Source organism: Streptomyces sp. NPDC017940 (genome assembly GCF_044328435.1).
Classification (GTDB): domain Bacteria; phylum Actinomycetota; class Actinomycetes; order Streptomycetales; family Streptomycetaceae; genus Streptomyces.
On sequence record NZ_JBIRHJ010000004.1, the window covers coordinates 395,697 to 453,367 of the forward strand.

The 57,671-nt window shown below is 73.6% G+C and carries 36 protein-coding genes (2 of these 36 cut by a window edge); 19 read left to right on the forward strand and 17 right to left on the reverse strand.

Translation table 11 applies throughout. The features are described from left to right. Together ACH4DX_RS16110 and ACH4DX_RS16115 are read left to right on the forward strand one after the other, a co-directional pair. On the forward strand, nt 1-4,575 hold the end of the coding sequence (locus ACH4DX_RS16110; protein ID WP_398155527.1) for an amino acid adenylation domain-containing protein. It extends 5,184 nt beyond the left edge of the window; 4,575 of the gene's 9,759 nt are visible here — the last part of the coding sequence; its start codon lies beyond the left edge, outside the window; its stop codon occupies nt 4,573-4,575. Between the two features lie 132 nt (nt 4,576-4,707). Next, complete coding sequence (locus ACH4DX_RS16115) at nt 4,708-5,958, forward strand: serine hydrolase domain-containing protein (RefSeq protein ID WP_398155528.1); 1,251 nt, start codon at nt 4,708-4,710, stop codon at nt 5,956-5,958. A gap of 6 nt (nt 5,959-5,964) precedes the next feature. Here the strand turns inward: ACH4DX_RS16115 and ACH4DX_RS16120 are convergent, their stop codons facing one another. Continuing rightward, nucleotides 5,965-20,706: an amino acid adenylation domain-containing protein gene (locus ACH4DX_RS16120; RefSeq protein WP_398155529.1), complete on the reverse strand. Its 14,742-nt coding sequence runs from the start codon at nt 20,704-20,706 to the stop codon at nt 5,965-5,967. A gap of 323 nt (nt 20,707-21,029) precedes the next feature. On the opposite strand from ACH4DX_RS16120, the gene ACH4DX_RS16125 reads away from it, so the two are divergent. The 3 genes from ACH4DX_RS16125 to ACH4DX_RS16135 all read left to right on the forward strand — a co-directional run bounded on the left by ACH4DX_RS16125 (nt 21,030) and on the right by ACH4DX_RS16135 (nt 24,297). Next, entirely contained in the window at nt 21,030-22,037 is a 1,008-nt protein-coding gene (locus tag ACH4DX_RS16125) for an ArsR/SmtB family transcription factor (RefSeq protein WP_398155530.1), read from the forward strand. 161 nt (nt 22,038-22,198) lie between these two features. Further along, the gene (locus tag ACH4DX_RS16130; RefSeq protein WP_398118801.1) at nt 22,199-22,684 is read left to right on the forward strand and encodes a hypothetical protein; all 486 of its coding nucleotides are present in this window, start codon (nt 22,199-22,201) and stop codon (nt 22,682-22,684) included. A gap of 161 nt (nt 22,685-22,845) precedes the next feature. Continuing rightward, complete coding sequence (locus ACH4DX_RS16135; protein WP_398155531.1) at nt 22,846-24,297, forward strand: WGR domain-containing protein; 1,452 nt, start codon at nt 22,846-22,848, stop codon at nt 24,295-24,297. 251 nt (nt 24,298-24,548) lie between these two features. Here ACH4DX_RS16135 and ACH4DX_RS16140 read toward each other — a convergent pair whose 3' ends face one another. The 3 genes from ACH4DX_RS16140 to ACH4DX_RS16150 all read right to left on the reverse strand — a co-directional run bounded on the left by ACH4DX_RS16140 (nt 24,549) and on the right by ACH4DX_RS16150 (nt 29,520). Further along, a complete protein-coding gene (locus tag ACH4DX_RS16140; RefSeq protein ID WP_398155532.1) occupies nt 24,549-25,910 on the reverse strand; it encodes a TolB family protein in 1,362 nt (453 codons plus the stop codon). A 293-nt stretch (nt 25,911-26,203) separates the two neighbouring features. Continuing rightward, nucleotides 26,204-27,055: a SigB/SigF/SigG family RNA polymerase sigma factor gene (locus tag ACH4DX_RS16145; protein WP_398119107.1), complete on the reverse strand. Its 852-nt coding sequence runs from the start codon at nt 27,053-27,055 to the stop codon at nt 26,204-26,206. Nucleotides 27,056-27,276: 221 nt separating this feature from the next. Next, complete coding sequence (locus tag ACH4DX_RS16150; RefSeq protein ID WP_398155533.1) at nt 27,277-29,520, reverse strand: MMPL family transporter; 2,244 nt, start codon at nt 29,518-29,520, stop codon at nt 27,277-27,279. A gap of 249 nt (nt 29,521-29,769) precedes the next feature. Between ACH4DX_RS16150 and ACH4DX_RS16155 the strand changes: the two genes are divergently transcribed. Continuing rightward, on the forward strand, nt 29,770-30,510 hold the full coding sequence (locus ACH4DX_RS16155) for a TetR/AcrR family transcriptional regulator (RefSeq protein WP_398118785.1): 741 nt from the start codon (nt 29,770-29,772) through the stop codon (nt 30,508-30,510). Nucleotides 30,511-30,515: 5 nt separating this feature from the next. On the opposite strand, the gene ACH4DX_RS16160 is transcribed toward ACH4DX_RS16155, so the two are convergent. From ACH4DX_RS16160 to ACH4DX_RS16180, 5 genes are all read right to left on the reverse strand, one after another. Beyond that, on the reverse strand, nt 30,516-30,845 hold the full coding sequence (locus tag ACH4DX_RS16160; RefSeq protein ID WP_398155534.1) for a hypothetical protein: 330 nt from the start codon (nt 30,843-30,845) through the stop codon (nt 30,516-30,518). A 295-nt stretch (nt 30,846-31,140) separates the two neighbouring features. Next, a complete protein-coding gene (locus tag ACH4DX_RS16165) occupies nt 31,141-31,539 on the reverse strand; it encodes a DUF4440 domain-containing protein (protein ID WP_398155535.1) in 399 nt (132 codons plus the stop codon). A gap of 74 nt (nt 31,540-31,613) precedes the next feature. Then, the gene (locus tag ACH4DX_RS16170; RefSeq protein WP_398155536.1) at nt 31,614-34,709 is read right to left on the reverse strand and encodes a CHAT domain-containing protein; all 3,096 of its coding nucleotides are present in this window, start codon (nt 34,707-34,709) and stop codon (nt 31,614-31,616) included. 105 nt (nt 34,710-34,814) lie between these two features. Continuing rightward, nucleotides 34,815-36,134, reverse strand: a complete 1,320-nt coding sequence (locus tag ACH4DX_RS16175; protein WP_398155537.1) for a hypothetical protein — start codon at nt 36,132-36,134, stop codon at nt 34,815-34,817. Between the two features lie 56 nt (nt 36,135-36,190). Next, complete coding sequence (locus tag ACH4DX_RS16180) at nt 36,191-37,612, reverse strand: hypothetical protein (RefSeq protein ID WP_398155538.1); 1,422 nt, start codon at nt 37,610-37,612, stop codon at nt 36,191-36,193. A gap of 132 nt (nt 37,613-37,744) precedes the next feature. On the opposite strand from ACH4DX_RS16180, the gene ACH4DX_RS16185 reads away from it, so the two are divergent. Genes ACH4DX_RS16185 through ACH4DX_RS16195 form a run of 3 tightly spaced genes read left to right on the forward strand, consistent with a single transcriptional unit; the run spans nt 37,745 to nt 39,280 of the window. Further along, nucleotides 37,745-38,167 (forward strand): hypothetical protein, encoded by a 423-nt coding sequence (locus tag ACH4DX_RS16185; protein ID WP_398155539.1) that lies wholly within the window; start codon nt 37,745-37,747, stop codon nt 38,165-38,167. Then, the gene (locus ACH4DX_RS16190; protein ID WP_398118772.1) at nt 38,164-38,442 is read left to right on the forward strand and encodes a hypothetical protein; all 279 of its coding nucleotides are present in this window, start codon (nt 38,164-38,166) and stop codon (nt 38,440-38,442) included. Before ACH4DX_RS16185 ends, ACH4DX_RS16190 begins: the two co-directional genes overlap by 4 nt. A gap of 1 nt (nt 38,443) precedes the next feature. Further along, nucleotides 38,444-39,280, forward strand: coding sequence for a DUF3592 domain-containing protein (locus ACH4DX_RS16195; RefSeq protein WP_398155540.1), 837 nt, complete (start codon nt 38,444-38,446; stop codon nt 39,278-39,280). A gap of 87 nt (nt 39,281-39,367) precedes the next feature. Here ACH4DX_RS16195 and ACH4DX_RS16200 read toward each other — a convergent pair whose 3' ends face one another. Continuing rightward, nucleotides 39,368-40,159, reverse strand: a complete 792-nt coding sequence (locus tag ACH4DX_RS16200) for an SAM-dependent methyltransferase (protein WP_398155541.1) — start codon at nt 40,157-40,159, stop codon at nt 39,368-39,370. 203 nt (nt 40,160-40,362) lie between these two features. On the opposite strand from ACH4DX_RS16200, the gene ACH4DX_RS16205 reads away from it, so the two are divergent. Continuing rightward, nucleotides 40,363-40,794 carry an SRPBCC family protein gene (locus tag ACH4DX_RS16205; protein WP_398155542.1) on the forward strand — a complete coding sequence of 144 codons (432 nt, stop codon included), beginning with the start codon at nt 40,363-40,365 and terminating at the stop codon, nt 40,792-40,794. A gap of 108 nt (nt 40,795-40,902) precedes the next feature. On the opposite strand, the gene ACH4DX_RS16210 is transcribed toward ACH4DX_RS16205, so the two are convergent. After that, nucleotides 40,903-41,646, reverse strand: coding sequence for a class I SAM-dependent methyltransferase (locus ACH4DX_RS16210; RefSeq protein ID WP_398118764.1), 744 nt, complete (start codon nt 41,644-41,646; stop codon nt 40,903-40,905). Nucleotides 41,647-41,863: 217 nt separating this feature from the next. Between ACH4DX_RS16210 and ACH4DX_RS16215 the strand changes: the two genes are divergently transcribed. Continuing rightward, nucleotides 41,864-43,936 (forward strand): M6 family metalloprotease domain-containing protein, encoded by a 2,073-nt coding sequence (locus tag ACH4DX_RS16215; protein WP_398155543.1) that lies wholly within the window; start codon nt 41,864-41,866, stop codon nt 43,934-43,936. Nucleotides 43,937-44,031: 95 nt separating this feature from the next. Then, a complete protein-coding gene (locus ACH4DX_RS16220) occupies nt 44,032-44,562 on the forward strand; it encodes a hypothetical protein (RefSeq protein ID WP_398155544.1) in 531 nt (176 codons plus the stop codon). A gap of 113 nt (nt 44,563-44,675) precedes the next feature. Here the strand turns inward: ACH4DX_RS16220 and ACH4DX_RS16225 are convergent, their stop codons facing one another. Beyond that, the gene (locus tag ACH4DX_RS16225; RefSeq protein WP_398118758.1) at nt 44,676-45,167 is read right to left on the reverse strand and encodes a hypothetical protein; all 492 of its coding nucleotides are present in this window, start codon (nt 45,165-45,167) and stop codon (nt 44,676-44,678) included. A 443-nt stretch (nt 45,168-45,610) separates the two neighbouring features. On the opposite strand from ACH4DX_RS16225, the gene ACH4DX_RS16230 reads away from it, so the two are divergent. Further along, nucleotides 45,611-46,489, forward strand: coding sequence for a class I SAM-dependent methyltransferase (locus ACH4DX_RS16230; protein WP_398155545.1), 879 nt, complete (start codon nt 45,611-45,613; stop codon nt 46,487-46,489). A gap of 24 nt (nt 46,490-46,513) precedes the next feature. Here the strand turns inward: ACH4DX_RS16230 and ACH4DX_RS16235 are convergent, their stop codons facing one another. Both ACH4DX_RS16235 and ACH4DX_RS16240 read right to left on the reverse strand, forming a co-directional pair. Beyond that, complete coding sequence (locus ACH4DX_RS16235; protein WP_398118754.1) at nt 46,514-47,038, reverse strand: hypothetical protein; 525 nt, start codon at nt 47,036-47,038, stop codon at nt 46,514-46,516. A 97-nt stretch (nt 47,039-47,135) separates the two neighbouring features. Further along, nucleotides 47,136-47,798 (reverse strand): MerR family transcriptional regulator, encoded by a 663-nt coding sequence (locus tag ACH4DX_RS16240; protein ID WP_398155546.1) that lies wholly within the window; start codon nt 47,796-47,798, stop codon nt 47,136-47,138. A 178-nt stretch (nt 47,799-47,976) separates the two neighbouring features. Here ACH4DX_RS16240 and ACH4DX_RS16245 point away from each other — a divergent pair, with 178 nt between their 5' ends. The 3 genes from ACH4DX_RS16245 to ACH4DX_RS16255 are packed head-to-tail and all read left to right on the forward strand — an operon-like array spanning nt 47,977 to nt 50,217. After that, on the forward strand, nt 47,977-49,041 hold the full coding sequence (locus ACH4DX_RS16245) for a hypothetical protein (RefSeq protein WP_398155547.1): 1,065 nt from the start codon (nt 47,977-47,979) through the stop codon (nt 49,039-49,041). Further along, entirely contained in the window at nt 49,038-49,502 is a 465-nt protein-coding gene (locus tag ACH4DX_RS16250; RefSeq protein WP_398118749.1) for an ABA4-like family protein, read from the forward strand. The genes ACH4DX_RS16245 and ACH4DX_RS16250 overlap by 4 nt, the downstream gene beginning before the upstream one ends. A gap of 55 nt (nt 49,503-49,557) precedes the next feature. Further along, nucleotides 49,558-50,217 (forward strand): poly-gamma-glutamate hydrolase family protein, encoded by a 660-nt coding sequence (locus tag ACH4DX_RS16255; protein WP_398155548.1) that lies wholly within the window; start codon nt 49,558-49,560, stop codon nt 50,215-50,217. Nucleotides 50,218-50,320: 103 nt separating this feature from the next. Here the strand turns inward: ACH4DX_RS16255 and ACH4DX_RS16260 are convergent, their stop codons facing one another. Beyond that, nucleotides 50,321-51,790 (reverse strand): FG-GAP-like repeat-containing protein, encoded by a 1,470-nt coding sequence (locus ACH4DX_RS16260; RefSeq protein ID WP_398155549.1) that lies wholly within the window; start codon nt 51,788-51,790, stop codon nt 50,321-50,323. 169 nt (nt 51,791-51,959) lie between these two features. On the opposite strand from ACH4DX_RS16260, the gene ACH4DX_RS16265 reads away from it, so the two are divergent. After that, entirely contained in the window at nt 51,960-53,252 is a 1,293-nt protein-coding gene (locus ACH4DX_RS16265; RefSeq protein WP_398155550.1) for an MFS transporter, read from the forward strand. 4 nt (nt 53,253-53,256) lie between these two features. On the opposite strand, the gene ACH4DX_RS16270 is transcribed toward ACH4DX_RS16265, so the two are convergent. Then, the gene (locus tag ACH4DX_RS16270; RefSeq protein WP_398155551.1) at nt 53,257-54,306 is read right to left on the reverse strand and encodes a helix-turn-helix domain-containing protein; all 1,050 of its coding nucleotides are present in this window, start codon (nt 54,304-54,306) and stop codon (nt 53,257-53,259) included. Between the two features lie 294 nt (nt 54,307-54,600). On the opposite strand from ACH4DX_RS16270, the gene ACH4DX_RS16275 reads away from it, so the two are divergent. Beyond that, nucleotides 54,601-55,044, forward strand: coding sequence for a peptidase inhibitor family I36 protein (locus tag ACH4DX_RS16275; protein ID WP_398155552.1), 444 nt, complete (start codon nt 54,601-54,603; stop codon nt 55,042-55,044). Between the two features lie 153 nt (nt 55,045-55,197). Here the strand turns inward: ACH4DX_RS16275 and ACH4DX_RS16280 are convergent, their stop codons facing one another. Continuing rightward, a complete protein-coding gene (locus ACH4DX_RS16280; protein WP_398155553.1) occupies nt 55,198-56,784 on the reverse strand; it encodes an MFS transporter in 1,587 nt (528 codons plus the stop codon). A 378-nt stretch (nt 56,785-57,162) separates the two neighbouring features. Here ACH4DX_RS16280 and ACH4DX_RS16285 point away from each other — a divergent pair, with 378 nt between their 5' ends. Beyond that, nucleotides 57,163-57,671 carry the 5' end (the start) of an LLM class flavin-dependent oxidoreductase gene (locus ACH4DX_RS16285; protein WP_398155554.1) on the forward strand. The gene runs 697 nt beyond the window's last position, so the window shows 509 of its 1,206 coding nt (coding positions 1-509); it begins with the start codon at nt 57,163-57,165; its stop codon lies off the right edge, out of view.

Below are 57,671 nucleotides of genomic sequence, written 5' to 3' on the forward strand. Positions count from 1 at the left end.
CTGCCCGTCGGGCCCGACGAGCGCTTCTTCGACGCCGGCGCGTCCAGCCTCGACCTGATGCGCTTCCAGCTGCGCTGCACCGCCGAGCCCGACCTGCGGTTCACCGTCCCCGATCTGTTCGAGCACGTGACGGTGCGACGGCTCGCGGCGTTCCTGGAAACGGCGTCGGCGCCCACCCGGGGTATCGAGAACACCCGGGGCACCGGGAACACTTGGGGCACCGAGAACACCCGGGACGCCCACGAACCCGTACCCGCCGACGAGCCCGTCGCCGTCATCGGCATGGCGGTCCGCCTGCCCGGCGCCGACGACCTCGCGGCCTTCTGGGACCTGGTGCGCACCGGTGCCAGCGGGATCGAGCACTTCGACGCCGCCGACGGCCTGGTGGGCGCGCGCAGCCAGATGTCGGGGCTGCTCTCCTTCGACCCGGAGCACTTCGGCATCAGCCGCCAGGAGGCGCGGCTCATGGACCCGCAGCAGCGGCACCTGCTGATGAGTTCCGTCCAGGCGCTCGCGCACGCCGGTGTCACCGACCCGGCCGGCCGGCGCGTCGGGCTCGTCGCCGGGTGCGGCGAGAACACCTACTTCCAGTCGCTGCTCCGCGACGGCGACCCCGAACAGCTGCCCGACAGCTTCCAGATGGCGCTCCACCACGACAAGGACTTCCTCACCACCAAGGTGGCCTACCACCTCGACCTGTCCGGCCCCGCCTTCACCGTCCAGGCCGCGTGCGCCAGCTCCCTGGTGGCGGTGCACGTCGCGGCGGGACTGCTGCGCCAGGGCGACGCCGACGTGATGCTCGCGGGCGGGGTGCTCGTCGACACGCTCCTGACCGGCGGCTACGCCTACCGTCCGCAGCACATCTTCTCCAAGGACGGGCACTGCCGCCCGTTCGGCGACGACGCCGACGGGACCATCGGGGCGAGCGGTGTCGGCGTGGTCGTCCTGAAGCCGCTGCGCAGCGCGCGCCGTGACGGCGACACCGTGTACGCGGTGATCACCGGCTCGGCCCTCAACAACGACGGCGCGGGCAAGCTCGGTTACAGCGCGCCCTCGCTCGCGGGACAGCGTGAGGTGATCCGCACCGCGCTGCGCCGCAGCGGCCGTACGGGCGCCGACATCGGCTACGTGGAGGCCCACGGCACCGGTACGCAGCTGGGCGATCCGGTCGAGGTCGGTGCCCTGCGCCAGGCCTTCGGGGTGCCGGACGCGGGCGCGGACGGTGCGGGCGGCTGCGCGCTGACGTCGGTGAAGAGCCAGATCGGCCATCTCGGCGCCGCGGCGGGCGTCGTCGGTCTCGTACGGGCCGCGCTGGCCGTGCACCACGGGGTGATACCGCCCAACGTCGGCTTCCGGCGGCTCAATCCGCGGCTCGGCCCCGACGCGGCCCCCTTCCGCTTCCCGGCCGCGGCACAGCCCTGGCCCGCCGGGCGGCCCCGGGTCGCGGCCGTGAGCAGCTTCGGCATCGGCGGCACCAACGCCCACCTCGTGCTCGAAGCGGCCCCCGCCACGGAGCCGGTGCCGGAGCCCGAGCCCGAGCCCTGCCTGGTGCTGTCCAGCAGCAGTTCCGCGGGCCTGCGCGCCGACGCCGCCCGCATCGCCGACTTCCTCGCGGCCAGGCCCGAGACGTACGACCGGGTCCTGCGCCATCTCCAGGCCGGGCGACCGGCGGGGCGGCGGCGTGCCGCGGCGGTCTGCGCCGACGTCGAGGCCGCCGTGGTCTGGCTGCGTACGCTGTCCACCACCGAGTCACCCGGCGTCGACACGACAACCGACGGTGCCCCGTACCCCACCGGGGAGGCGTACGCCGCCACGGACCGCCCGGCGGCCGCGGAACTCGTCGACGCCTGGCTGGCGGGCCGCACCGTCCCCTGGCCGCCGGGACCGGCCCAGGCGCCCTGGGACTTCCCGCCACCGGCCTTCCACCTCACCGCGTACGACTTCCGGCGCGCCACCCCCACCGACAGGGCCACCGAGGAGCACGAGCCGGGAGCCGGGCGACCGCAGCGGCTGCCCGAGGCCGACTGGCTGCACCAGCCGCACTGGGTGCGCCTCGGCCGCGCCCGCGTCCCGGCCGGTCCGCGCACGCCCGCGCTGCTCGTGGCCATGACCGCGGCGCCGCTGCCGCCCGAGGCGCTGCGCCCCTTCGAGGCGGCGTACGAGCGGGTGGTGCGGGTCAGCGCGGGCCCCGCCTTCGCGCGCCTCGCCGACGACGTCTACGAGGTGGATCCCGCCGAGCCCGGCTCGCTGCGGGAGTTGCTCACCACGCTCACCGCGCGCTCTGGGCTCACCGCGCTCTCCGGGCGCACGGCAGCGCAGCCGTCGGGGCCGACGGACGTCGACTGGCTGCACGCGCTGCCCCTCGCGGTGGCGGGCCCTGTCGGTGAGGACAGCGTCGACCGTGCCCGGTGGGCCTGCCTGGACACCCCTGCGGCCCTGGTCCGGGCGGCGGCCGACCTGCGGGACGTGCTGCGCCTGCGGCCCTGGTGGCTGTCGTACCGCGCGCAGCCGGTCGAAGGCGACGTGCTGCGACCGGAGTCGGGACTGCTCGCGGGCGCCGCGGAAGTACTGCCGCAGGAGTGTGCCGTCGACGGCCGCTGGCTCGACCTGCCCTCCGCCGACCCCGGCGACTGGGCGGCCGCCCTGGCCGCGCTGACCGCCCTGACCGCCCCGGCCCCGCCGCCCGCCGAGGCCGCTGCCCCGGCGGCGCTGCCCAGGCGGCTCGCCCTGCGGAAGGGGTACTGGTGGCGGCAGGCGCTGCTCCCCGTCCCCGCGGTGGCCACGCCCGAAGGACCCGAGGTGTCGGTGCCCGGTGCACGCACCGGGACCCATGTGGTGCTCGGCGGCACCGGCGGGATCGGCAGCGCACTCGCGGCCTGGCTGCTCGCGCACTCCGACTGCCGGGTCGTCCTCACCTCCCGACGGCCGCGGCTCCCCGCCGGCCTGGCGCCGTGGGCGGACCGCGTCGAGCTGGTCGAGGCCGACCTGGCGACGGAACCGCTCGACGTCGTCCTGAAACGGATCGAGGCCTGCGCCGCCCGGATCGACGGTGTGGTGCACGCGGCGGGCGAGGCGGGCGGCGGCCTCGTCACGCGGCGCGACGGTGCCGCGATGCGCCGGGCCGGAGCGGCCAAGCTGCGGGGCGCGCTCCTCGTGGAACGGCTCGTCGAGCGCCACCGTCCCGGCTTCGCCGTGTACTGCTCGTCGATGGCGGCACAGTTCGGAGGCGTAGGCCAGTTCGACTACGCCGCCGCGGCCGGTCTCCTCGACGGCTTCGCCCGGCACTGCCCCGACGACGCGGGGCCCACGGTGCGCCTCGGCATCGGCTGGGACATCTGGAGCGAGGCCGGTATGGCCCGCGACGCGCTGCCCTCCGACACCCGGCACCAGGCGCACCTCGCGGTGGGCCTCGCCGTGGAGGAGGGGCAGCGCCTCTTCGCCGGGGCGCTGCGCCTCGGTCTGCCGCAGCTCCTGGTGTCCACCACCGACATCGAGCGGGCACGCGACTTCTACGTACCGCCCGCGGACACCGCGGCCCGGCCCGCGGCCCGGCACGAAGCCACAAGTGAGGTCGCCGACCGGCTCGGCGACTGGGCGCGGTCCCTCCTCGACGTGGACGACCTCGACCCGGACGCCTCGCTGTACGACCACGGCGCCGATTCGCTGACGCTGCTCGACCTGATCGCCAAGGTGGAGCAGCACTACGGAGTCGACGTGGAGCTCTCCGAGCTGAGCCACCGCGTCAGCCTCAACGAAGTGCGCTCCCGCGTCGCGCGGCTCGCCGGTGCCGGGCCTGAGCAGCTCGTGTCCGTGGAGGTGTGGCAGGAGGGGACGGGCCGGGACCTGATCTGTCTGGTGCACCCGGTCGGCGGCGACATCCAGGCGTACCGCGCCCTGGTCTCCGAGCTGGATCCGTGCCTCACGGTGTGCCTGATCGCCGATCCGGCGCTGCGCCGGCCGGACCTGCCGCGGTGGTCGATCGCCGAGCGGGCCCGCCGCTATCACGCGGCGCTCCAGGCGCGCTTCCCGCACGACGAGTGGCGGTGGCGCCTGGCGGGCTGGTCGTTCGGCGCCTGGGTGGCACACGCCATGGCCGCCGACGCGGAGGCGTCGGGGCGCCCTGCCACCGGCCTGTATCTGCTCGACCCGCCGCCCCCGGGTGCCGCCCGGCACTTCCGGGCGTACGACGAGACGCAGTTCGAGGCGGTCTTCGCGCACGAACTGGGGCAGGGCGACACCGGGGAGGGTGCGGGTGCGCCCGCCGGTGCGGCCACCGCGTACGCGGAACGCCTCGCCCGCTGCTGCCGCGCCAACGTGGCGGGCATGGCGCAGCACGAGCTGCCCCGGCTCACCGGCACCCCCGCCCGGGTGTGGCTGGCGGGCCGCCCGGTGGCCGGTCTTCCGCCGCTCGGCCCGCCGGACGAGCAGGAGCGGTCCTGGCGTGCGGAGTTGCCGCTGCTCGGATCCTGCGACGTCCTGGACGCCACGCACTACGGCATCGTCGGCGCGCCGCAGGTGCGGGCGGTGGCCGCCACCGTCAACGCCGAGTCCCTGCCGGACCGGGCGTCCCGCTGAGAGGACACCCGTACGCCCGCCGTTCACACGCCGGAAGCTGATCCTCCGGTGTCTGCCGATACGATCACGTCCAGGCGGGCGCGGACCGATGCCCGCTTCTGTGAAGTGCACGAATGGTGGGGGCAACACCTGATGTCGAGAAACAAGTTCACCCGTACCGCGACGGTGGCCGTGACCGGTGCGGTGTTCGCCGCGCTCGGCGCGACGACGGCCGTGGCCGCGCCCGCGAGCGGCACGAAGGCCGATCCGGCGCCGGTGCGCGCCGCCCTGGAGCGCACCGTGGCGGCGGGCGCCCCCGGTGCCTTCGCGGTCGTGCGCGACCGTGACGACGCGGGCCGCAACCTGCGTGTCGCCGTCGGTGCGTCGGATCTGGACGGCACGCCGATGAGGACCGACCGGCGGTTCCGGGTGGGCAGCAACACCAAGATGTTCACGTCCGTCCTCGTGCTGCGCCTCGCCGAGCAGGGACGCATCGACCTGGACAAGCCGCTGCGCGACTACCTCCCGGCCGACACCCTGCCCGCGGACTGGGACATGACCGGACGCCAGGTACTCCAGCACCGCTCCGGGATCTTCGACCACACGAACGACCTCCTGGAGCAGCCCGGCGAGGAGACCACCAGCGCGTTCGAGGAGCGCATCCGCAACACCGTCTATCAGCCCGCCGAGCTGGTGGCGCTGTCGGTGAAGCACGGCAAGCAGTTCACGCCGGGATCGCGCTACTCGTACTCCAACACCAACTACGTCCTCCTCGGCATGGCCGTCGAGCACATCACCGGCACGTCCTACGCCCGGGCCCTGCGCACGCAGATCATCAAGCCGCTCGGTCTGCGCAAGACGTCCTACGTGGTTCCGCGCAAGGACATCGCGGGGGCGCACGTCACCGGCTATCTGACGAACGACGACCGCACCAAGCCGCTCCTCGACTCCACCGAGCAGAACGGCTCCTGGGTGGGCAGCGCGGGTGCCGTCATCTCCTCGGCAGCCGACCTCGACACCTTCCTCTCGGCGCTGCTCGCGGGCGACGCGGGCCGCCTCGTCTCCGACGAGTCGGTACGGCAGATGACGACCGCGCTGCCCACCCCGACGGCGAAGGTCTCCTACGGGCTCGGGCTGCGCGAGATCACCCTGTCCTGCGGGAAGGTGTACGGCCACGGCGGCATCGTGCAGGGCTACCAGACCCAGTCCTTCGCCACCCCCGACGGCCGCCGCACGGTCGTGGCGTTCGCCAACGCCTCCAACAACGGCGGCGTCACCCAGGCCCTGACCAACACCCTCGAACCGGCCTTCTGCGGCACCAAGCCCCCGGCGGCCGCCAAGTTCAAGCGCTCGCCCGCCCCGGCTCCCACCTCCGTTCCGGTGGCCGACGACACCCGGTTCTGACCCCGGCTAGGCCCCGCCCTCGACGCCGAGGGCGCGGGCCAGCTCGGAGCGTACGAGGGCTGCCACCCGGCGCACCTCGTCGCTCTCCAGCATCTCCCAGTGGTCGCAGGCGAGCGGCTCGACGTGGTAGCCGCCGCCTGCGCGCCGCTCCCAGAACTCCCGCACCTGCGTGCGGTAGGCCTCGGGCATCTCCTCCTCGACGGCCTGCACGAAGACGGTCCTTGCCGCGGTGGGCGGCGCGACGTAGGCGGCGATGGCGCACCGGTTGTTGTTGTAGACCTGGAAGTAGCGTTCTATCTGCTGGTCCTCGATGCCGGGGTACATGCCGTTGAACTTGACGAGCTTGTCGCGGAACTCGGCCATGTCGACGGGTCCGACGGCGGCGCGCGCGTCGGCGTCCTCCGATCCCGGTGCGTCGAGGAGCACGACGCTCAGCCGGGTGTGGCCCGCGGCGGCGAGGCGGCGGCCCAGCTCGTGGGCGACCAGGCCGCCGAAGGAGAGCCCGACGACGACCAGCGGGGCGCCGTCGAGGAGCGGGGCCGCCAGCTCCTCGTAGGCCTCGGCCATGGCCTCGACCGACGACAGGAACGCCCCGCCCCGGTGCAGGCCCGGCGCCTGGACGCCGTACACGCCGACGGTGTCGGGCAACTCCTCGGCCAGGGAGAGATAGCAGAACGCGGTGCCGCCCGCCGGGTGGACGCAGAGCACGCGTGCGTGTCCTTCGCCCTCGCGGAAGGCGATGAGGTCGCTGGGCGGCGCGTCGGCCGCGCCGCGCCGCAGCCGTTCGGCCAGCTCCTCGATGGTGGGGTGCAGCAGCAGGTCGCGGACCGAGATGTCCTCGCCGAGCTCCTCGCGGATGGCGTGGGCGAGCTTGATGGCCGAGATGGAGGTGCCGCCGACGTCGAAGAAGCTGTCCCTGATGCCGATGTCGGCGGTGAGCAGGACCCGCCGCCACAGCTGGTAGAGGGCCCACTCGGCGTGGTCGCGCGGGTTGGCCCGGTTGACCTGGCCGGGGCGGTCCGCGCTCGCCCGCTCGACGAGGGCGGACCGGTCGAGCTTGCCGTTCGGGGTGAGCGGGAGGCGGTCCAGGGTCAAGAAGAGCGAGGGCACGAGGTAGGTGGGCAGGTGCTCGCCGAGGAAGGCGCGCAGCTGTCCGTCGGAGGGCCCGCCGACGGCCGGGTCGGCGGGGACCAGGCAGGCGAGCAGGTGCGGGGCGCCGTGTTCCTCGCGGACGACGACGGCGGCCTGGGCGACGCTGGGGTGCCGGGTCAGGGCCGCCTCGATCTCGGCGGGCTCGACGCGGATGCCGCGGATCTTGGTCTGGTCGTCGGCGCGGCCCGCGTACACGAGCTGCCCGTCGGGGGTCCAGCGCGCGAGGTCGCCGGTGCGGTACATGCGGGCGCCTGGCGGCCCGTAGGGGTCGGCGACGAAGCGTTCGGCGGTCAGGGCGGGGCGGCCGTGGTAGCCGCGGGCGAGGTGGCCCGCCACGTACACCTCGCCGACCGCGCCGGGCGGAAGGGGGGCGAGGGCGGGGCTGAGGACGTGGGCGCGCATGTGGCCGAGGGGCGCGCCGATCGGGACGGCGCCCGTGTCGGGGACGTGCTCGCCGGCGGTGAACGTGGTGACGTAGAACGACTCGGTCTGGCCGTAGGCGTTGACGACGCGGGCGCCGGGGACGGCCCTGCGCAGCCGCTGGACGAGTGCCGGGGGCAGGGCCTCACCGGCGAGGACCACGGAGTCGGCGTGCAGCGCGCCGTCGTCGAGCTGGTCGAGGAGTTCCGCGAGGACGGACGGTACGGCGCTGAGCAGGCCGCCGCTCCAGCCGCCGCGCTCGCCGACGGCGAGGATGTCGCGGACGACCTCGACGGTGCCGCCCGCGGCGAGGGTGGTGAGGATCTCGAAGACGGACACGTCGAAGTTGACGGAGGTCGCGGCCAGGGTGCGGGTCCCCGCGGTGATCCCGGTGGCGTCGGCGAGCCGCAGCGCGCCGTTGACCAGGGCGCGGTGGGTGAGGGTGACGCCCTTGGGGGTGCCGGTGGAGCCGGAGGTGTACATCACGTACGCGGCGTTGTCGGGCCGTGCCTCCGGCAGGTCCGCCCCGGCCCCGGGAACCGCGGGGCACGCGAAGTCGGCGAAGTCGGCGTCTTCGACGCACAGCCGGGGGACGTCATGGGTGGCGGGCAGGACGTGGGCGGTGGCCGTGGAGGTCAGGACGAGGGCGGGGCGGGCGTCGGCCAGAATGTGGTGGAGGCGCGCGCTGGGGTAGGCGGGGTCGATGGGCAGATAGGCCGCGCCCGCCTCCAGGACGGCGAGCATGCCGACGACGAGGTCCGCGGTGCGGGGCAGCGCAAGGCCCACCACGGTCTCGGGGCCCGCGCCCCGGGCGCGCAGTTCGCGGGCGAGCCGTCCGGTCCGCGCGCGCAGTTCCGCGTACGTGAGACGGGTGTCGTCCCCCGTCACGGCGGTGGCGTCCGGGCACAGGGCGGCGCGTTCGGCGACGAGGCGGGTGACCGTCCACGGGGGCAGGTCGGCGGCGGTGTCGGCGACCCGTTCGAGCAGCAGGCCGCGTTCGTCGTCGGAGAGCAGGTCGACGCGGGCGAGCGGGGTGTCGGGGTCCGTGGCCACCTGCTCCAGGATCCGGGCGAGGCGGGCGGCGATCGCTTCGACGGCGGCCCGGTCGAAGGTGCCGTCCCGGTACTGGAAGTCCATCCGCAGGTCCGGCTCCGCGATCACGGTCAGCGGATAGTGGGTGCCGGAGATTGCCCGCGTGCCCGTGACGCTGAGCCCGGACTTCGCGAGGGCGGCGCCGAGCCGCGGCCGGTCGACCGGTATGGACTCGAAGACGAGCATCGTGTCGAAGAGGGTGCCGAGTCCGGTCGCCCGCTGGATCTCGCTGAGCCCGTGGTGATGGTGGTCCAGGAGGACCGCCTGGCGTTCCTGGAGGGCGGTGAGGACGTGGGCGAGCGTGTCGTCCGGCGCGTACCGCACCCGTACGGGCAGGCCGTTGACGAACAGGCCGACCATCTCGTCGACGTCCGGCACCTGCGGCGGCCGCCCGGAGACCGTGGTGCCGAACACCACGTCCTGACGTCCTGTCAGGTGGCCGAGGAGCAGCCCCCAGGCGCCTTGCAGGACCGTATTGAGGGTGATGCCGAGGTCGGCGGCCCGGTCCTGGAGCGCGCGGACCGTGCGGGGCGGCACGCGCAGCTCGACGTGCCCGGGCCCGCTCCGCTCGACGGCGGCCGCGGCGGGGGGTCCGGCCAGGAGCGTGGGCCCGGTGACGCCGTCGAGTTCACGCGCCCAGGCCTCGGCGGCGGCCTCCGGGTCCTGCTCCGCCAGCCAGCCGAGGAACGCCCGGTAGGGCCGTACGGGCGGCAGTCGGGAGGCGTCGCCTCCGGCGGCGTACAGGTGCAGCAGGTCCGCCACCATCAGCGGCATGGACCAGCCGTCGAACAGGACGTGGTGGACGGAGAGCAGGAGTTCCGCACGGTCCTGGCCGGTGTGGGCGAGGGTCATCCGCAGCAGCGGCGGCACGGCCGGGTCGAAGGGGACGGCGCGGTCCTCGGCGATGAGCCGGTCCAGCGCCGCGTCCCGACCGCGGGCGTCGAGGTCGCGCAGGTCCACGACCTGCCAGGGCAGCAGGACGCCGTCGACGACGAGCTGGACCTGGTCGCCCGCGGCGCCCGTCGTGAAGGCCGTGCGCAGGGCGGCGTGCCGGTCGAGCAGCGCCTGGGCCGCCTCGCGCATCCGCCCGGGCTCGACGGTGCCGCCGAGGCGCAGCACGAAGTGCACGTGGTAGGCGTCGTACGAGGCGTCGGAGAGGCTGCTCTCGAAGAGCAGGCCGGACTGCGCCGCCGTCACGGGCCACACCTCGGCGAGCCCGGGGTAGGAGCGCTGCCACGCCTCCCGGTCCTCGGGCGCCACGGCGATCAGCGGCCCGTCGGTGCTCCCGGGCCCGGTGCCGGGGCGCGACTCCTGCGCCGGGCCGGTCGCGAGGGCGGCGAGGTGGGCGACGGTGCGGTGCTCGAAGATCTGCCGCGGGGTGAGGGCGACGCCGTGGGCGCGGGCGCGGGAGACGACCTGGACGGAGCGGATGCTGTCGCCGCCGATGGCGAAGAAGTCGTCGTCCACGCCGACGCGTTCGAGGCCGAGCACCTCGGCGACGACGGTGGCGAGGAGCTGCTCGGCGGCGGTGCCCGGTTCGCGGTGGGGGGTTCCCTCGGAGCTGTCGGGGCGGGGCAGGGCGGCCTTGTCGAGCTTGCCGTTGGGGGTCAGGGGCAGCGCGTCGAGGACGACGAAGGCGGCGGGCACCATGAAGTCGGGCAGGCACGCGGCGGCGAACCTGCGCAGCTCCTTGACCAGGATCCCGGCCGCGGTGGCCACGACGTGGGCGACGAGTTGCGCGCTCCCCCGGTTCTCGCGCACCACGACGACGGCGCGGGCGACGCCGGGGTGCCGGGTGAGGACGGCCTCGATCTCGGCGGGCTCGATGCGCAGTCCGCGGACCTTGACCTGGTCGTCGCCGCGGCCCAGGTACTCCAACTGGCCGTCGGGCAGGCGGCGTACGACGTCTCCGGTGCGGTACATGCGGGCGCCCGCGGGCCCGTAGGGGTCGGCGACGAAGCGCTCGGCGGTCAGGGCGGGGCGGTTGCGGTACCCGCGTGCCAGGCTGGGCCCCGCCACGTACAGCTCGCCCGGGGTGCCCGCCGGTACGGGGGCGAGGCGCTCGTCGAGGACGCGGACGCGCACGTCGGCGGCTGCCGTGCCGATGGGGGCGGGACTCGTCGTCAGGGGGGCGCTGAGGGTGGCGCAGACGGTGGTCTCGGTCGGGCCGTAGGCGTTGACGACGCGGCGTCCCCCCGCCCACGCGTCGACGAGGCCCGGCGGGCAGGACTCGCCCGCGAGGGTCAGCGCCGTCAGCGACGTCAGGGTCCGCGGGGCGGTCTCCGGCAGCGTGGCGACGACGCTGGGCGGCAGCGTCGCGTGGGAGACCTTCCGCTCCGCGAGGGTCTGGTACAGGTCGTCCCCCACCAGACGCCGCTGCCGGGGCACGATCAGGGCGGCCCCGCTGGTGAAGGCCTGCACCAGCTCCCCGAACGCCGCGTCGAAGCTCGGCGAGGCCACTTGCAGGACCCTCGACGCGGGCCCGATGGCCAGGCAAGCTCGCTTCGTGGCCCCGAGGGCGGCGAGGCCCGCGTGGGTGACGGTCACGCCCTTGGGCCGTCCTGTCGACCCCGACGTGTAGATCACGTACGCCGGGTGGGCCAGGGCCAGGGGGGTGTTCGGCGCGGTGTCGGGGGCCTGCCGCCAGGCGGCGCGGGTCTCTTCGGCGTCGACGGCGACGACGTCCACGGGCAGTCCACGGGGCAGTTCCGCGAGGCAGTCGGCGGTGGTGAGGAGCGCCATGGGGGCGGCGTCCTCGACCATGTACGCGATCCGCTCGGCCGGGTACTCCAGGTCGACGGGGAGGTAGGCGGCCCCCGCCTTCAGCACGCCGAGCGCCACGGCGACCTGGTCGGCGCAGCGCGGCATCGCCACGCCCACCAGGCTCTCGGGCCCCGCGCCCCTGCCGGTCAGCCAGTGCGCGATCCGGTCGGCCCGCGCGTCGAGGTCCGCGTACGACCACACCGTGTCGTCGGACTCCACCGCGAGGGCGTCCGGCGCCTGCCGCACCCGTGCGGCGAACAGCTCGGGGAACGTGGCCTGTTCGACCTGGAGGGGGGTCTGCGCGCGTTCGGCGGCGAGGAGTTCGCCCCGCTCCTGTGCGGTGAGCAGTCCGGCGTAGCTGATGCGGTGCGTGGGGTGGGTGACCGCGGTGGTGAGGAGGCGCTCCCAGCGGGTGATCAGGGTCTCGATCGTGGCCGCGTCGTACAGCTCGGTGGAGTACTCCACCGCGACCTGGATCCCGGCGGGCTCCTTCCGGTCGTCGAAGGTCTCGCTGAGGCTGAGGAGCATGTCGTAGCGGGCCGTTCCGGTGCCCGCGAACTCGACGCCCACGCGGAGTCCCGGCAGGTCGAAGTGGCCCTCCTCGTTGTTCTGGAGGACGAGGGCGATCTGGAACAGCGGGTGGTGGGAGGTGGACCGCCGCGGGTTGAGCCTCTCCACCAGGGCCTCGAAGGGGACGTCCTGGTGGGTGTAGGCGGCCAGGCTCGACGCGCGGACCTGGGTGAGCAGTTCGGCGAAGGTGGGGTCGCCCGAGGTGTCCGTGCGCAGCACGAGCGTGTTCACGAACAGGCCGACGAGGTCCGTCAGGCTGTCGTCGGTGCGGCCCGCGATGCCGCTGCCGATCGCGATGTCGTCGCCCACCCCGAGGCGGGTCAGGAGGGCGGCCATGGTGGCCTGGAGGACCATGAACGGCGTGGCGTCGGCCGACCGCGCCAGCTCGACGACTCCCCGGTGGACCCCGGGCCCGAAGGAGGCGGTGAGGACGTCGCCGCTGTAGTCGAGGACGGCGGGGCGCGGCCGGTCGCCGGGCAGGGTCGTGGTCTGCGGCAGACCGGCGAGCTGCTTTGCCCAGTAGGCGTACTGCTCGCTGAACAGGCTGTCGGGGTCGCCGGGTTCGCCGAGCAGGTCGCGCTGCCACAGCGTGTAGTCCGCGTAGCTCACCGGCAGCGGCTCCCACGCGGGTGCGCTGCCGCCGGTGCGGGCCGTGTAGGCCGTGGCCAGGTCGCGGGCCAGCGGGGCCACCGACCAGCCGTCGCCGGCGATGTGATGGATCACCAGGGCGAGGACGTGCGTGTCGTCGCCGGTGCGGAGCAGGCTCGGGCGCACGGGGACGTCGGCCGCCAGGTCGAAGGTGTGCCGGGCGCCCTCGGCGACGGCGCGGGCGGCCTCGTCCGCGCCGGGCACCGCCCGCACGGCGAGCGGCGGCCGTGCCCGTTCCGGGGCGAGGACGTGCTGGTGGGGCCTGCCGTCGGCGCCTTCGGGGAACACGGTGCGCAGGGTCTCGTGGCGGGCGATCACGTCGTGCAGGGCCGACTCGAGGGCGGCGACGTCCAGTGCGCCTTCCATGCGGAGCACGAACGCCATGTTGTACGTGGGTGAGGGTCCCTCGTACTGGTGGAGGAACCACAGGCGTTGCTGGGCGAAGGAGAGCGGCAGGTGGTCGGGGCGCTGCTCGCGGTGGGTCAGCGGGGCCCTGGTGCGCTTGCCGGCGTCCAGGTGGGGGGCGAGGGCGGCCACGCTCGGGTGCGCGAAGAACACCCGCAGCTCCACCTCCGCCTCCAGTTCGGTGCGGATGCGGCTGATCAGCTTCGTCGCGAGCAGCGAGTGCCCGCCGAGGTCGAAGAAGTCGTCGTCGATCCCGACCCGCCGCACGTCGAGGACCTCGGCGAACAGGTCGCACAGCAGCTCTTCGCGCAGCGTGCGCGGCCCCCTGCCGCCCGGCTGCGGGCCGAGGTCGGGCGCGGGCAGCGCCTGCCGGTCCAGTTTGCCGTTGGCGGTCAGCGGCACGGAGGCGATCGCGACCACCGACGCGGGCACCAGATGCGCGGGCAGGCGTTCCTTGAGGTAGCCGCGCAGCGAGCCGACGAGGACGCCGATCCCGGTGGCCGCGGCCGGGTCACTGGCCAGCCGCTTGCCGCCGCGCCCCGAGGGCAGGTACACCCCGGTCAGGGCGCGGGCGGCCAGCCCGGCATCGGCGCAGACCAGCGCGTCGAAGCAGTCGCCCGCTGCCGCCCAGGTCAGTACCGCGCCGAGGCCGCGCGCCGCGGCCCAGTCCCACACCCGCTGCGGATCGAGCGCCGGGCTTCCTGCCCTCGCCGTCGTCAGCCGGGCATCGACGGCCAGGGCCGCCTCGCCCGCCACCCGGGCGTTGGGGATGCCGGTCACCCGCAGGACCTGCCCTCGCCGGGCGCGCACGAGGTCTTCGAGGCCGGGCAGGTCGGTGACCTCGCGGCCCCAGGCCACGCTCGGGGCCTCGCCGACGTCCTGGACCGGGGTGCCCGGCTTGTGCAGGGCGACCTCGTAGCGGTGGCGGGTGAGTTCGTTGTGCGCGGCCCCGGTCTTCAGACGGATGTCGACGCCCGCCGCGCCGTGGCGCGAGCCCCACTGTGCGAACCACTCCGGATCGAGGACCAGTTCGGGCTCGGTGAGCATGGCCCGCTCGATCGCGGCGCGCGCCGCGGCCGGTGCGGTGGCCGCGTTCCCGCCGCTCCGGGCGTGGTGCACCCCGGCGGCGAACAGGTGCAGCGACCCGGCGTTGCGCACGTCACCCACCAGGATCCGGCCGCCGGGCCCGAGCAGGGTGAAGGCCTGGGCGAGCACCCGGTCCAGGTAGGCGGCGTGCGGGAAGTACTGGATCACCGAGTTCAGGACCACCGTGTCGAAGTGGGCGACGGGAAGGCCGCGCACGTCGTCGGCGTGCCGGTGGCGCAGCGTGACCCGGTCCGCGTACCCGGCCTCGGCCACCTCCCGCGTCAGCCGCGCGATCACCTGCGAGGACAGGTCGGTGGCCCAGTACTCCTCGACGTGGGGCAGGACGTGCGCCATCAACAGGCCCGAGCCCACGCCCAGTTCGAGGACGCGCTGCGGCTGCCCGCGGGTGATCCGGCGCACCGCCGCGTCCCGCCAGTCACGCATCGCGTCCAGGTCGATGGGGGCACCGGTGTAACTGGAGTTCCAGCCGTTGAAGTCCTCGCCCCATCGCGTTCCCGCCGTGGAGTAGACGTCGTCGTAGATCTGCTCCCACTCGTCGACCTGCCGCTCGGACTCCGCGACCTGCTGCGCGCCGTCCAGGTCCGGCACGACGTACGCCACGAGGCGCCCGGCGCCGTTCGTCCCGTGGGCCGTGACGACGGCCCGGGCCACGGAGGGGTGGTCCGCGAGCACCGTCTCGATCTCGCCGGGTTCGATGCGCAGGCCGTTGATCTTGATTTGGTCGTCGGCGCGCCCCAGGTACTCGAGCTGGCCGTGCGCGCCTTGGCGTACGAGGTCTCCGGTGCGGTACATGCGGGTGCCCGGCGGGCCGTAGGGGTCGGCGACGAAGCGTTCGGCGGTCAGGTCCTCGCGGCCGTGGTAGCCGCGGGCCAGGGAGGGGCCGACGACGTAGGCCTCGCCCGTGGCGCCCGGCGGGACCGGGGTGAGCCGGTCGTCGAGGACACGGACCGCGCCGTCGGCCACGGCGGTGCCGATGGGGGCCGGTCCGCCCGTCAGGGGTGCGCTGATCGTGGCGCAGACGGTGGTCTCGGTCGGGCCGTAGGCGTTGACGAGCCGCCGCCCCGCCCCCCACTTCGCGGCGAGCCCCCGCGGGCAGGCCTCACCGCCGACGGTGAGGACCCGCAGCGCACTCAGGGTCCGGGGGGCCTCGTCGGGGAGGGTGGCCACGACGCTCGGCGGCAGCATCACGTGCGTGATCTCCCGCTCCGCGAGCACCGCGTGGAGGTCGTCACCGACCAGGCGCCGCCGGCGGGGGACCACGAGGGCAGCCCCGTTGGTCAGGGTCTGCACCAGCTCCCAGAACGCCGCGTCGAAGCTCGGCGACGCCACTTGCAGGATGCGGGAGGTGGGCTCGACGGCGAGGCGCTCACGGGTCGTGGCCGCGAGCGCGGCAAGCCCGGCGTGGGTGACGGTCACGCCCTTGGGGCGGCCCGTCGAACCCGACGTGTAGATCACGTAGGCCGGGTGGGCGGGGGCGAGGGCGACGTCCGGTGCGGTGTCCGGGGCCTGCTGCCAGGCTCCCTGGACGTCGTCGGCGTCGACGGCGACCGTGTCGACGGAGAGTCCTCGCGGCAGCTCGTCGAGGGAGTCCGCCGTCGTGAGGAGCGCCGCCGGAGCCGCGTCCTGGACCATGTACGCGATCCGCTCGGCCGGGTACTCCAGGTCGACGGGGAGGTAGGCGGCGCCCGCCTTGAGCACGCCGAGCGCCACGGCGACCTGGTCGGCGCCGCGCGGCAGCGCCACGGCCACCAGGCTCTCGGGGCCGATGCCACGGGCGACGAGCCAGTGCGCGATCCGGTTGGCGCGGGCGTCCAGGTCCGCGTACGTCCATGCCGTGCCGGCGGACTCCACGGCGGGCGCGTCGGGGGCCTGCCGCACCCGGGCCGCGAACAGCTCGGGGAAGGTGGCCTGCGCGACGGCGGGTTCGCCTCGGCCGGTGGGTGCGGTCAGTTCGCGGCGTTCCTCTGCGGTGAGGAGGTCGACGCCGCCGACGCGCTGGGCGGGGTCGGCGACGGCGGCGGCGAGGAGGCGCTGCCAGCGGGTGAGCAGGGCCTCGATCGTGCCGGCGTCGAACAGTTCGGTGGAGTACTCGGCCGTGACGGTGATGCCCGCGGGCGCGGTGCGGTTCCCGAAGGTCTCGGTGAGGCTGAGCATGAGGTCGTAGCGGGCCGTCCCCGTGCCCCGGTCGTCGACGCGGGCGCGCAGGCCCGGCAGTTCGTAGAGGGCCTCCTCGTTGTTCTGGAGGACGAGGGCGATCTGGAACAGGGGGTGGTGGGAGGTGGAGCGCTGCGGGTTGAGCCTCTCCACGAGGGCGTCGAAGGGGACGTCCTGGTGGGTGTAGGCGGCGAGGCTGGTCTCGCGCACCTGGGCGACGAGGTCGGCGAGGGTGGGGTCGCCGGAGGTGTCCGTGCGCAGGACGAGCATGTTCACGAACAGGCCGACGAGGTCCGTCAGGCTGTCGTCGGTGCGGCCCGCGATGCCGCTGCCGATCGCGATGTCGTCGCCCGCGCCGAGGCGGGAGAGCAGGGCGGCCATGGTGGCCTGGAGCACCATGAAGGGCGTCGCCCCGGACGTGTGCGCCAACCGGACGATGCCGCGGTGGAGTTCGGGCGGGAAGGTGCACCGGAGGCGGTCGCCGCTGTAATCGAGATCGGCCGGGCGCGGCCGGTCACCGGGGAGCGTCGTCGTCTCCGGGAGGCCGGCGAGCTGCTCCGCCCAGTAGGCGTACTGCTCGCCGAACAGGCTCTTCGGGTCCGCCTCCGCGCCGAGCAGGTCGCGCTGCCACAGCGTGTAGTCCGCGTAGCTCACCGGCAGCGGCTCCCACGCGGGTGCGGCGCCGCCGGTGCGGGCCGTGTAGGCCGTGGCCAGGTCGCGGGCCAGCGGGGCGAGGGACCAGCCGTCGCCCGCTATGTGGTGGATCACCAGGGCGAGGACGTGGGTGTCGGCGCCGCCGGAACCCGGGCCGCTTGCGGTGCGGAACAGGCACGCCCGTACGGGGAGCTCGGTCGCCAGGTCGAAGGGGCGGCGGGCGGCGGCGGTGAGGCACTCCGCGAGGGCGGTCCCGCTGTGTGCGGGCTCGCCGTCCGCGGGCTTGCGCGCTTCGGGCCTGCCGTCCGCGGGCCTGCCCGCTTCAGGCTCGCCGTCTCCGGGCCTGCCCGCTTCGGACCCGCCGTCTCCGGGCCCGCCCGCTTCGGACCCGCCGTCCCCGTGCCCGCCCGCTTCGGACCCACCGTCCACCCGTCGCGCCGTGAGCGCGATCCGGTGGTCCCGTCCGACCTCGTCGACGTCCAGGACGTGCTGGTACGGCTCGCCGTCGACCTGCGGGAACACGGTGCGCAGGGTCTCGTGCCGGGTGATCACGTCGTGCAGGGCCGCCTCGAGGGCCCGGACGTCGAGCTGTCCGGTCAGGTGGAGGGTGAACGGCATGTTGTACGTGGGCGAGGCCTCGTACTGGTGGAGGAACCACAGGCGGCGCTGGGCGGGGGACAGCGGGAGCCGTTCGGGGCGCTCGGCGCGTCGGGTGAGCGGGGTCCTGGCGCGGGCGTGGTCGTCCAGGCGGGGGGCGAGTCCGGCGGCGGTGGGGTGGGCGAAGACGGTGCGCAGGTCGACCTCGGCACCGAGGGCCACACGCAGTCGGCTGACGAGCTTCGTCGCGAGCAGCGAGTGGCCGCCGAGGGCGAAGAAGTCGTCGTCGACACCGACCCGGTCCAGGCCGAGTACCTCGGCGAACAGGCCGCACAGCAGCGCCTCCCGGGGGGTGCGCGGTGCCCGCCCCGTGGTCCGGGCGGCGAAGTCGGGGGCGGGCAGCGCCTGCCGGTCCAGCTTGCCGTTGGCGTTCAGGGGCAGCTCGGCGACGGCGAGGACGGCGGCGGGGACGAGGTGGGCGGGCAGTCGCTCCTTGAGGTGGTCGCGGAGCGAACCGACGAGGTCGCCGATGCGGGCGGCGGCGGCCGGGTCGTTGGCCGACGGCGTGCCGGGGCGCTCCGGCGGGAGGCAGGTGCCGGTGAGGGCGCGGCCCGTGACGGGTCCTTCGGTGAAGACCAGTGCGTCGAAGCACTCGGGGGCCCGCGACCAGGTCACCACGGCGCCCCAGCCCCGCGCCTCCGCCCAGTCCGCGAGCCGCCGCGGGTCGAGCGCCGCCGCGTCGCCCGCCGAGCTCTCGGCGAGGCCGGCGCCGACGGCCAGGGCCGCCTCGTCGCGCAGTCGGGCGTTGGGGACGCCGGTCACCCGCAGGACGTGCCCACCGCTCCCCCGCACCCGGCCCTCGAGGTCACGCAGGTCGGTGACGTCACGGCCCCACACCACCGCGGGAACGGCGCTGACGTCCTCGGCCCTGGTGCCGCCCGGCTTGTGCAGGACGACCTCGTAGCGGTGCCGGGTCAGTTCGTTGTGGGCCGCGCCGTCCTTGAGGCGGATGTCCACCCCCGCGGCTCCGTGGCGCCCGGCCCACTGGGTGAACCAGGCGGGCGCCAGGGCGAGTTCGGTGTCCGTCAGGAGTGCCCTTGCCACCGCCACCCGCACCGCGGCCGGTTCGGCACCGGGCCCTTCCGGTTCCTGGGCGTGCCGCACCCCGGCGTGGAACAGCGGCAGCGTGTCCGCGTTGCGTACGTCACCGACCACGAGGCGCCCGCCCGGCGCGAGCAGGGTGAAGGCCCCGGCGAGCACCCGGTCCAGGTGGGCGGCGCCCGGGAAGTACTGGGCGACGGAGTGGAGGACCACCGTGTCGAAGTGGCCCTCCGGGAGGCCCTGTACGTCGTCGGCGCGTCGATGGAGCAGCGTGGCCCGGTCGCCGAACCCGGCCCGCTCGGCCGCACGGGTGAGGTGGGCGACGGCCCGTGCGGAGAGGTCGGTGCCCCAGTACTCCTCGACGAGGGGCAGCAGGCGGGACGCCAACAGGCCGGCCCCGGCGCCGATCTCGAGGACCCTGCGCGGCTGCCGGGCCATGATGTGCCGCACCGCCGCGGCACGCCACTCCCGCATGTCGTCGAGGTCGAGGGGTTCGCCGGTGGCGTGGGAGTTCCAGCCGGTGAAGTCCTCGCCCCAGGTGACGTCGGGCGTGGCATGGACCTCGTCGTAGACCCGCTCCCACTCCTCGACGATCCGCCGCTCGGCCTCCGTACGGGGCTCGGGACCGCCCTCCGCGGCCCCCGTGCGGGACTCGGGACCGCCCTCCGCGGTCTCCCCGGAGGGCTCAGGGACGACGTACGCCACCAGATGCCGTTCGCCCGCGTGGTCCTGCCGCAGGACCACCGCGGCGCGGGCCACTCCGGGGAGCGTGCCGATGGCGGCCTCGACCTCGCCGGGCTCGATGCGGAAGCCGCGGACCTTGACCTGGTCGTCGGTGCGGCCGTGGAAGGTGAGGCAGCCGTCCGGCGCGCGGGAGACCACGTCGCCGGTGCGGTACATGCGGGTGCCGGGGCGGTGGCCGAAGGGGCAGGCCAGGAAGCGTTCGGCGGTCAGGGCGTGGCGGCCGGGGTAGCCGCGGGCCAAACCCTCGCCCTCCAGGTACAGCTCGCCGGGCACGCCGTCGGGCACCGGGGCGAGCGCCTCGTCCAGGACGTGGGCGCGCAGGGCGGCGAGCGGCACGCCGATCGGCACCACGTCCGCGACGCGGTCGGCCTCGGTGACCGGGTACAGGGTGGCGGCCACGGTGGCCTCGGTGGGCCCGTACCCGTTCACCACGGTCAGGCCGGGGCAGGCGCGCAGGACGCGGGTCACGGCGGCCGGGGACAGCGCCTCACCGGCGGGGCACACCTCGCGCAGACCCGCGAAGGCCGCGGGGTCCTCGTCGGCGATCAGGGCGAACAGGGCCGCCGTCAGGGTCACGGTGGTCACGCCGTGGTCGGCGACCGCCGCCGCGAGCACGGCGGCGTCGAGGCGCCCGGGCGGGGCGAGCACGACCGTGCCGCCGCCGAGGAGCGGTATCCACAGGTCGTAGGTGGAGGCGTCGAAGGCCAGGGTGTTGTGCATCAGGAGCCGCTCGTGGTGCCCGGCAGCGAAGCCGGGGTCGGCGGCGAGGCCCACCACGCCCCGGTGGGTGATGGCGACGCCCTTGGGCAGTCCCGTGGAGCCGGAGGTGTACATCACGTACGCGAGCTGGTCCGGCTCGGTGCGGCGAGCCGCGCGCGGGCGTTCCGGGGCGGCCGCGGCGAGGTCCGCCGCCGTGTCGGGCGCGTCGAGGACGAGGCGCGGGGTGGCGTGTCCCGGCAGGTCGGCAGTGGTGCGGGCGTCGGTGACGAGCAGGGCGGGGGCGGCGTCGTCGAGGAGGAACCGGAGCCGCTCGCCGGGGTGTTCGGGGTCGAGGGGGAGGTAGAGGCCGCCTGCCTTGAGGACGGCGAGGACGGTGACCACGTAGGTGCGAGAGCGCGGGAGCGCCACGGCGACGACGGACTCGTGGCCGATTCCGTGTGCGTGCAGGACGTGCGCGAGACGGTTGGCCGCCGCGTCCAATTCCCCGTACGTCAGGGGCGTGTCGGCTCCCCCGACCACGGCGGCGGCGTCCGGGGCGGCGTCCGCCCACTGCTCGAACCGGGCCGCGACGGTCATGTCCGGTGTGACCAGTGAGGTGGACGAGGTCCTCGGGACAGCCATGTCAGGCACGCTCCTTCTGTGGCCACTGTGGTAGTTGGCTACACCAAGGACCCTAACGTTCAGGCCAGTCCGGACGGAAGGTTCGGCAGTCGGATCCGGGGCACTTGGTTCCAGTTCCCGACTCGCCGCGTCACCGGGGCAGTTGCGTCACACCGTCGCGTACTCCACGGGGTGAGATGCGGGTCGGAGGGGTTCGGGTGCAGCGCATATCGGCCATCTCTGAAGGCCTGATCTCAGCCAACCCGTGGTGCGCGGAGGCACAGCACGTGTTCGCCTTGCCCGAGCACTGGCCGTGACCGGCCACACGGACGAGACTCGCGCGCGTGACCTTGAGGATCCATTTCACGGCCGAGGATCTGGCCCGCACGCGGATGGCATCGGGTGTCCGGCCGCTCCTGGAGCTGTCGATCGGTGTCCGGCTGCTCCAGGAGAGGACGTACCCGGCGCGCTTCGACGCCTGGCGGCAGCGGGCCGCCCAGCACATGAACCCGCGCGTGAGTCCGCTGTTCTCCTTCATCCCCGCCCTCGGCGCGACACCGCAGTTCCTGGATCTCAACGGAACCGACGTCCCGGAGGACCTGGAGCAGCTGCGCTCGACCCCGGCCCGGCAGGTGTCGGCGCAACTCGAGACGTGGCTCTCCGGTCACGGGCACGTCCCCGGGGCGGCGCGGCGGTTGCGGGACACGCCGGGCCTCATCGGTCGTCTGGCCGACGCCGTGGAGTACGCGCACGAGCAGCTCATCGCCCCCTACTGGCCCCGCATCACCCAGCTCCACGGCGCCGACCGGGCGCTGCGCCTCCAGCAGATGGCCGACCACGGAGTCGACCGGCTCCTGCGCGAACTCAACCCGCGCCACCTGCGGTGGGCACCGCCCGTCCTGCACATGACCACGGCATCGGGGCGCGACGGCGACATCTATCTCGGCGGCCGGGGGCTGCTCCTCGTCCCGACGGTGTTCGGCGCCCACTACCCCGCCTTCGACCACCCGGACGAGGGCCAACCCTGGGTCACCTTCCCCGTCCGCGACGGCTTCCGCTCCACCCTGGCCCCCGTGGCCCTCACCGCCGGGGCGCTCGCGGACGTACCGGCGTCCCTGCGCTCCCTGCTCGGCCGGACCCGGGCCACCGTGCTGTGCGTCATCGCCGAGCACCCGGGCTGCACCACCGGCCAACTGGCGGCGCACGCCCGCATCTCCCCGGCGAGCGCCAGCGAACACGCGAGTGTCCTGCGCAACGGCGGCCTGAGCACCCTCACCCGTCGCGGGAAGCACGTACTGCACTCCCCGAGCCCCGCCGGCCGGGCGCTCCTCGAAGCCGCGGCGCGGGCCTGACCGGCAGGCGCACCTGACGCGGCGGCAGCCCTCGTTTCGGCGCTGCCCGAAACGAATCGACGCCGCCGGGGCAGCGGCGCAGCCTGGAGGAACAGCGCCACCGGAGCACTACAGAAGGGGACAGCATGAACACAGGGGGAAGAACGATCACACGACGACGGGTGACGACCGCCGCCGTCACCGGGGCACTCCTCAGCGGGCTCGCCGCGGTGCCGGCGTCCGCCCACACTCCAGTCGCCCGCACTCCCGTCACGCACACTTCCGTCACGCACGCTTCCGTGGCGCACGCTCCCGTCGCGCAGGCGGAGCAGGAGCGCGCGAGCTGGCGGTACGTCTGGGGGCCCTCGACCATCACCAGGACGTACTTCGCCGAGCACCAGCGCAGGTGGAACTCGGGCGCGTACACCACCGCGGTGCGGACCCACGGCGTCTGGTACTCGTGCCAGAAGAACAAGTACGTCCGGATCACCGTCAAGAACCTGGACACGAACAACACCGTTCTCAACACCGGGTTGCAGAAGTGCACCGGTGGCCTACAGACCAAGAAGGCCACCGGGGCCTACCGCGCGGGCCAGGGGCTGCGGGTGTACGTGAGCACCGGCACCAGCATCCCGTGGGTGAAGGTCGGGGCGGTCCAGAAGCGCTGACCCTCCGCCGAGGCCGGCATCCGCAGGGCGCGGGTGCTCCGCCGGGCGCGGGTACGGGGGGGCCGCGCCCGGCACGTCCCGTTGTCAGTGGCTGCTCCTATGGTTTTCCCCATCGAGACCCGCCGGAGTCGCCGCGGGTCCGCCCTGGGGAGGGGTCTGTCATGTCTGCGGGGACCACGGTGACGAAGACGTATCTGGAGCTTTCGCAAGAGGGCGCGGGTGCGCACAAGTTCTACGAGGTGACCGTCGACAACCAGACGGTGACGGTGAGGTACGGCCGCATCGGCGCCGCCGGGCAGACGCAGACGACCACGTTCGCCTCCGCGGCGAAGGCGCGGGCGGCGGCCGCCAAGAAGGTCGCGGGGAAGGTCGGCAAGGGGTATGCCCCGGCCGTTCAGGGACAGCGCGCCCCGCGCGCGGTGACCCGGCGGCAGGTGACGTCGGCGCCCTCGACCGCCCGCGCCGTGGCGCCGGTCCTGTGGCGCTTCCGCACCGGATCGTCGGCGTTCGGCATCCACGTCGACGACGAGCACTGCTGGGTCGGCAACCAGGCGGGGGACGTGTACACCCTGGACCACGACGGCGGCGTCCGCGCCCGCTTCTCCCTGCCCGACGGCGTCAAGTGCCTGGTCGCCGACGACTTCTGGATCTACGCGGGCTGCGACGACGGCAGCGTCTACGACCTGTCGTCGAAACTCCCCTTCGCGGCGTACGACATCGCAGCCGACGTCGACATCTTCTGGCTGGACATCCACGAGGGCATTCTCAACGTCTCGGACCACGACGGCCGCCTGACCGTCATCGACCACGAGGACGAACACCAGTGGGCGCGCCGCAGCCCGGGTGAGCGCGCCTGGATGGTCCGCGCCGACGACCGGGCCGTGTACCACGGCCACAGCGGCGGAGTCACCGCCTACGCCCCCGACGGCGGCGGCGAGTTGTGGCACACGAAGACCCGCGGCGACGTGCTGTTCGGCTGGCAGGAGGACAGCGCCGTGTACGCGGGGACGGCGCACCGCGTGGTGCAGCGCCTCGCGAAGGCGAGCGGCGCGGTCGAGGCCACGTACGCCTGTGACAGCGCGGTGTACTCGTGCGCGACCTCGCCGGGCGGGCGGTTCGTCTTCGCCGGGGACGCCGCGTCGTCCGTCTACTGCTTCGACCGGGACGGCACGCGGCTGTGGAAGCTCGGCACGGGCGGGGGCTCCGCGCTCTCGATGCAGTACCGCGACGAGAAGCTGTATCTGGTGACGACGGACGGCGCGCTGGTGTGCGTGGACGCGAGCGAGGCCGCCATCACCGCGGCGGAGCGGGGCACGGTGCCCGCGGCGCGGGACGTCAAGCTCGCCGCGGCCCTGCCGACCTACGCACCGGCGACGGCCGCGACCGCGGTGGCCACCGTCGCCCAGGCCCCCGCGGGCGCGATCGTCCTCGAATGCGTCCAGGACGGCAGCCGGCTGCGGGTGCACGTGGTGTCCGACGGCTACGACGGCTCCTGGAACGTGCAGTTCCCGCACGCGATACGACAGCCCGGGGCGCGCTATGTGGTGGACGACCTGCACGCGGCGGCCGGTGGTTTCTACCGGGTCCGCGGGGACATCCGACGGCTGCGGTGACCGGGGCCCCTACCCCCGGCCCCTGCCCGCACCGAGGCGGAGACTCCGAATGGACCGCCTGGCCACCGTCAACCGCCCCGACCTGGTGGAGGAGGCCGTGGTGGTCCTCAACCACAGCCGTCCCGCCGCGGGCTGGATCCTGGACTCGGGCGGCGTACGGGGGCTGCGCTCGCGCTGCCGCGGCATCGTCACCGTCCCCCGCGACGGCCACCTCGCCATGGCCCCGGGGGGGCGGTCGTCGGCCGCGTCGTTCAGCCGGTGCGGCGCAGGAAGACGTCGGCCGCGCCGTTGGTGTCGCCGGGCACGAGGTTCCCGGCCGGGGAGTCGTACACGACGGCGCCGCCGTCCCCGCTGACGCCGGTCCGCGGTCCCGGTGCCGTGTCCTCGGCCACCGGTTCGCTCTCGACGCTGACGAGGCGCACCTCGCCGGTCAGCATGTCCCGCAGGAAGACGTCGGTGCCGCTGTCGTCGGCGTCGGGGGTGAGGTTGGATGCGGCGGAGGTGAACGCCGCGTAGCGCCCGTCCCTGCTCAGGGAGACGTGGTCGCTCTCGCCGTTGGCCGGTGTGCCGTCCTGTGCGGCGCTGACCAGACGCATGCGCTTGCTCTCGCGGTCGAGGAGGAAGACGTTGCGCGTGCCGGTCGGGACCGGGCCCTCCGGGCGCAGGACCCTGGAGGTCGAGGTGAACGCCACCTGGCGGGCGTCGCCGCTGAGGGCGGCGCCCCAGGAGGGGGTCTTGCGGTTGTAGGCCTGGGGGACGCTGATGAGTTCCGTGGTGCCCTTCTCGCGGTCGCGCAGGAAGATGTCCGTCGCCGCGAAGTGGTCCTCGACCCCGGCGAGGCCGGAGGCGTTGGAGGTGAAGGCGAGGTACCGTCCCGCGTCGCCCGCGAACGCGGGGCCGAACGCGTCGCCCTGGCCCTGCTCGCCCTCGTTGTCGAGCTGCGCGAGCTCCGTGGTGTTCTTCTTGCGGTCGTGCAGGAAGACGTCGTCCCGTTCGTTGGCGTCCCCCGCGACGAGGTCCTCGGCTCCCGACGCGTACGCGACGTAACGGCCGTCGCTGCTGACGGCGGGGTCGTACGTGAGCGGGCCGCGCAGCCCGTCGTAGGAGGCGCCCGTGGGGCTGATCCGTTCGGTCCTGCCGGTGCGCCGGTCGTGCAGGAAGACGTCGTCGAGGTCGTTGGGGTCGCCGCGTACGAGATCGTCGGCGGTGGAGGTGAAGACCACGTACCGTCCGTCGGGGCTGAGGGAGACCTCGCGGACGACTCCGTGGCCGGCCTTTCCGTTGCTCTTGACGCTGACGCGTTCCGTCGTGCCGGTGCTCAGGTCGCGGACGAAGGCGTCGGCGGTGCCGTTGGTGTCGTTCGCGACGAGGTTGCGGGACTCCGAGACGAACGCGACGTGGCGGCCGTCGGCGCTGACGGCGGGGTTCGTGGACGCGGCGTTGCCCTGTGCGCCGTCCGGGCCGACGCTGACCCGCTCGGTGCGCGGCGCGGTGGCGGGGGAGGCGGACGCGCCCCCGGATGCGGCGGTCGCGCCCGCGGGCGACAGGGCGGTCACGGCGCAGAGGGCGGCGAGCGCGGCGCCCGCGGCCGCGGTGCGTCGGTGAAGGGGCATCGGTTCCTCCTGTGTCGACAACGGTCTCCGTATGTCGCACACCGGCGCCGAACGCCCCGGCCGTCAGCCTCTCGAGCGGTCGGTCATGGCCAGGTGCACCGTAGGGGAGCGAACACCGGGCGACCGAGCGCGGTCAATGTGCCGGGTGTCCGCCACGGTGCGGATGCGTCGGTTGCATCAGGCGGGCAGGGCGCTTCGGCGGAGTTGCTGACCGTACTCGCGCACAGGGGGCAACCGTCGGTGCCGTCCCGCGGACCGGAGGGCGGGCCGTCCGGTCCGCGGGCGCGGGTTCCTCACGTGCTCAGGAGCTTGGTGCGGAGCTTGTCGAGGATGCGGCTGAGCAGACGCGAGACCTGCATCTGGGAGACGTGCAGTTCGCGGCCGATCTGCGCCTGTGTCATCTCCTGGCCGAAGCGCATCTCGATGATGGCCCGTTCGCGCTCGTCCAGCTCCTGCATCGCGGGGCCGAGGGCGTGCAGGTTCTCGAACAGGTCCAGGGCCGGGTCGGTCTCGCCCATGGTGTCGGCGTACGTCATCCCGCCGTCGCCGGAGTCGTCCTCGCCGCCGGGGGTGTCGATGGACCCGGCGACGTAGCCGTTGGCTGCGATCAGACCCTCTATGACCTCTTCGTCACTCAGGCCCAGATGGGCCGCCAGCTCCTTCACGGTGGGCGGGTGCCCCAGCGTGGTGGAGAGGGTCTCCTTGGCCCGCGCGAGGGAGACGCGCAGCTCCTGGAGGCGGCGGGGGACGTGGACGGCCCAGGTCGCATCGCGGAAGAATCGTTTGATCTCGCCGACGATGTAGGGAATCGCGAACGAGGTGAACTCGACCTCCCGGGACAGGTCGAACCGGTCGATGGCCTTGATCAGACCGATCGTGCCGACCTGGACGATGTCCTCCATGTCGCCGTTGCCCCGGTTCCTGAAGCGGCGGGCGGCGAAGTTCACCAGGGAGAGGTTCATCTCGATCAGGGTGTTGCGGGCGTACTGGTACTCCCGCGTGCCCTCTTCCAAGGACTGGAGCCGGTCGAGGAACAGCCTCGTCAGCTCGCGCGCGTCCCGGGGGGCCACGCCGGCACCGTCCTCGATCCACGGCAGATCATCGGTGGCCTCGGCTGGTGCCGAGCGGGACGCAGCCGCTTCCAGGACTTCGGGGACGCGGACGGGGTAGGTCACGGTGCCGCCTTAAAAGTAAAGGTGAGGAACAGAGTCAGCGCCGGGTGCCCCCTCTTTCGGTATCCATGTCCATCGGATGCCCATTGTTTTCCCGAGGACCGGAAAAGGACGTGCCCGTGCCCGCCTCCGCGGTGCGGAGGCGGGCACGGGCACGGAGCGCGGTCGCGGGCGGGCGGCCGCGACCGCGGGGGTCAGACGCCCGCCGAGTCCTTCTCCTGCGGGTGCAGGGGCACGGGCTGCGGCACGGGCGCGGCTTCGGCGGGGCCGTTCTCGCTCAGGCCGAACCGGTGGTGGAACCTGCGCAGCGGTCCTGGCGCGTACCAGGCGGAGCGGCCGAGCAGCCGCATCGCCGCCGGCACCAGGACACCGCGTACGGCGAGGGCGTCGATGAGGATGGCGAGACCGCTGCCGAGGCCGAACATCTGTAGGAAGCTGATCCTTGCCGTGCCGAAGGCGAAGAAGCTCACCGCGAGCAGGACGGCCGCCGCGCTCACGATGCGTCCGGTGTGGCCGAGGCCGTTGGCCACGGCCGACTCGTTGTCCTCGCCGAGTTCGTGCAGTTCCTTGATCCGGCTGGTGACGAAGACCTCGTAGTCCATCGAGAGGCCGAAGGCCACGCAGAACATCAGCACGGACATCGAGGTCTCCATCGGCTGCGCGGTGAAGCCGAGCAGACCGGAGAGGTTGCCGTCCTGGAAGATCCAGGTCATGACGCCGAGGGTCGCTCCCAGGCTGATCAGGTTGAGGACGAGGGCCCGCAGCGGCTGCACGATGCTGCCGGTGAAAAGGAAGAGCAGCACGAAGGTGGTGACGGCGATCAGGCCGATGGCGAGCGGGAGCCTGCCGCCGATGGAGTCGTTGGAGTCGACCAGTTCGGCGTCGCCCCCGCCGACCAGCGGGTCCGTACCGGCGGGCGGAGCGGCCGACCTGACCTTCGCCACCAGGTCCTTGGCCTCGTCCGACTTCGGCGTCAGCTTGCTCACCACGTTGATCTGCTGGCCGTCGTCGCGGCCGAGCGCCGGGTTGCCGGGACCTGTCGGCGTGGACTGCCCGCCGGCGTGGACGCCCGCGCTGGTCTCCACGCGGGCGACGCCGTCGAGGCCGGAGAGCTCGGTCGCGTACGACGCCAGCGGGGACTTGGCCACGGCCTCGTCGATGACGACGTGGAGCGCGGCGGCGTCGTTGCCGTTGAAGTTCTCCCGCAGCGACGCCGAGACCTGGCGGCTCTCCGCGCCCTCGGGCAGCACCCGTTCGTCCGCCGTGCCGAAGGTGATGCCGAGCAGCGGGCTCGCCGCGAGCAGCAGGACGGCGAGCACGGGCAGCGCGGTGAGCGCGGGCCGTCGCATGACGGTGCGGGCGAGGCGTCCCCACACCGAGGACCCGGACGGGGCGGCGCGGCCCGGCCTCACCCACGGCATCCGCCCCTTGTCGACCCGGTGGCCGAGGACGTTCAGCAGGGCGGGCATCACGAAGAGCGTGGCGAGGGCCGCGATGAGGACGACGCCGACCCCGGAGTAGCCGAACGAGCGCAGGAAGTACTGCGGGAACACCATGAGCGCGGCGAGCGCCGCCGCCACGGTCGCGGCGGAGAAGGCGACGGTGCGGCCCGCGGTGCTCATGGTCTTGCGGACGGCGTCCTCCACACTCGCCCCCGCCGCCAGCTGCTCACGGAAGCGGCTGATCATCAACAAGGCGTAGTCGACGCCGAGACCGAGGCCGAGCGCGGTGGTGAGATTGATCGCGAAGATGGAGACGTCGGTGACACTGCCGACGAGGTAGAGCTGCGCGAACACGCCCACGACGGAGACGAGCGCGATGGCGAGGGGCAGCAGCGCGGACACCACGGTGCCGAAGACGACCAGGAGCAGCAGGAGGATCAGCGGCACGGCGATGGACTCGGCGAGGACGAGGTCCTCGGTGGTCTGCGGCCCCATCTCGTTGCTCACGCCGGCGCTGCCTCCGGCCTTGACCGTGAGCGTGTCCTCGTACGTTCCCGCGTAGTCGTCGATGATCGCCTCGGCGTTCTCCTGCAACTCCACGTCCTCGCCCTCCACGTGGGCGAGCACCACGGCCTCACGGCCGTCCCTGGAGCGCAGGTCGGGGCTCTTGGTGTCCCAGAAGGAGACCACGTTGCCGAGGTCCTTCTCCTTCTTGAGCTCGGACACCAGGGCCTTGCCGCTCTGTTCCGCGGCCCCGGAGTCGACGCGGCCGTCGTCGGCGCGGACGAGGAGGACCAGGTTCGTCTCGCCGCCGAACTTGTCGTCGATGACCTCCCTGGCGCGGGACGACTGGGAGGCCGGGTCGTCGAAACCGCCCCCCAGCAGCTTCCCGAACGCACCGGCGCCCAGGGCGCCCATGAGGACCACGACCACGGCGGCCACGATGAGTACCAGCCGGGACCGGCGGATCGCCAGTTCCGCTATGCGTTCGAACACGCGCTTTCTCCTTCAGGTGGTGCGGTGCAAAAGGACATGCGACGGCCGGGGTGACATGAGGGCGGAATACGCGTGCGCTCTGCTGCCGGCGCCGAGAGACGACGCGGGCCCGGCCCGGAACGCGGGCCTGCGTTCCCGTCTCCGTCGATGACGCTAGCGGGGCTCAACTTGATTGAGCAGTGTTAGATTTTCTTAACGGGCGACAGTTTCTCGGTACCGTGCAAGGAGAAGTCGTCGTACGGTCGCCTCATGTCCCCAGACCACGTGCAGACCGCCCGACCGACCCTGCGTGAGCGGCGCCGGGCCGTCGCCGTCCAGGAGATCGTGAGCGCCGCCGAGTCCCACATCGCCGAGGACGGTCCGCACGGTCTGTCCCTGCGCGCGGTGGCCAGGAGCCTCGGCATGACAGTGCAGGCGCTGTACCACTACTTCCCGAGCCGGGACGACCTGGTCACGGCGCTCATCACCAAGGCGTACGGCGACCTGGCCGACGCCGTGCAGCGGGCCACCGAGACCGCGCCCGACGAGCCGGACCTGCCGGGTCTCGTCGTCGCGGCCGAGGGCTACCGCCGCTGGGCCATCGACCATCCCGAGCGGTTCCAGCTCCTCTACGGCACGCCGCTGCGGCACTACCACGCGCCCGTCGACGGCCCCACCACCGAGGCGAACCGCCGGATGAGCGCGGTCTTCGAGCGGGAGCTCTTCGGCGGCTGCACCCGGGCTCAACTCGCCGCGGCCGACGTCCGCTCGCTGTCGCCCGCGTTCCTCGGGCACCTGGAGCACATCTCACCGTCGGGCGACCCCGCGCTGCCGCCCCCCGCCACCGCCCTGCTCCTGAGCGTGTGGGGGTACGTGCACGGCATGGTCGTCCTGGAGGTGTTCGGGCACACCGGGTTCCTCGGCGTCCACCAGGCCGAGCTCTACCGCATGGCGATGCGCAACCTCTACGAGGACGTGCGCCGGCGGATCCCGGCGTCGGGCGTCGCCTGACCCGGTCACGCGTGCGGGCGCGCTCCGTCCAGGACCACCGGGAGGCGGCTGAGGCTGTTGAAGATCAGGGACGAGAGCGGTTCCGGGTCGCCCCGCGCCAGTGACAGGCCGGGGAAGCGGGCGAAGAGCGCCGGCAGGGCGACGGCTGCCTCCAGGCGGGCCAGCGGCGGCCAGTCGGCCGGGACGTCGCCGCCCTGCCAGGCGCCCCACGAGGCGGGATCCTTGGTGAAGCGGTCGTCCGCGCGCACCTGCCTGCCGGTCTCCTGACGCGTCACCAGCCACGCCGCGACCCCGCCCGGCAACTCCACGGCGACCACCGCGCCCTGGGCCCGCAACCGGGCTCCCTCCCCCCGTGGTGGTCCCGTCCGTGGGGGTCGAGGGGAGTCAGGGGCACGGCGGCCGGGCTCATGCGTCTCACCTCAGGACGCGGCCCGGCAACCGGACACCGTGCGGGGCCGCGCTCCCGCCGGGTGCCGGCGCACCGTGCCCGGCCTCATCCCGCCGGACTGCGACGCACCGTGCCGGGCACCGCCCCCGCCGTACACCGACGCACCGTGCCGGGCCCCGCCCCACCGCATTCCGACGCACCGTACCGGGCACCGACCCCGCCCGATTCCGGCGCGCCGCGAGTCAGGGCCTGTCGAACCAGGCGAACGCCGCGATCCGCCAGCCCGCCGGGGTGCGGACGAACTGGATGGTCTTGGCGCCGCCGCCTTCGAGGGGCTCGCCGTCCAGGATCCCGGCCTTGCGGTACTCACCGGACCGCGACGCGATGCTGCCGGTGATGTAGGTCCGTTCCGACGTCTCCCACTCGGAGAACTCGACGAGCCTGCCGTCGGCCAGCAGTCGCTCGCGCGGCTCGATGAACTCCTCCACCGTGTAGGCCGCGTACTCCGGTTCGGTCACGACGATCACTCCGCCCGGCAGCATCAACCGGCGCAGCCGGGCCACGTCAGCGGCCTTCTTGCCCCGGTTGTCGAAGGAGCCGAAGAACTCGGCGGTCAGCGTGTCGATCTCAGCCTTGGACATGCCGGGACGGTAACACCGCCGCGATGTCCCGCCCGACCGGGGCCAGCGTGGCGCGTCCGCCTCCTGGGCGGCGGTCACACGACGATGGACGTGAGGGCCGCCCACAGCAGGGGCGAGTGCTCGATCCGGCCGTCCGCGCGCCAGCGGGCCAGTTGCTCGCGCTGCCAGCGGCCGAGGCGGTGGACGGGGTCGGGATGCTCCTGGGCGGTGTCGACGGCGACGATCGCCTCCGTCAAGGGGCGCACGCACGGGGGGAGTCCGGCGAGGCGGTGGAACGCGAAGCTGGTCGGCAGCGCCCAGCGGGTGGCGGTGACCAGTTCGGCGCCGTTGTGCAGCATCGCCGTCGCCAGGCCGAACGACTCGGCGAACCGGAGGTCGCCGCCGCTCTCGCACCCGATGAGGGCCACCCGCGGCGGCGCGGGCCACAACAGCGCCCCCGGCTCCCCGTCGGCCCGCAGCGGGAGCGAGCCCAGCAGCAGGTCCTTGGCGGACAGCGGGCGGTGGCTCCGCAGTGGTTCGGCGAGCCCGCTGCTCCCTGACCCGCAGCACAGGTGCAGCGCACCGTCCTCGCTCTGTCCCCCGGCGAGGGGCGCGGCGCTCACATGCCCGACGTACATGAGCCGCCGCGCACCGGCACGCAGCGCTTCCCCCAGCCAGTCCCGGTCCAGGTCGGTACGGCGCTGCGCTTCCGCGGGGGCGGCGACGCGCGGCACCATGTCGCCCGCCTCGAGCCGCCGCCGGACGAGGTCGAGCAGCTCCGGGTCCGCCCCGGGCGGCCCGAGCACCGAGCCGAGCGGGGAGTCCGCCCGGAAGCCGGGGACCCGGGGGTCGAGGACGAGGACGACCGGGGCGGGGGCGGCGGCGGGGGTCGCTCCGGGGGCGGGACCCGGACCGGGGACGAGGCCCGCGCTCGAAGCGGCGTCCGCTCCACTCGCCGCGCTCTCCCCCCGGCGTCGCAGCGAAGCGGGTGCCGTGGTCACGACGTCCGCCAGTTCGACGAGCCGGACGTCGCCGTCCACGGCGAGCAGTTCCCAGGGGACCTGGGCGACCCGCGGTGAGGGCTGGATCCGTACCAGTGGGCGGCCCGCGCGCGCCGAGACCTGCTGGATCTGCTCGGTCAGGCCCCGCGGCCACAGCGCTTCCGCGAGGAGCCGTGCGAGCCGCCGCTCGGCCGTACGGTCGGCCAGCGCCCCGGACACGAACGCGCGCCGCACCCCCTGCGCTCCCCCACCGACCCCATCCACCCCATCGGCCCCGTCGCCACCTTTGACCCCGCGGACACCATCAGCACCGTCGACCCCGTCGACCCCGTCGACCCCATCGGCCCCCTCGGTCCCGTCGCCACCTTCGACCCCGCAGACACCATCAGCACCGTCAACCCCGTCGACCCCGTCGACCCCATCGGCCCCGCCCGTCGCGCCGGGCACCGCTGCCGCGAGCTCCCGCACCGCGTCGTCGACCTCGGCGGCGGGCCCGCGGCCCGTGCCGAACCCCTGCACCCCGCCCGCCCAGGTCCAGGTCATGAACAGATCACCGGCGTCGACGAGGCGGACCTGGACCACGGGACGGCTCGTCAGGTCGTCGGTGGCCCAGAACGGCACCTCGTGCGCGTCCACGATCCGGCGCCGGTAGCGGTACTCGGCCGCCGCGATGTACTCCTGGAGCGCGACCCGGCCGGAGCCGGGCGCCATCCGCACCTTCGGCGGCGGCGCGACCCGCAGCCCTGCGGAAGCGGCGGCCTCCGCCGCGACACCGCCGAGCGCGTCGGGAGCCCCCTCGCCGCCGTGGACCTTCATGGCCGGGGCCGGGAACACGGGCACGGCGTCCTGGTGCGGCGTGCGCTCCAGGGCCAGGGAGGCGCCCGCGCAGCGGTGTTCCACCACTTCGAAGAGCAGCCCCTGGTCCTGTCGGCGTACGGCGAGACGGAAGACGAGGCGTACGGCGTCGTCCGCGAGGGCGAGCCACTGGCTGCGGGCGTGCGCGGTCGCGAAGTCGAAGCGTGCCGCTTCCAGGGCCAGTGCCGCCGGAAGGGCCAGGGACAGCGCGGTGTCGACGGACCGCCGCTCGTGCTCGCCGTGCTCGGTGCGGTTCAGGTTGTCCTCAAGGGTGCGGGCGAGCATCAGGTCGACCTGCGCGCAGCGCTCGTACACCGCCCGCTCCTGGTACACGTCGCGGGCACGCTGCGCGAGGCGCCGCAGCTCGGGGATGTCGCCGCGCTCGTACGCGTGCTGGGCACCGAGGAGCATGGTGTCGGCGGCGGCGATCGAGGCACCGATCTCCTCGAAGCGGGCCAGGCTCGCCGCCACCAGGGCGCTCGATCCCGCGACGTCGCCGCGCTGCCCGGCGAGGAACGCGCGGGCCTGTTCGCAGACCGCGAGGTCTCCTGACCTGCCCTGCGCCTCGAAGAACGCGGACGCCCGCGTGAACAGCCGCTCCGCGAGCTCCAAGTCGCCCCTCAGCATCGCGACGTGGGCCCGCTGCGCGAGCAGGGAATGCTGTTCACCGGTGTCGCCCGTCGCCACGAAGCCGTCCGACGCGCGGGCGAGGTAGTCGTCGGCCGCGTCGTACCTGCCGGTCGAGGCACAGATCAGGCCGAGGGCGGTGAGGAGCCGCGGCAGGGCCTCCACCGCGGTCGGGGGTGTGGTCGCAAGGAGCGCCGTGGCCTGCTCCTCGGCCGCCCCCCACGCGCCGCGTTCCATCAGCAGGTGCACCCGGTTCAGGCCGATCTCGGCCGTACGCAGCCCCTCGGGGTCGTCGAACTCGGGCAGCGTGTGCGCCGCCTCGTCGAGAGCCGCGAGGGCCTCGTCGAGGCGGCCGGTGCCGCGCAGCAGGTCGGCACCGGCGAGCAGCGTCTTCAGCCGCACCTCCAGCCACAGTTGGCGGCCGCGCGGCCCCATGGGTGCGGAGGCGACGCCGTCGAGCAGCCGCCGGGACCGGTCGACGGCGTCCTCGGCCCCCGCCAGGTCCGTGACGGTGAGCCGGACGCTCGCGAGGTCGGACAGCAGATGCGCCCGCAGGAACCGTACGTCGGGCGAGTCCTCGAGGGTCTCCGCGACGGTCAGCAGCTCTTCGTAGACCGCGACGGCAGCAGTGTGCTCGGCGGCGAGCCGGTACTGCTCCGCCCGGGCGAGGCCGCCGTCGAACGGCTCCCCGTACAGCGCCACCACCATGGCGTTCCCCTCCCTGTCCGCCTTCTGTCGTCCGCCGTTGCCTGTCGTCCGTCCTGTCCGTCCTGTCCGTCCCGTCCGTCTGGGTCCCTCCAGTTCCGGCACGGGTCAGTAGTCCTCGTCCGCGGCGATGGCAGCGGCGGCGGTCTCGGCGAGGAACGGCACCGAGGCCGCGGCGTGCGGCGGCACGTCGTACGGGAGGTCCGGTGCCGCCGCGGCCAGGCGCCGCCGGGCCAGCGCGCGGACGGCGTCCCGGGCGGCACGGTCGTCCACCGCCCCGGCTCCGGGTACGGCGTCGGGGCCGATCGAGGGCTCGGGCGCGGGGCCAGGGTCGAAGCCCGGCAGCACGACGGCGACTTCGACGCGCGGCAGCTGGACTCCCGGCGCCGGGCCCCCGTTCAGGTCCAGGTCGCCGTGGCCCGCCCACAGGTCGTCCCGCCGCGCAAGCGGCACCCGGCCCCGGTGCACACCGTTCACGCACACCTCGGCGACGAGGGGTGCGCCCGCGGGGGCCCTGCCGTGGGCGAGTACCTCGACCTCGATCCGCCGCTGTGCGCCGAGCGCCCTGGCGGTCCAGGACACGGCGTCCTCCGCCGCGTCGACGAAGCCGGGCGGGTAGCGGCGCCAGTCATTGGTGCCCGCGCCCCGCGCGATCACCCGGCCACCCGCGGCGGTCGGTGCGCCCGCCGCGAGGGCGTAGCCGGTGCGCCGCGCGAACAGCGTGCCGGGGTCGGCGGGCGCCCCGGTCGAAGGCCGCTCGGCCAGGGCTGCGCGGAGGTGCCGCAGGGCGGGTCCGTCGAGCCCTGCGGCGTCCGCCGCGGCGTCGACGAGGAACAGGACGGCTTCCAGGCGGCGGGCCGTGGGCGTGGACGGCGGTGCCGCGTGCCACCACTGGATCAGCGGGGCGAGGGCGGCCCGGTGCTCGTCGACGAGTTCGGCGGCGCAGTCGTCGGGCTGGTCGCCGCCGTCGTCGAACAACTGCTGGCACCGGTGGGTGAGCGCGGCCGTCTCCACGCCCAGCACGTCCGGTGCGAGCACCGGGATGCCGTCCGGGTACGAGGCGGGCCACCACCTGGCCGTCCAGTGCCCGAGGGCCAGACGGGCCGCGTCGCCCGCGAGCGCGGTCAGGTCCGCGGGCACGCGGACCCGGGCCGGACTCCCGGCCGCTCGGCCGGTTGCCCGCTCGTGCACGGCGAGGGCGACGCGTTCGCCGTACAGCGCCCACAGCCACTGCTGCGCCCGTCCCGCGTCGTGCACCTGCGCCGAGGGCGGCCCGGGTGCGCCGAGGACCGGCCAGGTCAGGACGGCACCCGCGACATCGAGCACGGCCCGGGTGAAGTCGGGGCCACGGGCGGGGGCGGAACCGTCGCCGATGGAGGCAGCGGGGGCGACCAGGATCGTGCCGCACTCCCCCACCGAGACATCCACCGGGACACGAGCCGGCGAAGGGCCCGGCACCGGGACGCCGGTACCTCCCGCCCCCGTCACGAGCCGCTCCCCCCGGTTGCGAGGGCCGGGTCGGGTGCGGCGTCCGCAGCCGTCTCGGGGAGCGTCGGCGAGGGCGCCGCCGGAGCGGTGGTCAGGCTCCGCAGCGCCGACCTGACCTTGGCGCGGTGGTCCATCATCACCGAGCGTGCGACCCCGTCGAGCACCGCCCAGGCCGCCGCCAGGTCGGTGAGGGGCGCGTCGTGGACGTCCCGTCCGTGCAGCCGCACCCACAGCCTCCGCATGTAGGCGGCCCACGGGGTACGGAGTTCCTGGGCGAGCGCGTCCAGGACGCCCCCGCCGGGGTCGGGCCGCGGGGAGACGGTCATCCTGCGGGCGCGCAGCACCGAAGCCTCCCGCCGCCAGCGGCTGTTGACCGCGCGGTGCGCCGCCGTACGGCCGGGCGGGTGCTGTCCCGTGCCCAGCGGGTCGAGGCCGCTCGCGAGCCCCCCGCCGAGGACGACGGCGACGCGCAGGCTCGCGTCGTACAGTCCGAGCGGAGCACAACTGCGGCCGGTCTCGCGTGCGACGAGCTCCGCCACCGCCGGCAGTTCCCCACGCCGGGACGACGACTGGAGGACGACGAAGAGCCGCTCGAAGAGCGTGCGGTCGAGCGGCGCGGCCAGCGTGGCCGTCGACGCCCCGACACCCACCTCCGGCCGTGGCGGCAACCGTCGCCCGCTCAGGCCCAGATGGTCGGGGAGCGCGTCGCCCGCCGCCCACACGCCCCTCGGCGCAGCCCACAGCGCCCTGCCGAACTGGCCGCCGTGGTCCGCTTCGACCATGGCCGCGTAGGCGGGCGAGTCCGCGGCCCCTTCCGGTGTGCCGCAGGCCTCCAACGCTTCGGCGGCCAGCGCGACGGCCGCACCGGCGTCGACGGGCGGGGGACGGCTCTCCCAGGCCGCGGCAAGCTCCGCCTCGAGCAGGGAACGCCGGGCGGTGTCGGCGAGATGGCTCTTGAGGGCTTCGACGGTGCGTCCGCCGGTCGTGTCGGCCACGTCCTCGACGACCGCTCTGGCGGTGCCGTCCGCGCCCGCGCGGGGAGCGCCGTGCTCGACGGCGAGTTCGAAGCAGCGCTGGAAGTACAGGTCCTGCGGGTTGCCCGCCACCACGCCGAGCGCCCGCCGCGCCTTCTTGAGCAGGGTGAACCACTGTGCCGTCGCCATGAGCCGCGGACCGGACCCGCGTATCAGCCCCGCGAGCCGGGCCGCCGCCGTCGCGTCCAGGAAGTCCGCGGCCAGTTCGGGGTGGTGGGCGGGCCTGACGATCAGCGGCAGCACGATCAGCTTGACCGTCCGGGTCAGCGGCGCCCCGCCGGGGCCGCTCAGGGACGCGAGGCCGGGGCCGAGGTCACGCCAGGCGTGGTCGATGACCATGGCACGCGGCCGGCGCTCGCCCGGCGGCTGCATGGGGGGCGGCATGGCAGGAGCGTACGCCGTGCGGGCGCGGCGCACGAACCTGGGATCGGTAGAGGCACGGGGCCGCCTAGCGTTCCCCTCGTCCACGACCGGACGACCGGGCACGACCGGGCACAGCCAGAAGGGAAGCGCACCATGGGAATCTTCGGACGGCGCAGGAGCCGTGAGGAGCGGGCCGCCGAGATCGCGGGCAAGGTGGCATCCGGCAAGGGGCTCTACGGCCGCACTACGCGTGCCTTCCTCGGCGGCCAGGACTTCGCCCGCGTACAGCGGGCCATCGGCGCCCACCGCTCCGGGAACGACGTACGGCAGTTGCTCGCGGCGGGCGCGCCGACGATACCCGCCGTCGTCGTGTCCATCGGTGACACCGGCCAGTTGGTCAATTTCGATCCGGTCGTCGACCTGGTCCTCACGGTGTCCGGCGCCGCCGAGTACGTGGCCTTGCAGACCGTCGTCTCCAAGCTGCGCATCCCGCGCTCCGGCGACCAGGTGCTGCTGATCGCCGACCCCGGCAGGCCCGGCTCCTACCTCTACGCCGGGGACGGTGTGGCCCCGTGAGCACGGCACCCGTTCACGAGGCGGCGGCGTCGGACTTCGTCCTGCTCACGTTCGACGGCCGGGTCCTGGAGGTGTTCGGCTACGTCGACGCCGCCCGCTACCACGTGTGGGAGGGGCCGAGGATGGAGTTCGGCACCGGCCGGTCCCGCAGGGTGGTCATCACGGTGCGCGGCGGCAGACGCCAGTCCGTCCCGTACGACGCGGACCGGCGCGCGGGACTGGAGGAGCTGGCGGAGGCGCTGGCACGCAGCGTCCCCGAGAGGCCGGGGTCCTGAGGTGCTGGAGCTGTGGTGGGTGGTGCCCGCGGCGTGGACAGTGCTCGGCTACATCCTGTCGTGGGCCGGACTCAGCCGGGCCCAGCGGGCGGTGTGGGTGCCAGCCCGCGTCGTACGCGTGGAGCAGCCCGCGCACGGCGCCTCCAAGCAGCCCGGCATACCGGTGACGCTCGCGTTCCACGACCCGGCCACCGGGCGGGAGTTCACCCTGACGAACACCGGCCGGCACGGACCCGCGGTCGGGGAGGCGTGGGTGGGCCGGGTGCTGGAGGTGCGCTATCCGCGAGGCCGCCCCCACCGGTTCCGCGTCGTGTTCGACCCCGACGAGAAGAAGGGCCGGACAGGACCGAACTGCGCACTCGTTCTGCTCCTCGTCGGCGTGGTGGTCCACGCGACTGTCGCCCGGGGCTACCCGTGGGCGCTCCTCGGCTTCGGTGTCCTCCTCGTCGCGTTCGCTGCGGCAAGCCCCGACATCCGCCTCGCGCGGACCCGTGACGCCCTGCTCGCTTCGGCCGTCGCCGTCCCGGCGCGCGTCGTGTCCGTCACCAAGGACGTGTACAACGACGGGGAGGGCGGGGACATCGTCAATCACGCCCCCGTCGTCACGTTCACGACCCTTGAAGGCGTCGACGTCACCGTCCTGTGCCGGGAGGGCATCGCCTCCCCCGGCCGCTCCCTCGGCCGCGAACTCACCATCCACTACGCCCCTTCCGACCCGGCGGTCTACACGGCCGACCCGGTCGCCGACCGCAGGAACAACAGGAAGAGCATCGGAGTGATCGTCCTGTTGGCGCTCGTGGGTGCGGCGGGGGTGGTGGCGGGCGTCGTCACCCTGTGAAGGCGGGCGAGGGAGCGGGGTCCTCCTGTGAACGCGGGGGAGGGAGCGAGGCCCTGCTGTGCACGCGGGCGAGGGAGCCGAGTCCTCTCAGGCTCGGGTGCGGCCGACCGCGCCGTAGCCCATGACCTCCGTGACCTCCGTCTCGTCGTCGGGGCGCCAGGCGAAGAGCGGCACGAGGCCGGGGTCGACGAGGTCCATGCCCTCGAAGAAGCGCAGCAGCTCCTCGACGGTGCGGGGCTGGTAGGGCAGGGCGCCGGGGGCCGCGGAGTAGGCCTCGCACGCGGCGATGATGGACGGCGTGGGGATGTCGTGGCTGAGCATGAGGCAGCTGCCGGGGGCGAGGCGCGCGAGGAGGCGCCCGGTCACGCCGTGGGCCTCCTCGTCCGGGAAGTGGCCGAGGACGCTGCTGAAGGTGAGCATCACGGGCTCGGACAGGTCGAAGCGGTCGGCGACGTGGTGCATGATGACGTCGGTGTCGCGCATGTCGGCGTCGATGTAGCTGCTCAGGGGCGGGTCCTGGTAGGCGCTCTGGTGGGCGAGGACGACGGGGTCGTTGTCCACGTAGAGCACGCGGGCGCCGGGTTGGTGCCTGCGGACGATCTGGTGGATGTCCGGCTCGAGCGGCAGGCCCGCACCGAGGTCCAGGTACTGGGTGACTCCCGCCTCCGCGGCGGCCCACCGCACGGTCCGGCGCAGGAACTGGCGGGCGGAGCGGGCGTCGGCGGTGATGCCGGGCGCGACCTTCTCCACCGCCTCGACGGCGGCGCGGTCCCGTTCGTAGTTGTCCTTGCCGCCCTGTGCCGCGTTCCAGAAGCGCGCGCTGCTCACTTCTCCCTCGGAGGAGGGCTGTTCGGGGGTGCGGGCCAGGGACTCTGTCATCGTCGGGCTCCTCAGGGGGCGTTCGGTCCGGGCAGCGGCGCGCCGGGCCCGCAGCCGGGTGCGACACGCTGGGTGCCGACGGCGGGACGGAGCGTCCGGATGATCTGCACCATTGTCGTGGGCCCCCCGGTAGGGAAAGCGTCAGGGTCGACGGCCTTCACCGCCTCCACACGATCGCACTCCCCTGCTCCTACGATCGCCCCATGGCCTTCTTCCGCGTCGAACGCACCACCCCGCTCAGCCCGGCCGAGGCCTGGCTCCGTCTGACGGACTGGGAACGGCACGGACAGGTGGTGCCGCTGACCGGGGTCACCGTGTCCGGTTCGCCGCCGTACGGCGAGGGCACCGTGTTCACGGCCCGCTCGGGCATCGGCAGGGTCGCGTTCGACGACCCGATGGAGGTCGTCGTCTGGCAGCCCCCGGAGCCGACGCGGTACGGGTTGTGCCGCCTCGTCAAGCGGGGTTCCGTGGTGACGGGGTGGGCCGAGATCGAAGTCCACGCGCGGGGGCGGGGCGCACGGGTGGTGTGGCGTGAGGAGCTGCGGGTCCGCGGGGTGCCGGGGTTCGCGGACCCGGTGGTGGCGCGGGTGGCGTCCTGGACGTTCGGGCGGGCGGCGACGGCACTGCTGGCCTAGGCGACGCTGCCGGCTCGGGCGGCACTTCTGGCCCAGGCGGCGCTGCTGACCCAGGCTGCGCTGCCGGCCCGGGCGGCTCTCCTGCCTGGCGGAGGCGGCGGCGCCCCGTCAGGCCGCCGGTTTCTCCCAGACGGACACGTGCCCGGTGCTCTCGCTGGTGAACGGGGCCCGTGACCACCCCTCCCACCGGTCGCGCAGCCGCAGTCCGGCAAGGCGCGCCATCAGGTCGAGTTCGGCGGGCCAGACGTACCGGAACGGGATGGACCAGTGCTCGGCCCTGCCGTCGTCGATGGTGACGTAGTGCGAACTCATCGCCTGGGTGGCGACGTCGTACGTGTCGAAGGCCCATCCTCCGGCGTCGACGCGGAACGGCACGGCCGTCTGTCCGGGCGGCAGGCGGCGCAGGTCCGGCACCCCCACCTCGACCACGAAGGTGCCGCCGGGCCGCAGCTGGGCGGCGGCGTTGCGGAAGCAGTCGACCTGGGCGTCCTGCGTGGTCAGGTTGTTGATGGTGTTGAAGACGAGGTAGACGACCGCGAACGGGCCGCCAGGGACGGTGGTCGTGGCGAAGTCGCCGATCGTCACGGCGACGGCCTCGCCGCCCGGCTTCGCCCGTAGCCGATCCGCCATGGCGCGGGACATCTCGATGCCGTGCACCGGTGTCCCGCGGGCGGCCAGGGGCAGCGCGATCCGGCCGGTGCCCGCGCCGAACTCCAGGGCCGGTCCCCCGCCCGCCAGTTCGGCGAGCACGTCGACGACCGGGTCCACGGCCTCCGGCCTGAACATCGCCGCGGACGACTCGTCGTAGTCGGCGGCGACGGCTTCTCCGAAGTATCCATCCTCATCGGGCATCCCAGGACGGTAGCGGCCGCGGCACGAGTGGCGCACGGGGTTTTCGTGGCGACCGGTGGCGCACGGGGGGGGACGGCAGGTCCCTCCCGGCAGCGGCGCCCCAGCAGCCGAACCCGTCCCAAAAGGCTGTTGACTCCCCGGTGGGCCACGGCGGAAGGTACCGCTGATCGGCTTGTCATGTTCTTGTCCACACCCCCCAGACAAGAGGTGAGCCTTGTTGCTCCGCCGCACCAGTACCCGAACACACCGCGCCGGACCCCCGCGGGGCAGAGCCCGCCGCGCGGCCGTCCTCACCGCTCTCCTGGCCCTGCTCGTCCCCGCGCTCGCCGCCGGCCCCGCACGGGCGAACCCCGAACCCGCGGGCAGGCCTCCGCTCGTCCAGCCGATCGACCCGCAGCGCTGGCAGAACCCCGACGACATGACCTGGGCCGACTACCGGTCGGTGCCGGGAACGGACTGGGCCGATCCCGACCTCAAGCCGACGCAGCGCACCTTCAAGGGCGCCCTGGTCCTTCTCGACTACCCGGACGAGGAGTTCACGGTCAGCAGGCCGGCGGGGTCGACCCTGTTCGGCAATCCGCAGACCGGCGCCACGGACATTCCGCGCGCACAGCTGCCCGGCTTCTACCGGGACTTCCTCAACAAGCCGGGCGCGCTCAACCGCGGCCACACCATCAACGAGTACTGGATGGAGGACTCCGGTGGCCGCATCGGCGTCGACCTGACGGCCTTCGGCGTCTACCGCCTGCCCCACAAGTCGTTCCAGTACGGCATCGAACCCCAGATGAACCCCGGTGCCTGCCCGCGGAACACCACCTGCGGCAAGAACATCCGCACCGACGGCAAGGCCGCGTGGGTCGCGGACGTCGGCGAGGCCGAGACAGGAAAATTCGACTTCGTCTTCTACCTCACCGCGGGCCAGGACGAGTCGTCCGTGTGGCAGGAGTTCGGCCAGATGAAGTTCGCGTCCCCGCGGGGCGTTCCGGCGAAGTGGGGGCCGCCCGCCCCCATCGCCACCGGCGACAACTCCGCGAGCACCCGCTACGTCCCGTGGACGTCCTGGGCGGCGGCGGCCCGCATCTGGCCCAACGCCTCCGACGGCTCCTCCACCCAGGCCGAGAGCTCCGGCATGGGCGTGTACGCCCATGAGCTGAGCCATATCCTGGGCATCGGCGACAACTACAACAACCCCTACGGCAAGCCCCTGCGCCGCGCCTACACGGGCATCTGGAGCATGCTCTCGCGCGGCTCCTTCAACGGCCCCGGCGGCCCGCACACCCGCTGGCAGATCCCGGCCACCAACGGCGCCTCCATGGGCGCCCAGCACATCCTGCGGGACAAGCTCAAGCTCGGGATCGTCGACGAGAAGAACGTGCTGCGCCTCGACCGCGACGCGCTCAAGGACTCCGGCACGGTCGTCGCCCGGATCACCGCGCGCTCCGCACCGCCGGGCGCCAAGGGACTCAGCGGCGTCAACATCGCCATGAACCGCGATCTGTCACCGGCCTGCTCACCGGAGGCCGACCCGCTGTGCGACGGCGGCGGCTACGAGAACTACACCGTCGAGGTCGTCGACCGCATGGGCATGGACTCCTTCACCCCCGATCACGGTGTGCTGCTCAACAAGACCAAGAACGAGGACAGGGCCCCGTTCGCCTGGGTGGTCGACTCGCACCCCGAGGACATCGACATGCTGGATTACACGCGCCCCGACGGCACCCCGCAGAAGATCACCATGGGCGACTACCGGCAGCTCAGCGACGCGCTGCTGCACGCGGGCGCCGACTCCGGCAGCGAGTACGAGTACGTCGACCGCGCCAACCGGCTGCACTTCTACGTACTCGACCTGCGCCGCAGCCGCTCCGGAGTCCTCTCGTACACCGTCGCCGTGAAGTCCCTCGACGGCGACGGCGAGCAGCGCCGCGGGGTCGAGCTGCGCCGCGGGCACGCCGAGGGCGACCCCGGGCGCCGCGCGGTGTGCTCCTTCGACCTGGCCAACACCGGGCGCGCCGGGACCGGGCAGGCCGGGCACCCGGAGAGCGCGGACCGCTACCTCGGCTCGGACGTCTACCGGCTCACCGCCACCTCGCAGGGGCGCGGCTGGTCGGCGTGGCTGCCCAACCGGCTCGCGACCGCAAGGGCCGGCGGTTCGGTCGAGGTCGACGTGGCCGTGAAGGCCGGGCCCGGGGCCGAGCGGCAGAACCGGGTCCTGCTCACCGCCCGGTCGGAGAGCGACCCCGGCAAGACCGCGACGGCCGTCTGCAAGGTGCGCACGTCCGGCAAGCCGTAGCGGACACCTCGCGGACGCGTGGCCGTCGTCACGCCACGGACCCTGCTGTCCCCGGCCCCGTTGCTCCTAGGCTTACGCCTGGAAAGGTGGGAATGATGGACATACCAAACGTCGTCGGGGACTGGCAGGAGTACCAGTCCGAGGAATGGGCGGGACTGCGCGTCCGCGTGCACCATCTCCGCAAGGCCGCACCGCAGCGCGGGCGCGACGAGGACGCCAAGGGCCTGACGTACGTGGCCTTCGACGTCACCTTCGACAACCGCGGCTCCACCTACTTCGGCATCGACCTCTACGACCACCCCCGCCACTACGACGTGCGGGTCGGGCGGGACGGGCACGGCGCGTTCGTCGACGAGTTCGGCGGCTCCGTGATCCGGGACTTCAACCTGTATCCGCAGCGCCGCGTGACGGCGACGCTGTACGCCGCCGCGCCCGCGGCGAAGCTCAAGCAGCTGGACATCCAGATCAGCCCGCAGGTCCATGACGAACCGGCGTTCGGCTATGTGTGGAGCGGTGGCCTCGGCGTCCACGAGGCCTCCACCCGTACCGACGGGCGCGCGTCGTCGGCGAGGGCCGGGGTCGCCAGCGAGGTGGAGCGGTTCCTCCAGGACAGCTCGGGCGACTGAGCCCCGTACCCGGTGAGCGAACGGCCGGAGCCCGGTCGACCGAGGTCGACCGGGCTCCGGTGCGTCAGCGTGCGCTCGGGGGCGGTGCCCCCGGCCGCATGCGGCGGCGCTGCTCAGTTGCCCCAGGTGCCCTGGTTCACCGCGCAGTTCCAGCCTGAGCCGCGGACGCTGAACTTCACCTTGTACGAACGGGTGTTCAGCAGGCGCGACTCGACCCGGACGCCCAGGCTCGCCTTCTTCTTGAGCGTCGTGGTGTGGACGGAGACGGTCTTCGAGGTCTTGCGCGTGACCTTTCCGCCCTTCGCCTTCGCCGTGCCGAAGCGGACGTTCTTCACGTTGGTGACCGTGAAGGTGACCTTCTTGAAGCTCTTGTTGCTCTTGTTCTTCAGCCCGAAGTACAGCCCGTCGCCGGTCACCCAGCCGCCGGAGCCGATGTAGAACCTCGACGTGTAGATGATGTCGATCGGGCAGGCCGCGCTGCGCGGCGCGACCTTCGAGGCCGTCGCGGACGGCGCCGGCGTCGAAGCGGATGCGGAACCGGCCAGTCCCAGCTGGGTGGCGGTGAGCGCCCCGGCCGTGGCCAGGACTGCGGCGGTCGTACGCATGCGGTTCACTCGGTGATACCTCTCCCCCTGCGGCCCCGGGTGGGGCCGAACTGACAGCACAGTGCGATGCGATTCCGCAGAACGACTCACGTCGCCGTGCGGCGCCCCGTATTCCTAGCACGAGAGCGACACGGGGAAACAAATGAGCCTTCGCGTCACGCGGCACTGTGACAGAAGCCGGACAATCGTAAATCATGCGGCGCGGTGCCTGGGTACGGGTTTTCCGCGCCGTGACCGCGCCGTTGCCGCGCGGCACGGGCGGTGCCGGGCGCGGCAACGCGCAGGTCGTTCCGGTTCCGGTCCGCTCCTGGGAGAGCCGCCGCAGGCATGGCCTGTCTCAGCCGTCACGGGAGGCGCCGTGGCAGGTGCAATGGACGGACACAAGGAGATGGACCCGTTCGTGCGGGCGCCCCCGGCCCGCACCCGTCAGAAGGAGACGCACCTTGACGGCGAACGATCACGACACGAGCGGCACACCGGCCCCCGGCCCGGACGAAGTCGGGGCGATGTACGACCAGTTCGGCGACCTGCTGGCCATGACCCTTGGCTCGGCGGCCGTGCACATCGGCATGCTGGTGCCGCACGGCGAGCGCACCCCCGTCACCACCCTCGTCGGTCTCGCCGACCTCGCGCAGGACCGGCAGACCGAGTTCCTCATCGACGCGCTCCACCCGAAGCCGGGGGCGCACGTCCTGGACATCGGCTGCGGCACCGGCGGCCCCGCGCTGCGCCTGGCGGAACGCACCGGCACCCGGGTCTCCGGCATCACCGTCAGCGAGCGCCAGCTGGCCCAGTGCGAGGAGCGGCGCACCGGCCATCCGGCGGCGGCCCGCGTGGACTTCGCGTACGGCAACGCCATGGCGCTCGGGCACGCCGACGCGTCCTTCGACGCCGCCTGGTCGATCGACTGCCTTCCGCATCTGTCCGACCGGCCTCTGGCCCTGCGCGAGGCCCTGCGGGTGCTCAAGCCGGGCGGGCAACTCCTGTGCACCGAGTTCACGCTGCGCGGCACCCCGACCGACGCGGAGACCGCGGCGTACCGCGAACTGTGGGCCTCTCCGCCGCTGCGTTCGTTCACGACGCTCGTCGGTGACGTCGAGGAGGCCGGTTTCCAGGTCCTGCGCGTGCAGGACATGACCGCCAACGCGGTGCTCTCCTCGGAGCTGATGGCGGCGCTGTACCAGGACCGGCGCGCGGAGATCGAGGCGCGCTACGGCAAGGAGTTGCTGGTCCGCACGGATCCTCTGATGGGCCCCTACCGCTCGTTCTGCACGAGCCATGTGGAGTACCACCTGCTGCTGCTCGGCAAGCCCGGCGCGTAGCGGTACGTCCGCTCCGGCGGCGGGTCAGCCGCCGGCGTCCACCACCTCGTCGGGCGTCTCGGGCGTCTCCAGGAGGACCTCGAACGTCTCGATGAGGCCGAGGAACGGTGCCGTCCCCCACGCCCGCACCGCGAGGGCGGCCGCGAGGACCGCGGCGCCGTGGGCTCCCGACACGCCGTCCTGCCACCAGGTGCGCGCCGGTGTGCCGTCGCCTGCGGCCCAGGCGCGCACGGCTTCGGAGACGGCCAGTTCGTGGTGCGGCGGTCCGGCGGCTGCGAGCGCGGCGGCCGTGCGTGCCACGTCCGCCGGGGTGAGGGTGCGCGGCGCCGACATCACGATGCCGACGACGAGCCGCAGGATGTCCCCCGTGACGTGCGGCAGCCGCCGGACCACCGCGCGGCCCGCCCCGTCGAGGGCCGCGTCCACCGCGGCGGGCTCCGCGCGCGCGTAGGCCCCCACGAGCGCGAGCCCGCGGCGCATCGCCTCCCGGCCGGATGCGTCCCCCGCCGCGGCTTCGCACGGGCCGAGTGGCGCCGAGTACGTCGTCATGCCCCATCCCCTTTCGCAGGACGCCCCCGATCCTGCTACGTGAAGTGCACTTGAGGTCAAGTCCGCGTCCGCGTCCGCCGTAAGGCACACCCGGGGCTCACTTGCCCCTGCCCCTGTCACCGTCCCCACCGTCGCCCTCGCCGTACAGGCGTGCCGACGCGTCCACGTGCGCGAGCCTGCGCAGCGCGTTGAATACCGCCTCGCCGAGCACCGTGCCGATCACCACGCTCTCCACCAGGTCCTCGACGGCGACCCGGCGGCCGACATAGCCGAGGTCGGCGCGGGCCACGCGCTCGGCGGCGTCGGCGTAGTCGTCGAGCAGTTCCGCGAACGCTCCGTGCTCGAGCCGGTTCAGCGCGGCCAGGGCCCGCGCGAGGTCCGCGGCGGCCGGGCTCGACCCGTCGGTCCGCCAACCGCGCCGCGCGATCAGCTCCTGGACGGCGGTGCGGGCGGCTGCCGCCTCGGGGTCGTCGCCGTCCGCGCCCTTCCCGCCGAGCCGGTCCGCGGCGGCGCCGAGCACCTTGTGCAGCGGCCGCCCGGGTTCATCGACCGCTTCGAGCACCTCGGCGATGGCGGCCACCTTCAGGCCGCCGACCTCCAGGAGCGCACGGATCAGCCGGAGCCTGCGCTCGTGCGTCTCGCCGTACTGCGCCTGGTTGGGGCTCGACAGCTCGCCCTGTGGCAGGAGCCCTTCCCGTACGTAGTACTTGATGGTCGGCACCGGCACGCCGGTCCTGCGACTCAACTCGCCGATGCGCACGGGCTGTCCACTCTCCTGTTCGTCACGCTGCCCGGGCCGAGCAGCCCTTGCCAATCCCCACCCCATCATAGATAGTTCCGCTATCGGATAGTGGCTAGCGCCACTATCCATTACCCGCAAGCACCCGAGCTCACGGGTTCACGGGTTCAGGGGTTCACAGGTTCACGAGGGGAATCACATGACGTTATGGCGTACGTGGCACCGCCCGCTGGTGCTGTTCTCCGCGGCCATGGCCGTCCTCACCGTCCTCTGCGCGGTCGGTGCCGTCGTCGACGACCGCGTTCTGGTGGGCGCGCGGATCTGGTTCAAGCCGCTGAAGTTCGCGCTCTCGTTCGTCGCGTATGGGATGTCGCTCGCCTGGATGCTGTCGCTCCTGGACCGCGGGCGGCGGGTGGGCTGGTGGGCGGGCACGGTCGTCGTGGCCGCGAGCACGGTGGAGATGGTGCTCATCACCTGGCAGGTGGTGCGCGGCAGGCGCAGTCACTTCAACAACGAGACACCGTTCGACTCGGCGCTCTTCGACGCGATGGCCGTCACCGTGGTCGTCCTCTGGCTCGGCACCCTCGTCATCGCCGTCCTGCTGCTCCGTGCCAGGATCCTCGACCGCGCCGCCGCGTGGGCGGTGCGCTGCGGCATCGTCGTGGCGCTGGCCGGGGCCGCTGTCGGCTTCCTGATGACCCGGCCCGCCCCCGGCCAGGTGCGCGGCGAGTCCCCGGTGGTCGGCGCGCACAGCGTGGGGGTGCCGGACGGCGGCCCCTCGATGCCGGTGACCGGCTGGTCGACCACCGGCGGCGATCTGCGGGTCCCCCACTTCTTCGGCATGCACGCGCTGCAACTGCTGCCGCTGGCGCTCGTGGTCCTGACGGTGCTCGCGCCACGGATGGTCCGGCTGCGGGACGAACGCGTACGGCTGCGTCTCGTCCTGGTCGCGTCCGGAACGTATGCGGCCCTCTTCGCCCTGCTCACCTGGCAGGCCCTGCGCGGCCGGCCCCTGATCCACCCGGACGGCGCGACGCTGACTGCCGTGGGCGTGATCGCCTGTGCCGCGGTCGCCGGGACGTACGGGGCGCTGCGCGGGGGGTCCGGCCCGCCGTCCGGGCCGGACCGGGGGGCTGGGGGGCAGAAGGTCGAGCGGGCCGCGGGAGGTGCGGTCGCCGGAGGTGCGGCCTCCGAGCGTGCGGCCACCGGAGGTGCGGCCGCCGGGCGTGCGGCCGCCGGTCAGGAAGTCGAGGTCGTCTCGTGACCGGATTCCTCTTCGAGTTCTCCTTCTGGCTCGCCGCTCCCGTCTGGCTCCTCATGATCTTCGCCCCCGGCTGGGGCCCGACCGCCCGCGTCGCCGCGTCACCGCTGACCGTCGTCCCCGTCCTGGCCGTCTACTTCGCCCTGGCGGTCCCCGTCCTGCCCGAACTGTGGTCCGCGGTCTCCTCCCCGGACATCGACACCTTCCGCGAACTGACCGCCCGTGCCCAGGGGGCGGGCGCCATGTGGGCACAGGTCATTGCCTGGGACCTGCTGCTCGGGCAGTGGATGTTCCGTGAGGCGCGGCGCCTCGGTGTGCACCCGCTGGTGACGGGGCCGCTGCTGGTCCTCGCGATCCTGCTCTCACCGTTCGCGTTGGCGCTGTTCCTGGTGGTGCGGGCGGGCCTGGTCCGGCGCACCCGCGCTCCGGCCGCCGCCCCGTGGCGGCCGGCGGGTTCCCCCTGATCGTTCCGCCCGCCGGGTGCTGCTCATGCCGTACGCGGACGTAGGGTGAACGGCTGTGGCTGACAAGTACACCGACTGGAACGAGCTGGTCACCGACAGGGATCCGGACACCGGCGAGCTCGTCAACGTCGAGGGCCGGGACTGGTACATCAAGCTCCGCCCCGCCTCGGGCGTGTACCTGCTGCACCTGGCGATCCACGGCGGCGCCATCGAGGCGCCGCCCGAGCAACTGGCCGAACACGCCGCTGGCGACCGCCCGTTCTACACGTTCGCCGGGACCAGGAGCAGCGGCAACGCGTCGCTGCACATCACGTCGACGCGCTTCGACGAGCCGCAGGCCGTGGACCTCGCGCGGCAGGCCACGCGCATCGTGTCGTGGCACGGCTCCGCCGGGCGGGCGGACGAGGCCGTCACCTACATCGGCGGTCTGGACTCGGAGTTGGGGTCACTGATCCGCGCCCGGTTGACCGAGGCCGGTTTCCGGTGCGAGGACCCGCCCGGCGACCTGGGCGGCATGAGCCCGCGGAACATCTGCAACACCGGGCTGCGGTCCCGCGGGGTGCAGCTGGAGATCTCCCGCGCCCAGCGGCGGCAGTTCTTCACCCCCGACCTGCAACGGTCGACGATCCAGGACCCGGCGAACCGGACTGCCGCCTTCTACGCGTACGTGGAAGCCGTGAACCGCGGCGTCGCCGACCTGGCGTGCGACATGTGAGGGCGCGTGCGGGGTCGGCGAGGGCGTGTGCGGAGTGCGTGCTCCTGGTGACGGCGTACTCAGCCGTTGCGTCGCGGTTGCGTCCCGGCTGCTCAACGGCTGCTCAACGGCTGTCGAGCGGCTTGCCGTACTTCTGGGCCACGGACAGGTACGGGAGGCCGAGCGTGCGGGGTGAGAAGGCCTTCGCGTTGGTGGCCGAGGCGTTGGGGAGGAGCCAGGTGGCGCCCAGGGAGGCGTTCTCCCCGGGGGATCCGACCGTGACGTCCGGTACGCCGCCGGGGGTGTGGCCGCCCGTGGCGATGGCCGCGCCGAAGGTGTCGCCCGCCTCGGCGACTCCCGGCACGCCGGGCGTGTCCTGGTTCCAGGCGACGGACGCGGCGGCGCCGCCCGCGCCGAGCAGGCCCCTGGCCCCGCCGCGGAGCAGCCAGGCCGCGCCCGCCCCCGCTCTGCTTCCGACGGCCTCACCGGGAGCACCCGCGATCAGGTCGTCGCGGCCGTCACGGTCGACGTCGGCGACGGCGAGGGCGGCGCCGAAGCGGTCGCCGTCCTCGGCCACGCCCGGGACGCCCGCGGTGTCCTGGTTGAGGGTCTGGGCGCGGCTGCCGAACGAACCGCCCGCGGGGCTTCCGTAGTGGAGGTGGATGCCGCCCCCCTCGGCACGCTGCTCGGGGCCGCACGGGTCGTCGATGTTCTCGTCGGCGATCTCACGGCACTCGCCGAGCGCCAGGTCGTCGTGGCCGTCGCCGTCGAAGTCGCCGGTGGCCAGGGCGGTCACGCCCGCGTTGTCGGTGTTCCAGAAGTTGGCCAGGGCGGACCGGCCGGCGTCCCACTTCCACAGGCGCACGTGGGACTGCGTGTGGGGCTCGCCCGCCGTCCAGTACGCCACGGCCAGGTCCGCGGTGCCGTCGCTGTCGAAGTCGCCGGTGGCCAGGACGGGGGCGCGGCCGCCCATGGGGGCGGTGACGACGGTGGTGACCATGCTGTCCTCTCTCTGGGCGACACGCGCGACGACCTTGTCCGTGCCGCCGATCACGATCTCCTTGTTGCCGTCGCCCGTCACGTCGGCCGCCGCGACCGACCTGCCGTACGCGGCCGACGGCGACGGCCCGGTCAGGACCGTCGACGCCGGTCCCGGCCCGTCCTTCGAGCCGGCCACGGCGATGACCATGCCCGCGTCCCTGCCGCGGTCGGTGACGTCCTCGCCGGGGACACCGGCGAGGAGTTCCGCGATGCCGTCGCCGTTGAGGTCGGTCAGGGCGACGGACGCGCCGAAGCGGTCGCCCGCCTCCAGGGAGCCGGGAACCTCGGGAGTGGCCTGGGTGACACGGATGCTCCCGTGCGCGCCGACGCCCCTCGGGCCGCCGAGGACGAGGTTCACGTATCCGGCCTTGGACTTGCCGCCGACGGTCCCGTCCGGGACACCGACGGCGAGGTCCGCGTAGCCGTCGCCGTCGAAGTCGCTCGTGGTGGCGCGGGGTGCGGCAGCGGCCGCACCGGGCGGGAGCACGAACCCGGTGGTGAGCGCGGCGGCGGCTGCGACGGCGTACGCGAGGGTGCGGCGGCTGTATGACACGGGGGGGCTCCCACTCGGTCGACGGGAGTACGGGTTACCGGGTGTGACCGCCGAAGGGCACGGCTGGTTGTACGGAGTGCGCAGACGATCGGCCCTGATGGCCGCTCATACGCGCGGTTAGGGTACGTGCGTACGCTCGCCGTCCCGTGCCCCGGAGGCCCGCGCCCCGATGGATCCCGTACCGGCGGACCCGCTGATGCGCCGTCACCGCACGGCCCTGCGCCTGTGCTTCGCGATACCCGGCCTGGCGCTCGCCACCTGGGTGACCCGCACCCCCGACGTCCGGGACCGGCTCGGCGCCTCCACTGCCGAGATGGGCCTGGTGCTCTTCGGCATGTCGATCGGCTCGATGCTCGGCATCCTGGTGGCCGCCGCCCTGGTGACGCGGTTCTCCACCCGCCCCGTCATCGTCGCCGGGATGTGCCTGGTGCTGGCCAGTGTGGGCACGACGGCGCTCGGCACGGCGGTGTCGTCGGCGCCGTCGGTGGCCTTCGGCCTGCTGCTCCTCGGCGCCGGCGTGGGCCTGTCGGAGGTCGCGAGCAACGTCGACGGTGCCGGCGTGGAACGGGAGCTCGGCCGGCCCGTGCTGCCCGCCCTGCACGGCTGTTACAGCCTCGGCACCGTGGTCGGAGCGGGACTCGGGGTGGCCGGTGCCGCGGTCGGCTTCCCCGTGCCCTGGCACCTGGCGTTCGTCCTGCTCCTCGTGGTCGGGCTCTTCGCCGTCGCGGCGGCCGGACTGCGCCCCGGCACGGGCCGCCCCGAGGGCACGGCCCCGGGCCCCGGCGGGGAGGCGCCCGCCGGGGACACGACCACGGCGGGCCGGGAGCGCCGGCTGTACCTCGATCCGCGGCTGCTGCTGATCGGCGGTGTGGTGTTCGGTGTGACGCTCGCCGAGGGCACCGCCACCGACTGGCTGCCGCTGCTGATGGTCGACGGCCACGACATGCCCTCCGGCCTCGGGTCGTCGGTGTACGCGGGCTTCGCCGCCGCCATGGCGGCGGGCCGCTTCGCCGGTGGTCCCGTGGTGGCCCGGGTCGGCCGGCCCGCGGCGCTCGGGGGCGGCGCGCTCCTGACGGCCGTCGGCATCGCCCTGGTGTCCTTCGTGGACTCCCCGGCAGCAGCCGGGTGCGCCGTGCTGCTCTGGGGGCTCGGCACCTCCCTCGGCTTCCCGCTGGCCCTTTCCGCTGCGGGCGAGTCCGGGCGTGACACCACCGGCCGCGTCGCCCTCACCTCCCGGATCGGCTACGTCGCCCTGCTTGCGGGACCGCCCGCGCTGGGTTTCGTCGGCGAACACCACGGCCTGCGCACCGCCATGGTCCCGGTCCTGCTGCTCGTACTCGTCGCCGCCGCGCTCTCGCCCGCCACCGCGTCCCGTCCCCGGCACACCGGGGCGGCGGACGAGGGCGGCGCCCGCCTCCCCGGGCCCGCCGTGCGGGTCCCGGGCACCACGGACGCCGACTGATCCGTCACCTGTCGGCGTACGGCGCCGAGGAACCGGCGCCGTGTGCCCCGTGAGGACCCGTGGCCGCCCTGCGCTCCTGCCGGAACTCGCTGGGAGACATCCCGTAGGCCAGGCGGAAGGCGCGGGCGAAGTCCGCCTGGTGGCGGAAGCCCCACCGGGCGGCCGTCTCGCCGATGCTGCGGTGGCCGAGCCTGTGGTCGGCGAGATCGGCGCGGCCGCGTTCCAGACGGCGTCGGCGGATCGTGGCGCTCACCGTCTCCGGACGCCCCTGGAAGAGCTGGTGCAGCAGCCGTACGGAGATGTGGTGGTGCGCCGCGACGGTCGTCGGGCCGAGCTCGGGGTCGCGGAGGTTGTGCTCGATGAACGCCTGGATCCGGGCGAGCAGCGCCTGACGGTGGGTCTCGGGCGGGACGACGGGTGGGCCCGGCAGCTGTCCGGCGAGGAAGGCGGTGGCCAGCGCGGCGCCCACGCCGTCGAGGCGCCGGAGCTCCTCCGCGTCGCACTCCTCGGCGTTCTCCCTGAGCCCGCCGAGGAAACTGGCGAGCAGCGCGCCCACCCCGCCGCGTGCGGAAAGGCGGGTGCCGAGCAGCGCGTCGGTCCGGTTCGCGGGGAGCGGCACGGTGGCCCTGGGGAGCCGGAGCAGGGTGAGCCGCGACAGCCGGTCGTGGTCCTCGAACTCGCAGGCCAGCGGTTGCGAAGTGTCAAAGAGTGCCAGGTCCCCGGCGTGCAGCAGGGTGCTGCTGCGGCCCTGTTCGAGGCCGATGGGGCTGCCGTGCACCAGAAGGAGGAAAAAGCATTCCGGGTCGCCGAGCCGGATGTGCGCGGATGTTCGTCTCGCCGATCCCGGCGAGAAGGAGAACGAGGAGACCCCGGTCCGCGGCAGGTGCAGCGAGGTGGCCGTCCCGCGGAACCTGTCGGTGTACGCGCTGGTGATCGACAGGGGCATGACCGCATCGCCGACCATCGCGTTGAACCACTCGAAGCCTTCGCGTTCGCTGACACTGCTGGTGGAGACGGAGACCCACGCCTCCGGCTCCCCATCCGTACCCGCCATCGCACACCCCCGTGCCGCTGGGCCCGGCCGGGACGCCGGGTCCGGGTGCTCATGGTCGGGCGGCCCGGGGGTGAGGACGAGCACCTCGCCGGTCAGCTTCGCGGTGCATTCCGCGCCAGAGGGGTGCGCGCCGGGCACCGCCGGTTTCCCCGGCGCGGACCGATGGCTGGTACATGCGCTGGGTGCCAAGAATGCGTGCGCTCCCTGCTCAAGACCGGACAGCCGTGCCGGGCCACAGTGAAGCGCAGTGAACCGGCACCGTCCGGGTGCCTTCAGGGCAAGAGGGGAGCACACATGCGCAAGAGGTTCGCCACACTGGTCTCGGTCGGCTCGGCCGTCCTCGCCGTCGCCGCACCGACGGCGGCGAGCGCGGAGGAGACCCGGGTCACCGAGGTGCCCGGGGCGCAAGGGGTGTACGAGTTCCGTGGCGGGGACTACCTCGCCGCGGCCTGGCAGCAGTGCAACGGGGGCACGTGCTTCTTCCAGCACTCCTACGGCAACCAGGAGGACTCCACCGCCCGCATATGGGTCGTGCCCAGTTGCGGCCGCCACCTCGTGCCGCGCCCGTTCGAGGACAAGGCCAGCTCGGTGTGGAACCGCACGCCCACGACCATCTGGATGTACAAGGACCGCAACTTCAACAGCGGCAGCTACATGGGCTCATGGGGAGGGTGGGGGCAGGGCAATCTCGCCGCCCACGAGAACGACAAGTTGAGCGCCGTCGACGCTCGCTGCTGATTCGGGCCGCACTCCACCCACGGGGGGCTGGTGGTGCCGCGTCCGCACGCGGCACCACCGGGTCCGCCGCCGCACGGGTACACCGCCCCCGGTTCCGGCCGAGTCCGGCGTCGGAGCGGAGGGACTGGGTGAAGTCACCCCACGTACGCACCGTCAGGGGCGGGAGGCCGTCCCGGTCGCGGGGCGGCTGCCGCCCTGGTCGTGGTCCGGTTCCCGCACCGGCCCCGCGGGCTTTCCGGCCGGGCGCAGGGCGGCCGTCAGCACCGCCGCCCCGGCAAGTGCGACGAGCATGATCCAGACGGCGCCGACGTGCATGGCATGGACGAACGCCTCGTCGGCGGCGTGCGCGAGAGCGGGCCTGTCGGTCACGGTGGCGACGTGCCGGGCCTGTTCGGCGGAGAGCCGCGCCCGGTCCTGCGCGGCCGCGGGCACCTCGCTCAGCGAGGGTTCGATCGCGTGCCGGTACGCGATCGACATGATCGTGCCGCCGACCGCGATCCCGATCACGCTGCCGGTCTGGCGCACGGTGTTGGTGACGGCCGACCCGGCACCGGCCCGATCGAGCGGCAGGGTACTGATCAACGCTGCCGTCACCGGGCCGAGGACCATGCCGATGGCCAGGCCCTGGACCAGCAGCAAGGCTTCGATCCACAGGAGCGGGGTGCACAGTCCGAAGAACCCGTACGCGCCCATGGTCAGCGCCGCCACCGTGAACGCCGGTGCGCTGACGGCGCGCAGCGACCAGCGGCGCACCAGGCGCGCCCCCAGCGGTGCCCCCAGGATCGCGCCGAGTGCGGTCGGGAGCCCTGCGAGGCCCGCCTCCATCGGCGACCAGGCGCGTGCACCCTGCAAGTAGAACGCGTTGTAGAAGGTGACGGCGGCCGTGGCGAACAGGAGCAGGCCGAGCGCCGCGTTGCCGCCGCCGAACATGCGCTGCGCGAGCAGCCGGGGATCGAAGCCGGGCGCCTTGCTCCGCAGTTCGACGCGTACGAAGGCGGCCAGCAGGACCAGTCCGACGGCTATCGGCACCCAGACGTCCGTGCGGCTCCAGGCGGCCACCTGCCCCGCCCGGATCAGCCCGTAGGCCAGCGCCGCGAGCCCGCTGATCGACAGCAGCATTCCCGCGGGGTCCAGCGGGCGCGGGGTGGGGCTGCGGAAATCCGGAACCAGCAGGACCATTCCGACCACCGCGACGACCACGACCGGGACATTGACCAGAAAGACCGAGCCCCACCAGAAATGGTCGAGAAGCAGCCCCGCGAGGACCGGTCCCGCCGCCATTCCGGCACCGGCGGACGTCGAGGAGACGGCGACGGCGGTCGCCCGCGCCGGACCGGTGAAGGTCCACATGAGGATGGCCATATTGGCCGGCATGATCAGCGCACTGCCCACTCCCATCGCGACGCGGGCGGCGATCAGTTGCCGCGGGTCGTTCGCGTACGCCGCCCATACCGAGGAACCGGCGAAGAGCATCAGGCCCGTGACGAGCACCGTCCGGTGTCCGTAGCGGTCGCCCAGCGCGCCCGCGGTGAACATCAGGGTGGCGAAGGCGAGGGTGTACGCGCCGGTGGCCCACTGGAGTTCGGCCGGGTCGGCGTCCAGTCCGCGGACGGGGTCCGCGAGGGTCTCCAGGGCGATACTCAGGACGGTGTTGTCCAGCCAGATCAGCAGGGAGCACAGCATGAGAACGGCAAGAATCAACTGCTGCCTGGTTTTCGGCAGCGTTGGTGACGTGGTCATCGATACCTTCGGACGCGGTCGGTGAAAACCTGACGCGACGGGACCGTAGGCAATCACCACGCCTCTGTCAATTCCCGAACGACCCTTTATGGACTACCGATTTCACGTACCTCCGAAGGCACGCCAGACGCCCTCTGTCAATTGCCGATGGAAGGTCGAAGGAAATGCTTCGCGCGATATGACGGGGCATGAAGTCGGCCCCTCTGTCAATTTCTCCTATTCGTTCATCTCGATTGTTGCGTGCACTTCTCTCCGATCACTGCCCGATGCGTCGCGGATGGCATGCGCGCTGTGAGCGGAGTCCGTCGCCCCCCTCCCCGCGACGGGACCTGCCATGCTGAGCGAGCTCCGTTGCCCCCGCACCTCTCGGAGGTTGTGATGCGTGCAGGCGTCGTGATCAGCGCACAGCCCGGCGTGGAGGAACTCGCCGTGCGGGCCGAGGATTTGGGCCTGCACAGCTTCTGGGTCTACGACACGCCGATGGTCAACGGCGACCCCTTCGTCGCCCTGAGCCTGTGCGCGAAGGCCACGCGACGCATCAGGCTCGGCATCGGCGTGACCTCACCGGCGCTGCGCTCGGCACCGGCCGCCGCGAGCGGACTCGCCAGCCTCAACGCGCTGGCACCGGGCCGGATCATCTGCGGCGTCGGCACCGGGAACACCTCACGTCGCACCCTCGGCATGCGGCCGAGCACGGCGGCCCGGCTGGAGGAGTTCACCACCGCGCTCCAGGACCTGTGCGCCGGGCGCTCGACCGAGTACCGCGAAGGCGACCGGGTCCGCGACATCCGGTTCCTGCACACCGGGGCGCACGTGAACACCGCCGACCCGATCGAGTTCGTCGTCGCCGCGCTGCACGGACCGAAGGCCGCCGCCGTCGCGGGACG

Bases quoted from the DNA above. Each gene is read 5' to 3' on its own strand.
- ACH4DX_RS16210 (WP_398118764.1), bottom strand. From the start codon at position 41,646: ATGCCCGATGAGGATGGATACTTCGGAGAAGCCGTCGCCGCCGACTAC.
- ACH4DX_RS16155 (WP_398118785.1), top strand. From the start codon at position 29,770: ATGTCCCCAGACCACGTGCAGACCGCCCGACCGACCCTGCGTGAGCGG.
- ACH4DX_RS16270 (WP_398155551.1), bottom strand. From the start codon at position 54,306: ATGGCGGGTACGGATGGGGAGCCGGAGGCGTGGGTCTCCGTCTCCACC.
- ACH4DX_RS16135 (WP_398155531.1), top strand. From the start codon at position 22,846: ATGTCTGCGGGGACCACGGTGACGAAGACGTATCTGGAGCTTTCGCAA.
- ACH4DX_RS16280 (WP_398155553.1), bottom strand. From the start codon at position 56,784: ATGACCACGTCACCAACGCTGCCGAAAACCAGGCAGCAGTTGATTCTT.
- ACH4DX_RS16220 (WP_398155544.1), top strand. From the start codon at position 44,032: ATGGACATACCAAACGTCGTCGGGGACTGGCAGGAGTACCAGTCCGAG.
- ACH4DX_RS16115 (WP_398155528.1), top strand. From the start codon at position 4,708: ATGTCGAGAAACAAGTTCACCCGTACCGCGACGGTGGCCGTGACCGGT.
- ACH4DX_RS16275 (WP_398155552.1), top strand. From the start codon at position 54,601: ATGCGCAAGAGGTTCGCCACACTGGTCTCGGTCGGCTCGGCCGTCCTC.
- ACH4DX_RS16200 (WP_398155541.1), bottom strand. From the start codon at position 40,159: ATGACAGAGTCCCTGGCCCGCACCCCCGAACAGCCCTCCTCCGAGGGA.
- ACH4DX_RS16170 (WP_398155536.1), bottom strand. From the start codon at position 34,709: ATGGTGGTGGCGCTGTACGGGGAGCCGTTCGACGGCGGCCTCGCCCGG.
- ACH4DX_RS16165 (WP_398155535.1), bottom strand. From the start codon at position 31,539: ATGTCCAAGGCTGAGATCGACACGCTGACCGCCGAGTTCTTCGGCTCC.
- ACH4DX_RS16185 (WP_398155539.1), top strand. From the start codon at position 37,745: ATGGGAATCTTCGGACGGCGCAGGAGCCGTGAGGAGCGGGCCGCCGAG.
- ACH4DX_RS16225 (WP_398118758.1), bottom strand. From the start codon at position 45,167: ATGCGTACGACCGCCGCAGTCCTGGCCACGGCCGGGGCGCTCACCGCC.
- ACH4DX_RS16120 (WP_398155529.1), bottom strand. From the start codon at position 20,706: ATGGCTGTCCCGAGGACCTCGTCCACCTCACTGGTCACACCGGACATG.
- ACH4DX_RS16205 (WP_398155542.1), top strand. From the start codon at position 40,363: ATGGCCTTCTTCCGCGTCGAACGCACCACCCCGCTCAGCCCGGCCGAG.
- ACH4DX_RS16235 (WP_398118754.1), bottom strand. From the start codon at position 47,038: ATGACGACGTACTCGGCGCCACTCGGCCCGTGCGAAGCCGCGGCGGGG.
- ACH4DX_RS16140 (WP_398155532.1), bottom strand. From the start codon at position 25,910: ATGCCCCTTCACCGACGCACCGCGGCCGCGGGCGCCGCGCTCGCCGCC.
- ACH4DX_RS16265 (WP_398155550.1), top strand. From the start codon at position 51,960: ATGGATCCCGTACCGGCGGACCCGCTGATGCGCCGTCACCGCACGGCC.
- ACH4DX_RS16180 (WP_398155538.1), bottom strand. From the start codon at position 37,612: ATGCCGCCCCCCATGCAGCCGCCGGGCGAGCGCCGGCCGCGTGCCATG.
- ACH4DX_RS16245 (WP_398155547.1), top strand. From the start codon at position 47,977: ATGACGTTATGGCGTACGTGGCACCGCCCGCTGGTGCTGTTCTCCGCG.